The organism is Oceanobacter sp. 4_MG-2023 (genome assembly GCF_030689165.1).
GTDB lineage: Bacteria > Pseudomonadota > Gammaproteobacteria > Pseudomonadales > Oceanobacteraceae > Oceanobacter.
In genome coordinates, this window is sequence record NZ_JAUYVV010000008.1 from 1 (window position 1) to 57,671 (window position 57,671).

Annotated in this window: 48 protein-coding genes, 1 pseudogene and 2 riboswitches (1 of these 51 running past the window's edge); of the genes and pseudogenes, 15 read left to right on the forward strand and 34 right to left on the reverse strand. The window is 52.8% G+C overall.

Going from position 1 to position 57,671, the window contains the following annotated elements; all coding sequences use genetic code 11:
* From Q8W24_RS07565 to Q8W24_RS16900, 3 genes and pseudogenes are all read left to right on the forward strand, one after another.
* Positions 1–405, forward strand: a pseudogene (locus tag Q8W24_RS07565) (ATP-dependent DNA helicase RecG); the annotation flags it as partial.
* 82 nt (positions 406–487) lie between these two features.
* Complete coding sequence (locus Q8W24_RS07570; protein ID WP_305474920.1) at positions 488–1,870, forward strand: KAP family NTPase; 1,383 nt, start codon at positions 488–490, stop codon at positions 1,868–1,870.
* Positions 1,871–1,952: 82 nt separating this feature from the next.
* Positions 1,953–2,138, forward strand: coding sequence for an ATP-binding protein (locus Q8W24_RS16900; protein WP_370693315.1), 186 nt, complete (start codon positions 1,953–1,955; stop codon positions 2,136–2,138).
* A 121-nt stretch (positions 2,139–2,259) separates the two neighbouring features.
* On the opposite strand, the gene Q8W24_RS07575 is transcribed toward Q8W24_RS16900, so the two are convergent.
* From Q8W24_RS07575 to Q8W24_RS07585, 3 genes are all read right to left on the reverse strand, one after another.
* Positions 2,260–2,496, reverse strand: coding sequence for a thioredoxin family protein (locus Q8W24_RS07575; RefSeq protein ID WP_305474921.1), 237 nt, complete (start codon positions 2,494–2,496; stop codon positions 2,260–2,262).
* Positions 2,497–2,508: 12 nt separating this feature from the next.
* Positions 2,509–3,504, reverse strand: coding sequence for a permease (locus Q8W24_RS07580; protein WP_303431078.1), 996 nt, complete (start codon positions 3,502–3,504; stop codon positions 2,509–2,511).
* A 142-nt stretch (positions 3,505–3,646) separates the two neighbouring features.
* Positions 3,647–4,186, reverse strand: a complete 540-nt coding sequence (locus tag Q8W24_RS07585) for a sigma-70 family RNA polymerase sigma factor (RefSeq protein ID WP_305474923.1) — start codon at positions 4,184–4,186, stop codon at positions 3,647–3,649.
* A gap of 195 nt (positions 4,187–4,381) precedes the next feature.
* Here Q8W24_RS07585 and Q8W24_RS07590 point away from each other — a divergent pair, with 195 nt between their 5' ends.
* Complete coding sequence (locus Q8W24_RS07590) at positions 4,382–5,020, forward strand: LysE family transporter (RefSeq protein ID WP_305474924.1); 639 nt, start codon at positions 4,382–4,384, stop codon at positions 5,018–5,020.
* A 3-nt stretch (positions 5,021–5,023) separates the two neighbouring features.
* On the opposite strand, the gene Q8W24_RS07595 is transcribed toward Q8W24_RS07590, so the two are convergent.
* From Q8W24_RS07595 to Q8W24_RS07625, 7 genes are all read right to left on the reverse strand, one after another.
* A complete protein-coding gene (locus Q8W24_RS07595) occupies positions 5,024–6,085 on the reverse strand; it encodes an alkene reductase (RefSeq protein WP_305474925.1) in 1,062 nt (353 codons plus the stop codon).
* A gap of 185 nt (positions 6,086–6,270) precedes the next feature.
* The gene (locus Q8W24_RS07600) at positions 6,271–6,867 is read right to left on the reverse strand and encodes a nucleotidyltransferase family protein (protein WP_305474927.1); all 597 of its coding nucleotides are present in this window, start codon (positions 6,865–6,867) and stop codon (positions 6,271–6,273) included.
* Between the two features lie 25 nt (positions 6,868–6,892).
* Positions 6,893–8,017 (reverse strand): XdhC family protein, encoded by a 1,125-nt coding sequence (locus Q8W24_RS07605; RefSeq protein WP_370693316.1) that lies wholly within the window; start codon positions 8,015–8,017, stop codon positions 6,893–6,895.
* A gap of 15 nt (positions 8,018–8,032) precedes the next feature.
* Entirely contained in the window at positions 8,033–10,402 is a 2,370-nt protein-coding gene (locus tag Q8W24_RS07610; protein ID WP_305452964.1) for a molybdopterin cofactor-binding domain-containing protein, read from the reverse strand.
* The gene (locus Q8W24_RS07615; protein WP_303431070.1) at positions 10,399–10,866 is read right to left on the reverse strand and encodes a (2Fe-2S)-binding protein; all 468 of its coding nucleotides are present in this window, start codon (positions 10,864–10,866) and stop codon (positions 10,399–10,401) included. Before Q8W24_RS07615 ends, Q8W24_RS07610 begins: the two co-directional genes overlap by 4 nt.
* Positions 10,867–11,200: 334 nt before the next feature.
* A complete protein-coding gene (locus Q8W24_RS07620; RefSeq protein WP_305474928.1) occupies positions 11,201–12,310 on the reverse strand; it encodes an asparaginase domain-containing protein in 1,110 nt (369 codons plus the stop codon).
* Positions 12,307–12,747 (reverse strand): helix-turn-helix domain-containing protein, encoded by a 441-nt coding sequence (locus tag Q8W24_RS07625; RefSeq protein ID WP_305474930.1) that lies wholly within the window; start codon positions 12,745–12,747, stop codon positions 12,307–12,309. Before Q8W24_RS07625 ends, Q8W24_RS07620 begins: the two co-directional genes overlap by 4 nt.
* Before the next feature lie 107 nt (positions 12,748–12,854).
* Between Q8W24_RS07625 and Q8W24_RS07630 the strand changes: the two genes are divergently transcribed.
* Complete coding sequence (locus Q8W24_RS07630; RefSeq protein WP_305474932.1) at positions 12,855–13,712, forward strand: SDR family oxidoreductase; 858 nt, start codon at positions 12,855–12,857, stop codon at positions 13,710–13,712.
* A gap of 122 nt (positions 13,713–13,834) precedes the next feature.
* Here Q8W24_RS07630 and Q8W24_RS07635 read toward each other — a convergent pair whose 3' ends face one another.
* The gene (locus Q8W24_RS07635; RefSeq protein ID WP_305474933.1) at positions 13,835–16,540 is read right to left on the reverse strand and encodes a S8 family serine peptidase; all 2,706 of its coding nucleotides are present in this window, start codon (positions 16,538–16,540) and stop codon (positions 13,835–13,837) included.
* A 528-nt stretch (positions 16,541–17,068) separates the two neighbouring features.
* On the opposite strand from Q8W24_RS07635, the gene Q8W24_RS07640 reads away from it, so the two are divergent.
* Complete coding sequence (locus Q8W24_RS07640; RefSeq protein WP_305474934.1) at positions 17,069–18,598, forward strand: YifB family Mg chelatase-like AAA ATPase; 1,530 nt, start codon at positions 17,069–17,071, stop codon at positions 18,596–18,598.
* 70 nt (positions 18,599–18,668) lie between these two features.
* Here Q8W24_RS07640 and Q8W24_RS07645 read toward each other — a convergent pair whose 3' ends face one another.
* Positions 18,669–18,818, reverse strand: coding sequence for a hypothetical protein (locus tag Q8W24_RS07645; protein ID WP_303431062.1), 150 nt, complete (start codon positions 18,816–18,818; stop codon positions 18,669–18,671).
* Between Q8W24_RS07645 and Q8W24_RS07650 the strand changes: the two genes are divergently transcribed.
* Together Q8W24_RS07650 and rep are read left to right on the forward strand one after the other, a co-directional pair.
* Positions 18,809–20,026 (forward strand): YbfB/YjiJ family MFS transporter, encoded by a 1,218-nt coding sequence (locus tag Q8W24_RS07650; protein WP_305415490.1) that lies wholly within the window; start codon positions 18,809–18,811, stop codon positions 20,024–20,026. The genes Q8W24_RS07645 and Q8W24_RS07650 overlap by 10 nt on opposite strands.
* Positions 20,027–20,164: 138 nt before the next feature.
* Positions 20,165–22,192: a DNA helicase Rep gene (gene rep / locus Q8W24_RS07655; protein WP_305415489.1), complete on the forward strand. Its 2,028-nt coding sequence runs from the start codon at positions 20,165–20,167 to the stop codon at positions 22,190–22,192.
* A 94-nt stretch (positions 22,193–22,286) separates the two neighbouring features.
* Here the strand turns inward: rep and Q8W24_RS07660 are convergent, their stop codons facing one another.
* The 12 genes from Q8W24_RS07660 to Q8W24_RS07715 all read right to left on the reverse strand — a co-directional run bounded on the left by Q8W24_RS07660 (position 22,287) and on the right by Q8W24_RS07715 (position 32,895).
* Positions 22,287–23,627 carry an NAD(P)/FAD-dependent oxidoreductase gene (locus Q8W24_RS07660; protein ID WP_305474937.1) on the reverse strand — a complete coding sequence of 447 codons (1,341 nt, stop codon included), beginning with the start codon at positions 23,625–23,627 and terminating at the stop codon, positions 22,287–22,289.
* A 682-nt stretch (positions 23,628–24,309) separates the two neighbouring features.
* A complete protein-coding gene (locus tag Q8W24_RS07665; RefSeq protein WP_305474940.1) occupies positions 24,310–25,302 on the reverse strand; it encodes a formamidase in 993 nt (330 codons plus the stop codon).
* Positions 25,303–25,516: 214 nt separating this feature from the next.
* Positions 25,517–26,113, reverse strand: coding sequence for a HupE/UreJ family protein (locus tag Q8W24_RS07670; RefSeq protein WP_303431056.1), 597 nt, complete (start codon positions 26,111–26,113; stop codon positions 25,517–25,519).
* Entirely contained in the window at positions 26,110–26,838 is a 729-nt protein-coding gene (locus Q8W24_RS07675) for a cysteine hydrolase family protein (protein WP_303431055.1), read from the reverse strand. The genes Q8W24_RS07670 and Q8W24_RS07675 overlap by 4 nt, the downstream gene beginning before the upstream one ends.
* On the reverse strand, positions 26,835–27,224 hold the full coding sequence (locus tag Q8W24_RS07680; RefSeq protein ID WP_303431054.1) for a nitrile hydratase accessory protein: 390 nt from the start codon (positions 27,222–27,224) through the stop codon (positions 26,835–26,837). The genes Q8W24_RS07675 and Q8W24_RS07680 overlap by 4 nt, the downstream gene beginning before the upstream one ends.
* Position 27,225: 1 nt before the next feature.
* Positions 27,226–27,846: a nitrile hydratase subunit alpha gene (gene nthA, locus Q8W24_RS07685; RefSeq protein WP_303431053.1), complete on the reverse strand. Its 621-nt coding sequence runs from the start codon at positions 27,844–27,846 to the stop codon at positions 27,226–27,228.
* A complete protein-coding gene (nthB, locus tag Q8W24_RS07690) occupies positions 27,843–28,541 on the reverse strand; it encodes a nitrile hydratase subunit beta (RefSeq protein ID WP_305474943.1) in 699 nt (232 codons plus the stop codon). The genes nthA and nthB overlap by 4 nt, the downstream gene beginning before the upstream one ends.
* Before the next feature lie 12 nt (positions 28,542–28,553).
* Complete coding sequence (locus Q8W24_RS07695; protein WP_305415484.1) at positions 28,554–29,324, reverse strand: ABC transporter ATP-binding protein; 771 nt, start codon at positions 29,322–29,324, stop codon at positions 28,554–28,556.
* The gene (locus Q8W24_RS07700) at positions 29,324–30,112 is read right to left on the reverse strand and encodes an ABC transporter permease (protein WP_303431050.1); all 789 of its coding nucleotides are present in this window, start codon (positions 30,110–30,112) and stop codon (positions 29,324–29,326) included. The genes Q8W24_RS07695 and Q8W24_RS07700 overlap by 1 nt, the downstream gene beginning before the upstream one ends.
* Before the next feature lie 2 nt (positions 30,113–30,114).
* The gene (locus tag Q8W24_RS07705; RefSeq protein ID WP_305474946.1) at positions 30,115–31,104 is read right to left on the reverse strand and encodes an ABC transporter substrate-binding protein; all 990 of its coding nucleotides are present in this window, start codon (positions 31,102–31,104) and stop codon (positions 30,115–30,117) included.
* A 136-nt stretch (positions 31,105–31,240) separates the two neighbouring features.
* On the reverse strand, positions 31,241–32,179 hold the full coding sequence (locus tag Q8W24_RS07710; protein ID WP_303431048.1) for a LysR family transcriptional regulator: 939 nt from the start codon (positions 32,177–32,179) through the stop codon (positions 31,241–31,243).
* A gap of 230 nt (positions 32,180–32,409) precedes the next feature.
* On the reverse strand, positions 32,410–32,895 hold the full coding sequence (locus Q8W24_RS07715; protein ID WP_303431046.1) for a nucleoside deaminase: 486 nt from the start codon (positions 32,893–32,895) through the stop codon (positions 32,410–32,412).
* Between the two features lie 387 nt (positions 32,896–33,282).
* On the opposite strand from Q8W24_RS07715, the gene Q8W24_RS07720 reads away from it, so the two are divergent.
* The gene (locus Q8W24_RS07720) at positions 33,283–35,064 is read left to right on the forward strand and encodes a DEAD/DEAH box helicase (protein WP_305474948.1); all 1,782 of its coding nucleotides are present in this window, start codon (positions 33,283–33,285) and stop codon (positions 35,062–35,064) included.
* Positions 35,065–35,224: 160 nt separating this feature from the next.
* Here the strand turns inward: Q8W24_RS07720 and Q8W24_RS07725 are convergent, their stop codons facing one another.
* Entirely contained in the window at positions 35,225–35,683 is a 459-nt protein-coding gene (locus Q8W24_RS07725; RefSeq protein ID WP_305452951.1) for a MarR family winged helix-turn-helix transcriptional regulator, read from the reverse strand.
* 388 nt (positions 35,684–36,071) lie between these two features.
* Here Q8W24_RS07725 and Q8W24_RS07730 point away from each other — a divergent pair, with 388 nt between their 5' ends.
* Together Q8W24_RS07730 and Q8W24_RS07735 are read left to right on the forward strand one after the other, a co-directional pair.
* Positions 36,072–37,136 carry an efflux RND transporter periplasmic adaptor subunit gene (locus tag Q8W24_RS07730; RefSeq protein ID WP_303431042.1) on the forward strand — a complete coding sequence of 355 codons (1,065 nt, stop codon included), beginning with the start codon at positions 36,072–36,074 and terminating at the stop codon, positions 37,134–37,136.
* Positions 37,136–40,189, forward strand: coding sequence for an efflux RND transporter permease subunit (locus Q8W24_RS07735; protein WP_305474949.1), 3,054 nt, complete (start codon positions 37,136–37,138; stop codon positions 40,187–40,189). The genes Q8W24_RS07730 and Q8W24_RS07735 overlap by 1 nt, the downstream gene beginning before the upstream one ends.
* Positions 40,190–40,535: 346 nt before the next feature.
* On the opposite strand, the gene Q8W24_RS07740 is transcribed toward Q8W24_RS07735, so the two are convergent.
* The gene (locus Q8W24_RS07740; protein WP_305475008.1) at positions 40,536–40,703 is read right to left on the reverse strand and encodes a hypothetical protein; all 168 of its coding nucleotides are present in this window, start codon (positions 40,701–40,703) and stop codon (positions 40,536–40,538) included.
* A 327-nt stretch (positions 40,704–41,030) separates the two neighbouring features.
* Positions 41,031–41,708, reverse strand: a complete 678-nt coding sequence (locus Q8W24_RS07745) for a hypothetical protein (RefSeq protein WP_305474951.1) — start codon at positions 41,706–41,708, stop codon at positions 41,031–41,033.
* 352 nt (positions 41,709–42,060) lie between these two features.
* Between Q8W24_RS07745 and Q8W24_RS07750 the strand changes: the two genes are divergently transcribed.
* From Q8W24_RS07750 to Q8W24_RS07765, 4 genes are all read left to right on the forward strand, one after another.
* Positions 42,061–42,207, forward strand: a complete 147-nt coding sequence (locus Q8W24_RS07750; RefSeq protein ID WP_305474953.1) for a phage integrase N-terminal SAM-like domain-containing protein — start codon at positions 42,061–42,063, stop codon at positions 42,205–42,207.
* Positions 42,208–42,448: 241 nt separating this feature from the next.
* Positions 42,449–42,541: riboswitch (glycine riboswitch) on the forward strand.
* Positions 42,542–42,647, forward strand: a riboswitch (glycine riboswitch). It begins immediately after the preceding riboswitch.
* Positions 42,648–42,669: 22 nt separating this feature from the next.
* Positions 42,670–43,284 (forward strand): trimeric intracellular cation channel family protein, encoded by a 615-nt coding sequence (locus Q8W24_RS07755; protein ID WP_305415476.1) that lies wholly within the window; start codon positions 42,670–42,672, stop codon positions 43,282–43,284.
* A gap of 432 nt (positions 43,285–43,716) precedes the next feature.
* Positions 43,717–46,479 carry an archaeal ATPase gene (locus Q8W24_RS07760; RefSeq protein WP_305474954.1) on the forward strand — a complete coding sequence of 921 codons (2,763 nt, stop codon included), beginning with the start codon at positions 43,717–43,719 and terminating at the stop codon, positions 46,477–46,479.
* A gap of 48 nt (positions 46,480–46,527) precedes the next feature.
* Positions 46,528–48,942: an adenosine deaminase gene (locus tag Q8W24_RS07765; protein WP_305474955.1), complete on the forward strand. Its 2,415-nt coding sequence runs from the start codon at positions 46,528–46,530 to the stop codon at positions 48,940–48,942.
* Between the two features lie 217 nt (positions 48,943–49,159).
* On the opposite strand, the gene Q8W24_RS07770 is transcribed toward Q8W24_RS07765, so the two are convergent.
* The 7 genes from Q8W24_RS07770 to Q8W24_RS07800 all read right to left on the reverse strand — a co-directional run.
* On the reverse strand, positions 49,160–50,704 hold the full coding sequence (locus Q8W24_RS07770) for an esterase-like activity of phytase family protein (RefSeq protein WP_305474957.1): 1,545 nt from the start codon (positions 50,702–50,704) through the stop codon (positions 49,160–49,162).
* Positions 50,705–51,198: 494 nt separating this feature from the next.
* On the reverse strand, positions 51,199–52,131 hold the full coding sequence (locus Q8W24_RS07775; protein ID WP_305474958.1) for a helix-turn-helix domain-containing protein: 933 nt from the start codon (positions 52,129–52,131) through the stop codon (positions 51,199–51,201).
* Positions 52,132–53,042: 911 nt separating this feature from the next.
* On the reverse strand, positions 53,043–53,810 hold the full coding sequence (locus Q8W24_RS07780) for an SDR family NAD(P)-dependent oxidoreductase (protein ID WP_303434709.1): 768 nt from the start codon (positions 53,808–53,810) through the stop codon (positions 53,043–53,045).
* A 51-nt stretch (positions 53,811–53,861) separates the two neighbouring features.
* Positions 53,862–54,791: an ABC transporter permease gene (locus tag Q8W24_RS07785; protein ID WP_305451788.1), complete on the reverse strand. Its 930-nt coding sequence runs from the start codon at positions 54,789–54,791 to the stop codon at positions 53,862–53,864.
* The gene (locus Q8W24_RS07790) at positions 54,791–55,885 is read right to left on the reverse strand and encodes an ABC transporter permease (RefSeq protein ID WP_303434707.1); all 1,095 of its coding nucleotides are present in this window, start codon (positions 55,883–55,885) and stop codon (positions 54,791–54,793) included. The genes Q8W24_RS07785 and Q8W24_RS07790 overlap by 1 nt, the downstream gene beginning before the upstream one ends.
* Positions 55,878–57,398, reverse strand: a complete 1,521-nt coding sequence (locus tag Q8W24_RS07795; protein ID WP_303434706.1) for an ABC transporter ATP-binding protein — start codon at positions 57,396–57,398, stop codon at positions 55,878–55,880. The genes Q8W24_RS07790 and Q8W24_RS07795 overlap by 8 nt, the downstream gene beginning before the upstream one ends.
* Positions 57,395–57,671 carry the end of a BMP family ABC transporter substrate-binding protein gene (locus Q8W24_RS07800; protein WP_303434705.1) on the reverse strand. 818 nt of this gene lie beyond the right edge of the window, so 277 of the gene's 1,095 nt are visible here — the last part of the coding sequence; its start codon lies off the right edge, out of view; the stop codon is at positions 57,395–57,397. Before Q8W24_RS07800 ends, Q8W24_RS07795 begins: the two co-directional genes overlap by 4 nt.

Consider the following 57,671-nt stretch of genomic DNA (forward strand, 5'->3'; position numbering starts at 1 on the left):
GCAAATACAAGTGACCTCGAGGCAAATACAAGTGACCTCGAGGCAAATACAAGTGACCTCGAGGCAAATACAAGTGAGTTGGATCTGGCTGAAGCACTTCAGGGGAAAATCAAACAACTTTCTCCAAAAGCAAGAAAAGACAAACTTTGGCTTATTCTTGTCTGGCTATGTGGCTTGCGTCCCTATAAAGCAGACGAACTGGCTCAGCTACTGAGTCGTGAAGAACGGTCTCTCAAACATAATCACCTGAGAGAACTCAGGGAAAAAGAAGGACTGATTGATTACCGATTCCCCGAGGTAGTGAACCACCCAGAGCAGGCCTATCAGACCACGGCAAAAGGCATTCAGTGGTTAAGGGATCAGGATATTTCCCTGACAACAGGCAATGTTGATGACGGATATTAATCCAGTGCTCACAGGAAAGCCCGGATGCAGCCGCTGACTCTGGTAATCGGCGGGTAACCATTGATAAGGAGGTATTGGCCTGATGAGTGAACAGGAAGACCTGACGTTTGAATTTCGGGATGACTTCAAGCGGGTTGGCATTGCCGATAAGGTGATCACGCTGCTAACGACACCGATTGAAATATCTCCCATGGTGATTGATGGTGACTGGGGTACGGGTAAAACCGAGTTCTGCCAGAAGTTGATTCACAAGTTCAGATCGGAGCACGGAAGGTATCGGCTGGTTTATGTGGATGCGTTTCAGGCAGATCATGCGGATGATCCACTGATGACCGTTCTGGCGGCTGTAGCAGGCGAGGCTCTCGAGGGAGAGGCGAAGAGAACCTTTCTGCAAAAGGCCATTCCTGTGGTTCGTTATGGCCTCCAAACGGCTTTCAAGGCCAGTGTGAGTCATATGTTAAAGGAAAATGCCGACGATATTGCCGATGGCTTGGAAAAACACCTTCAGGACTCGGCAAACAAGGCCATTGATGCATCGGTGGCTGCCGTTCTGAAGGATCACGAAAAAGCCCAACAGAACCTCAAGGCCCTGCAAGCCACGCTGGCCGACCAGGTTACTGCAGATTCTCCGATTGTCATCTTTATTGACGAGCTGGATCGTTGCCGACCTGACTTTGCTGTACAGATGCTGGAGGTGATCAAACACACCTTTGATGTGGTGAATGTGAAATTTGTGTTGGTGACCAATACCAAACAACTCCGTGCCGCCATCAACCACCGTTATGGGCCTTTGGTGGATGCCCAGCGATACCTCGACAAATTCCTGAAATTCAGTGTCCGATTGCCTGCAGATGTTAGTGGGCGTGTCGGCTATGGTTATGGTGAAAACCGGTTGTTGGCTTCTGTTAAGCATTACTCCAACCTGGTGTCATCCAGTGGGATCTTGGCAGGTACCGGACTGGGTCAAACTGACAAAGAGTACTTTACGTTTGCCAGTGAGTTAATTCAGGTAAATCAGCTGTCACTGAGACAAGTTGAGACTTTTACGAGATATCTTGAGGTTTACCATTCACTTAGTCGGGGATTGGCACCGGATGAAACCGCTGGATTACGGTTGTTAAGACTCTTTGGTGTTTTTGTGTCCTGCTTTAGCCCCGATGTGTATGACAATATTCAATCAGGGTGTACAAACGCTGATGTTATCGCGCCGTTGTTGGGAGTCCCGACACTGCTGCCTGACAATGAGGAGACATACCATTACTCCAGAAAGCTGGCTGTGATCATCGGTTTACAGCTGGTACAGAACAGTGCATTCAACGCCGAGCATTTTATGTTCGAAAGCGAGGATTCTCAGGAATGCTGGAAAAAAGGTTTTGACTACTATTTTGGAAACAGAAGTGTTCTTAGTGATATCTGGCAACCTGTCAAAGAGGTTTTCTCTGTGTTAAGCCTGTCATCCCGGTAGTAAATATGAATTCGGAGTTAAACCAGCAACAAAGGCTTGTTGGAATCAACGATGGAAATTAAATTCTTTCAGTTACGCAACATTGGGCAGCTTCGAGCCGCTGGATATTCTGTTAGCCCCGACAGAAAAACGGTCGTCCAACGTGACGGTTCTGGTTGGTAACAATGGTGCTGGTAAAATCACCATGCTGAATGCGCTGGCTTATGTATTGAGCTGGCTGGTTGCGCGCGCTGGTATCTATCTATATGGATGCTATTCAGGAAGGTGAACTGACACAGGAGTTGGTTTCTGCAGGTCAGTAACCGTGCCGAAGCCACGCTCAAGGCCGTTAATCTGGGGTTGATGAACCCATCAGATAGGCTGTGATGCGTGGCAGGCCTTGAAGGCGGTTAGCCCTGCAGCCATTGGGTGGCCTGGTCTTTAGTGGGTACGCCACCTTTGTGTACGACTGTTTCGTCGATAACGACCGCAGGAGTCGACATAACGCCATAAGCCATAATCTGTGGCAGGTCTTCAATTTTCTCAATCTTGACCTCTATTCCCAGCGCCTGGGCGCTGTCTGCCAGCACTTGTACGGTGTTTTTGCATTTGGCACAGCCGGTGCCCAGTACTTTGATGTTTTTCATCGACAACCTCTTTTATAAAAGAAACAACACACTGTTAAAAATCCAGCCAATGACAGTAAAAGACACCAGCAACATAGCGAACAGAATCGCCAGCAAGCGCCACTGCATGACCTGTTTGAGTAATACAAATTCGGGGAAACTGGCAGCCACGGTGCTCATGCAAAACGCCAGGGTTGTGCCAATCGGCAAGCCGTTGGTGATCAGGCTTTCCATCACCGGAATGACGCCGGTGGCGTTGGAATATAATGGAATGCCAACCAGCACGGCGGCAGGCACTGTCCACCATTGGCCTGCGCCGAGGTGCTGTTCGATCCAGCCATCGGGGACAAAACCGTGCAGCGCAGCGCCCAGACCGACACCGATAATCACCCATTTCCAGACTCGGGCAAAAATCTCCAGAGTCTCGGTTTTGGCGAACAGGTGGCGGTCATGGAATGACATGACTTGAACTTCAGCTGAGTTGTCGTTGCCGGTTTGCTGGGCGCGGCCATTTGCCAGCGCTTTGGCAGCAAAGGACTGCAGCCAGCGTTCGGCGCGGATGCTGTCGAGAAACAGCCCGCCGAGCATACCCACAATCATGCCGACCACGACGTAAAGGACGGTGAATTTCCAGCCCAGCAGGCTGAGCAGTAACAGAACCGCGACTTCGTTGATCAGCGGGGAGGTAATCAGAAACGACATGGTAATCCCGACCGGAATACCGGCGGAGGTAAAGCCGAGAAACACGGGAATACTGGAACAGGAGCAGAACGGGGTAATCGCTCCAAAGCCGGAACCCAGCAAATAGCCAATGCCGCGATTTTTGCCCGCCAGATAATCACGCACTTGCTCGACATTCAGAGAGGCGCGTAACAGGGCGATGATGTAAATCAGTACCAGCAAGAGTGCAAAGATCTTGCTGACGTCTTCGACAAAGAAATGTAACGCATCCCCGAGTTTGGTCTCGGGCAGGAAGCCCAGCAGGTCGTAGATCAACCAGCTGGCGAAATCGGTGAATATCTGGAACATCGTGCGCTCTCTTGCGTGTGTCTGTTACTGAAGACGCATGGGCCAGCAAAAGGATGCAGGTTTTTTTTATAACTGTTTATGGTTGATATCTTATGGATCATGCCGCGGTCAGATTGTGGCTTCTGGCTCAAGCCGGATGCCGTCAGTTGGAGGACGACGGCCGACGATGGCTGCAAACCTTGCCCTGTTCATCAAACTGGACATGACAGTGTTCAACCAGCGAGTGACGCAGTCGCTGGCGTGCGCGTAACAGGCGGGCCTTGGCTGCCGACAGGCTGATCCCTGCGCTGGTGGCGTAGGATTTCACCGTCTGGTTATTGAGGTCGCAATATTCCAGTATCTCCCTGTCTGTGGTATTCAGACGGGCGAGATTACGGCTCAGACATTCCGAGAGCAGATCGATATCATCCAGCTCCGGGGTCGAGTCCGGCTGTGGTATATCTTCCGGCAACTCGCTCAGTGGATGTTGTCGGCGATGATTATCAATAATGACGTTGCGGGCAACACGAAACATCCAGGCACGGGGCTGTTGTACGGCGCAGAACCTGGCACCTTGTTGCAGTGTACGCAGCAGTACTTCTTGCAGCAGGTCTTCTGCGATCGTTTTGTCGGTGACTCGTTGCTGTAAAAAAGCCCTGAGTTCTGCTTCGTGCTGCCGTATTGCCTGTAAAAGACATTCCAATGATGGTTACCCTGTGCAATAAGCCGTGTCAGCGGGGGGTGCGGGCGCTGGCGCGTGTTGTTCCGGGACGGGATATGCTACCACTCGACGATCGTTGGCGTCATCATCCTGCACCCGTGGGTTGCCTTGTCACCTGGGTAGGGGCTCTGTGTCTGGGCTGGCTGTTTTGCTTGTTATTTTGTTTGAGAGGTTGTTATGGCACTGGATATTTGGCTAACGTTTTTTACTGCCTGTTGGGTGATCAGTTTTTCTCCTGGCGCTGGCGCGGTGGCGTCGATGTCGAGCGGCTTGCAGTATGGGTTTCGTCACGGTTACTGGAATGTGATTGGGTTACAGCTGGCGCTGGTTGTACAAATCGGGGTGGTAGTGGCTGGCGTTGGTGCAGTGCTGGCGACGTCTGCCTGGGCCTTTGAGGTCATCAAGTGGTTTGGGGTGGGCTATCTGGTCTATCTGGGCTGGCTGCAATGGCACGCCACTCCGGCAAATCTGGATGACGAGGTGGAGCATGCCCGGGACACCCGGCGTGAATCACCAGCCAGACTGGTTCTGAAAGGTTTTTTGGTGAATATGAGTAACCCCAAAGCCATCGTATTTATACTGGCGGTGTTGCCGCAGTTCCTGAATACAGAGGCGGCTTTACCACTTCAGTATGGCGTTATGCTGATCACCATGGTGGCGGTAGATCTGGTGGTGATGGCGATTTACACCGGCCTGGCTGCGAAAGTATTACGTTACTTGCAATCACCGCGTCAGCAGCGTTTGTTAAATCGCAGCTTTGCGGTGATGTTTGTGGGTGCTGCGTCGTTATTATCGACCGTGCATCGGGCCAGTTAATCGTCAGTCCGCGGTATCCAGTGTCGGGTAATCGGTATAACCGGCACTGCCGGGGCTGTAATAGGTGTTGTGGTCCCCTTCGTTCAAGGCGCTGCCATTTTGTAAGCGTGTAACCAGATCCGGGGTGGCGATGTAGTCACGGCCAAAGGCGACAGCATCAACCGTGTTGTCGGCCAGTAATTGGCTGGCGCTATCCGGGCTGAGGTTCATATTGCCAATCCAGGTGCCGTTGAAGCGTTTGCGTAGTTGGGGAGTCAGAGCATCGGTCTGGTTGAGGTCTTCGCGGCTGAAAATAAAAGCAATATCCCGCTGGTTGAGGGCATCAACCAGATAACCAAAAGTGGCTGCCGGGTCGTCATCGCCCATATCCTGGGTGTCGCATCCGGGCGACAAGTGAACCCCTACGCGGCTGGCTCCCCATACTGAAATCAGGGCATCGGTGGCTTCGAGCATAAAGCGGGCGCGGTGCTCAATCGGGCCGCCATAGGCATCGGTGCGCTGGTTGGTACTGGACTGCAGGAACTGATCCGGCAGATAGCCGTTGGCTCCATGTAATTCGACACCATCAAACCCGGCGGCTTTGGCGTTTTGGGCGGCTGTCCGGTAGGCCTCGATAATGGCGGGAATTTCATTGATTTCCAGTGCCCGCGGTACCGGGTAATCGACCTGGGGCCGCAGTAATCGCACGTGGCTGCGCAAGGCGACGGCGCTGGAAGATACCGGCGTTTCACCATTCAAATAATGCGGGTGTGATACCCGTCCGACATGCCACAGCTGGCAAACTATTTTACCGCCTGCTTGATGTACGGCCTCGGTAATGGGTTGCCAGGCCTTGACCTGCTCATCCGACCAGATCCCCGGGGTGTCCGGATAGCCGACCCCCATGGGCAAAATGGCGGTGGCTTCGCTGATGATCAGCCCGGCGCTGGCCCGCTGGCGGTAGTACTCGACCATCAGGGCGTTGGCGATACGGCCTGGTGCTCGACAGCGGGTCAGGGGTGACATAACGATACGGTTGTTGAGTGCCAGATCACCCATCTGGATGGTGTCGAACAGGCTGGACATGGTGTGATGCTCCTGCAAAGTGGAGATGAACAAGCGGTAAATAATAACCGGATAGGACTATGCAATAACCGCCCACAAGAAAACAGGACGGCAGGGGTACTGCGGCAAAAAGGTGTATTCCATTCGGTCAGATGCCGCTTTGTGGCAAATAGTGTGTTCTGTCGTGCTCCGTATCATTCTGCGGTTCATGACCGTGGTGCCGGATTTTCTGCGGTGAAGGCTGCGGTTAATGCGGCTGCAGTGTCGATATCGTGAACCACCCCGGGGTCTGCTACGGCAACCCGGCGAACCTGCTGTTGATGGTGCTGCAGCACCTGCCGAGCGCCATTGTCTGCGGATAACTGCTGCAGCGCTGGCCAATAGTCACGACCAAACACCACCGGGTGACCCGGCTGGCCCTGATAGATCGGCCGCACAATCTGTTTCTCGCTGGCATACGGCAGCAACTGGCGCACCGAGGCGGGTTGCAGCGTCGGCATATCCCCCAGCATCAGGGCGAGGCTGTGTGATTGCTGCCATTGGCCGGATCTCTGAATGACGTCCAGCGCATCGGCGATACTGGCCCCCAGACCTTGTGCGGCATGGGGGGCATGGATGATCTGACAAGCGCCAGGAATCCCCAGCGCTTGGGGTGAGTCTTCCGGCCGAATCACCACCACCAGGTTGGCTAATGCCTGTTGCAGCTGGTGGAGGGTCTCGCCCAGCAAGGTTCTGCCGGTGATGGGCCAGTAGGCCATGCGTTTGTCTTCCGCGCCAAAGCGGCGGGAGTAACCAGCAGCCATGACCACTCCGAGCACGGCCGCTGGGTCAGAGCTGGTCACGGGACTGGCCTTTTTGCACTCGCACCACATCGGCCATCACCGCCAGGGCGATTTCAGCCGGAGTTTTGCTGCCCAGCGCCAAGCCGATGGGCATATGCAAGCGTTCCACCTGTTGGCTGCTCAAGCCACCTGAGCGCATCAGCCGGGCGGCGCGGGCATCAGAGGTGCGGCGGGAACCCATTACCCCAATATAAAAAGCCGGGGTTTTGACCGCCGCCATCATGGCGAGGTCATCAATACGAGGGTCGTGTGTCATCGCCACCACCGCAGTGGCGGCATGACACTGCCCGGCCTGGCGGATAAACGCCGATGGCATACGGGTGTCTAGGATAACCCCCGGCAGCTGAAAACCGAGGCGTTCTTCTTCCCGTGGTTCACAGACAATCACTTCATAACCCAGTGCGACCGCAAATTCAGCGCAGCAATGGGCGACGCTGGATAACCCGGCAATAATCAGGCGCGAGCTTGGGCCGATGTGGAGGCGTATGAGCTGGTCGAGCTGTTGCACCCGGCCGACCATTGCTGGTGGCGGCGTGATACAGCGATGGGTGTCCATAGTTAAGAGGGGAGTTAAGTGGGTGTCCGGAGTTGATTGGGTGTCCGGAATAGGCGTCAGAGTGGGTGGTCGGGCAGCGTCCAGGCACACTTCACGAATGGCTTGATGGCTACCAGACAAACACGCCAGCATCGCCTGAGCATGGGCCAGAGTATGGGGGTTATCGGGTTGCCAGTGTTCGACCAGTACCACCAGGGTGCCACCACAGGGCAACTGGACTTTGGCTTCGGTTCCAGCACTGGCATTAGTCGCGTTGGTATTCGTAGCGCTGGCATGAGCCTGAGCACCGGCACCGTAGGTCAGTACAGTCGCCGGTTGCGTAAACTCACCATCGAACAAACGTTCAAGAAAGTCCTCTTCAACACAACCACCCGATAACGAACCGAGATGCTCGGTCCGTTGGGTGGTATTGATACGGGCTGTCATCATCGCCCCTGGCTCTCGTGGCGACGAGCCAAAGGTTGATAACACGGTACAGAGCCAGACAGGTTCACCGCTGTGTAACCAGTCCAGCGCCTGCGCCACTACCTGTTGATCAAGATACGGCATCACCATGGTATTAAGCGCGCCTCAGCTGTTGCCAGTACGCAGCTGGCCAGCAATTGGCAAGGTGCGAATACGTTGGCCTGTTGCGGCAAAAATGGCGTTACACAAGGCCGGAGCAATCGGTGGTACGCCAGGTTCACCGGCACCGCCAATAGGCACATCGAGGCGGTCATTCACCGCATGGATGTGAATCTCTTTCGGCACCTGACTGTGGCGAGGCACCAGATAATTGTGGAAATTATCCTGTTGTACCTTGCCGTCACCGGCGGTGATTTGCGTCATCATGGCAATGCCGACCCCCATGGCACAGGCGCCTTCCAGCTGCGAACGAATCCGCTCCGGATTGACCTGTGGGCCACAGTCAAAGGCGATATCGACGCGGTGAATGATGACTTCACCCTGTTCGCTGACCTCAACATCCATCACGACCGCCGCGTACGACATAAAGCTGTGGTGCACCGCCAGCCCCAAGGCGCGGCGTGCCGCAATACGGGTGCCGCCAGGCCAGTTGGCTTTACGGGTTGCGGTTTTGATGACATCGCGGTAGCGGGCAGTATCGATCGGGTAGCGTATCGGGTCTTCACGGTAGTTCCAGGGTTCATTCTGATTGCGCGGGTCAATCTGACGGTCTGGCCCTAACAACTCCAGCAAAAAGTCACGGTGATCCTTACCGGCTTTATGAGCCAGCTCGGCAACAAAGCTCTGGATCGCAAAAGCATGGGGGATGTTATACACCGAGCGGAACCAGCCAATACGCACGTGGGCCATGGCTTCGCCGGTTTCTTGCTGGATTGCCGGAATATCAAACGGCATATTGCGCACACCCATGGCCAGCTCAATATCGGACATGTGGCCGCTATCGGGGCCAAACAGTGACTTGATGCTGGGTGACAACGAGCGATGTAACCAGCCAGTGACCTCGCTCTCTTTGTTAAATGAGGCTTCGAGTCGGTCGACCGATACCGTATGGAAAAAGCTGTGGTGCAAGTCGTCTTCCCGGCTCCACTGCACCCGGACTGGACGGCCGTCCATGATTTGCGACAGGTCGGCGGCTTCAAAAACGAAATCCGGCTTGGCTTTGCGGCCAAAGCCCCCACCCAGCAAGGTGGCGTGTACGGTGACGTTGTCAGCTTCCAGAGACAAACGTTTGGCAAGGCCATCACGGGCCGCTTGCGGGTTTTGAACCGGCCCCCAGGCTTCGACCCGACCGTCCTTGATGTGGGCAATGGCAACAGGTGGTTCCATCGGAGCTTGCGCCATATGCGGCGAATAATAGCTGGCTTCAAAGCGCTGGTCGGCACTGTTCAGTGCTTGCTGGATATCTCCTTGGGTACGGACGACTTTGCCGGGTTTTAATGACTCGGCTTCCATCGCTGCTTTGAAGGCAACGGAGTCGTAAGCGGCATTATCACCGGCGCTGCTGTTGTCCCAGGTGATCGTCAGCGCCTTGCGGCCACTGAGTGCCGCCCAGGTGCTGTTTGCGATGACGGCCACACCACCCAATGGCGAAAAGGCCGAAGCGATGCTGGCGGTGGGTAGCTGCACGACTTTGACCACGCCGGGCACCTGTAAGGCGGCGCTATCGTCGACTGATTGGATACTGGCACCGTATACCGGTGGTCGGGCAATCACCGCAAACAGCATGTTGTCGAGGATAACATCGGCACCGTAAATGGCTTTGCCAGAGACAATATCGCGGCCATCAATGGCCATTGGCTGACCGGCTTTTTCCGTAGTGCCCGGTGGCAACTGATCGGGTTGTTTGTTGATGTAGCGCCACTGCTCCCGGGTTTTCAAGCGCAGGAACTGGCGCTCCGGAACCGGCAGCTCAGAGGCCGTGGTTGCCAGCTCACCAAACGACAATGCTCGGCCGCTCGGGGTATGAATTACCTGATGGACGGTGGTCGTGCAGTCGCTGACCGGGACTTGCCAATGTTGTGCGGCGGCCTGTTCCAGCATGGTACGGGCGGCAGCACCACAGCGGCGCAGCGGCTCAAAAAAGTGGCGCATGGAGCGTGAGCCATCGGTGTTCTGGTTGCCGTAACGGGCTTCGTCGGCATCGGCTTGCATAACTTTGACAGAGGACCAGTCAGCGCCCATTTCATCGGCAATTACCATCACCAGACTAGTGCGGATACCCTGACCCATTTCGGCCCGGTGGTTAATGATAGTGACTGAGCCGTCCACAGCGATGCTGATAAACACATTGGGGTTGTCGACCCAGCCATGGGGCATGGCATCGGCACCGTATTTTGGAGCCTCGTCCTCGGCTGCAACGGCCAGATCCCAGCGGGCAGCGAGTACCAGTGCACCAGCGGCTCCCAGACCTTTGAGTAAACCTCGACGACTGACATTGGCGAGCAATAACGGGTCGGTTGTGGTTGAGGTGCTCATGCCTTTACCTCCGTGTATAACGCTGCACGGTGAATGGCCTTGCGAATACGCGGGTAAGTGCCGCAGCGGCAGATATTGCCGTTCATGGCATTGGTGATGTCCTTGTCGGTGGGCTTGGGGTTGGACTTCAGCAAGGCTACCGCACTCATGATCTGACCACACTGGCAGTAGCCACACTGGGCAACGGCTTCGTCCATCCAGGCATCCTGCACTCGTTGGCCAACGGCATCATTTTCCATCGCTTCGATGGTAGTGATGTGTTTGCCCGCCGCGTAGCTGACCGGCGTTGCGCAGGATCGAATCGGGTTGCCATCGAGATGGACGGTGCAAGCGCCACACAGCGCCATGCCACAACCAAACCGTGTGCCTGTCATTTGTAATGTATCGCGCAACACCCAGAGAATCGGCGTATCGGCCGCTACCTCCAGCTGTTGTGGTGTGCCATTGATGGTCAGAGAGATCATGCTGGGTCCCTATACAAGTTTAAAAACAGTGAGCTTTACACGCTGGTCAGGCGCCATGGCGAGTCGGACAGAAATGGCATGGAGCAGCTGCGATCGGTATGACGAAGATAGTGATCAAGTGTTCAAAAATGGCCACATATGTCATTTATTGATCTATGTTCGTATAAAACTGTGTGATTTTTATTGCATGGAGGACGGTTTGATGAACTGTCGTTCGATCACTTTGATTGCAAACCGGGCTATCTGTTAAGAGGATCGAGAGGACTGTGCCTGTATCAAGCATAAGGGGCGGGATACCTGGTGATTGACCAGTACCCCGTCAGTTCACAGGGGTTCAGGCTTCGCTACATTCACCGCAAATGGCAACCGCGATGTGAGCTCGAATGGTGTCGGCACTGCAACCGCTTGCCAGCAGCCAGTGTAATTTGGCAAAGGCCGCTTCCAGCGTCAGATCGGCACCACTGATCACCCCAATGCGATTGAGTGTTGCCCCGGTGGCGTAGGTGCCCTGGATCACTCGACCATGCTGGCACTGAGTCAGGTTCAGAATCACCACACCGCGCTGGCTGGCGTCTGCCAGTGCATCGATCAGAGCCTGATTATTGTCGGGGGGATTTCCCATGCCGTAACTGCGCAAGATCACGGCTTTTACCGCCGGACAATCCACAACGGCCTGAACCATCCCGGCGCTGATTCCGGGGTACAGCGTCAGCACCGTAACAGCGTCGGGCTGAAATTCTGGCAGGGGCTGTGTTGTTGGCCCTGTTGGTTTGTGGAGCGGTAACGGGGTGGCTGAGGGTGTTATGCCAGAGGTTGATAGCGGTGCTGATACAAGTGCTGATGCCGGAGAAAATTGACAGCCGGTGCTGGTACCCTGGTTCTCGTTATCGCTGCAAGAGACGGTGCCCAGCCAGGGATAATTGGGGGAATCAAAGGCCGCCATGGCGGTGGCGCTGACCTTTACACTGCGGTTGCCCCGTAAAATCCGGCCATGGAAACAAATATAAACCTCCGGCAAGGCATCCGAGGCGGCCAGTAACAGACTGTGGCAGAGGTTATCCACGCCGTCGCTATCGGTTTCAATCAAAGGAATCTGAGAGCCGGTAATAACCACCGGTTTGTTGATGGCATCCAGCATAAACGACAGGGCAGAGGCGGTATAAGCCATGGTATCGGTGCCGTGCAAGATTACAAAACCGTCGTATTGCTGCCAGTGTTGTTGCAGCGGCCGAACGATCCGGAGCCAGTCGGACGGCGTCAGATTGGCGCTGTCGATCAGGGTGTCCAGTTCCAGTACGTCATAGAGTGGTAATGCCGGATAACAATGGGCAGGCAGGTATTGCCCCAGTTGGTCGCCAAAGCCTGTGACCGGGTGGTAACCCTGTTCCCCCAGTGCCATGCCAATGGTGCCGCCGGTATATATAATGAGCAGGCGTTTGTTCATCGTGAACTCTCGTCAGTGGTGACCTGGCGGCTCTGGTGTTGCTGTTGTGCTGCGGTAATTTGCGACATATTCACTTCGATCCAGTCGGCCAGCGTGGCCACCAGGCGTGCGATTTCTTCGCCGCTGGTTGTCAGGCTGTATTCTACATGAGGCGGTACCACCGGATAGGCAATCCGTTCAATAAAGCCATCCTGCTCCAGTGCCTGCAGGCTCTGGGCCAGCATTTTTTCACTGACGCCCCCGATGCGTTTGCGGAGTTCACTGAACCGGTGTGTTCCATCACGCAGGGAGATCAGTATCAACACCCCCCAGCGGCTACACACGTGTTTGAGTACATCCCTTGACGGGCAAGGGCTGGCGAACAGGTTGCCGGTTCTTAACTGTTCGGTAAGGGGGAGATCCTGGTCGATAGAGGTGCTCGGTTCTGTATTTGTCATGATGTATTTCCATACTTACCTTTTTGTTGGTACTTACTTAAAGTTAGCATTGGGGCTAGCCTGTTGTCACTCGATGAATAATCGCCAACCAAAAAAGAGGAATAATCATGATTGTTGTAACAGGTGCATCTGGCCAGCTGGGCCGTCTGGTGATCGACGCATTGCTGCAAACACTGCCTGCGGCAGAGATTGTGGCGGCGGTACGCAACCCTGAAAAAGTGGCCGACCTGGCAGCTCTGGGGGTGGTCGTGAAAGCGGCAGATTATAGCCAGCCAGCGGCACTGACAGCGGCGTTTGAAGGTGCTGACAAGGTACTGCTGATTTCTTCCAGCGAAGTGGGGCAGCGTTTCCCCCAGCACCAGAATGTGATTGCTGCTGCACAGGCGGCAGGGGTTGGATTACTGGCGTACACCAGTATTCTGCATGCTGCCGAGTCACCGTTACCGCTGGCTCTGGAGCACCAGCAGACCGAGCAGGCGTTGGCCGAGTCCAATGTGCCGTATGTGTTACTGCGTAATGGCTGGTACACCGAAAACTATACCGCCAGCGTGCCGACGGCACTGGAGCACGGCGCAGTCTTCGGGTGTGCCGGGGAGGGGCGTATTGCCTCGGCAGCACGAGCGGATTACGCCGCTGCTGCCGCTGCTGTGTTGACATCCGCTGCGTCGCAGGCAGGCAAGGTCTATGAATTGGCGGGTGATGATGCCTACACGCTGACCGCGCTGGCGAGTGAGATTGCAACCCAGACTGGTAAGACCATTGTGTATCAGAATATGCCCGAAGCCGATTACGCTGCGGCCCTGATGGGGGCTGGTCTGCCCGATTATATCGCGACCCTGCTGGCGGAGTCGGATACCGGCGCATCAAAAGGCGGGTTGTTTGATGACAGCAAAACCCTGAGTCAACTGATTGGACGTCCGACCACACCGTTGGCAGAGATGGTCAAGGTAGCATTGGCTGTGTAGTCGGCCTTGCGTTGTCACGTTCTGGCGTGGCAACACGGGCTGTACCTGGGGTTACTGGAATACCGCAACAGCCATAAAGCCTGCCAACCGCAGAGGACAGGGCCTCTGCGGTTGCGCTGCTCTCACGGGAGCATGAGGGATCGCTGACGGGCCAGGCTGCTGCTGCGTTGCAGCAAGGTGGATGCCGAGCTGGTACTGTCGGTGCTGGTGCTGTCGGTGCTGGTACTGTCGGTGCTGGTGCTGGTGCTGGTCACGGTCGGAGCCTGAATCGATACCGTCATGGCCAGTCCGCTCACCGGGCTATCACTCACGGTCATGGTTTCCGGGTTGTTGAGGGTTGGATAGGCACCACAGGTTTCGCCATCGGTACAAATAACGTAGTCGACATCCACATCCGAACCGGCGTACAGCAGATAATCCCCTGCGCTGACGTTGGCCGAGAAACTGCCATCGCTGTTGGTGATGGCTTCTTCGATCACCTCGCCGCTGCTGTCGAGAAACAGCACGTATTGAATGGTCAGCTCGCCATCCCCGGTGACGGTACCAACGGTCATATTGGCCGTTAACGTCGTACTGCTGCCGGTATCGCTGGTGATGGTGATCTTGTCGGTGTAGTAGCCGTCGGCGAGGTCTGTGCGCGTTACGCTCACCAGGTAACTGCCAAAGCCCTGGTCATCAACACTGTCCGGAGTCACGGTCAGCCAGCTGCTGGTGGCGCTGACGCTGGTGATATTGGGTTCGCCACCACCAACATTGGACAGGGTAAAGCTGGCGCTGTCGTCCGTACCAATCACCAGTACTGACGGGCTGGTCTGCAGCAAGGCCGGGAGCGAGACGACGCCATTGTTGGCCAGTTCCCAGGCGGCGTTGACGGCTTTCAGGGCATTGATGCGGCCATAACCAAAGTAGTTGTCGTGGCCACTGTCACCAAGGTCATCACTGATACTGCCGCTGCTGATCAGGGTATCGAGCGTGTCAGGGTTCAAATCCGGATAAACAGCTTTCATCAGGGCGATCACACCCGCAACGTGTGGGGTCGCCATGGAAGTACCGTTGTAATAACCGTAGCTGCTTCGGCGGCTGCCAGTGCTGTCGTTGACCAGAGTGCTGAGGATACCGTCCTGGTAGCCGTCGTTGTTGAGGTCCTGATTAATGTTACCGCCAGGTGCCGCGAGGTCGAGGTGGCTGCCATAATTGGAATAATAGGTAATGTCATCGTCGGCATTGGTGGCACCGACAGCGATCACATTGTCGTAACCGGCGGGGTAGCTCACACTGGAGCTGCCATCATTGCCCGAGGCGGCCACAATAATAACGCCAGCATCATGAATGGTGGTGATGGCGCTTTGCTCTGCCACTGAATAACTGCTGCCACCAAGGCTGAGATTGATAATATCGGCGGTCTGGTCTGGCACGGTGCCGCTGTCGTTACTGAGCCCGGCGGCGTAATACATCCCTTGCAGAATATCGTAGCTGGTACCGCCTTCAAGGCCCAGTGCCCGGATCGGCATGACCTTGGCATCCCAGGCAATACCGGCGACACCGAGGTCGTTATTGGTCGCTGCGGCCAGCGTACCGGCGACATGAGTGCCGTGCCAGGAGCTGAACCCGGTGGTGGTGCTATCGCCGGGATCATCCGGGTCGTTGTCGATGCCATCGCCGTCGTTCGAATTGCTGCTTGAGGAAATAAAATCGTAGCCGTCGCTGGTCAGCTGATCGCTCAGATCGCTGTGACTGAGATAGACGCCGGTATCCACGACGGCAACAATCACATCGATGCCATCGCTGCGTTCGCCAGTGGTCAGCTCCCATGCCAGCGGCAGGTCGATGGCGGTGTAGTGCCATTGTTCGTTGTAGCGAGGGTCGGTTGGAGTCGCGAAGGCGGTGCGCCAGTAATTCGGCTCGGCCAGTAAGACATCATCCTGTTCAGCGACCTGTTTGACCGCCATCAGAGTGGCAAATTTTTCCTGGTAGTTGCCACTTTCGGCCGGGTGCTGCGAAGCGTTGGCTGCGAGCGTCATAACGCTGCTGTCGGAAGCATCAAAATTCATCAGCGCCGGACGTTGCTTGCCCTCGGTGCTGGTCGACAAGGTCTTGAGGCCACTGCTGGGCAGTTTGTTGCTGATCAGGTTACTGGCGGAAAGTTGGCTGTCTGGCTGCATCTGGATCAGCATCTGGCCACTGACAAAATCATTACCAATGGCGGTGCTGGCTCCGGTCGACGTCGACGAAGTGGCTATCGACATCACATATTTACTGGTGCCGGAATAGGCATACACACGAATATAGTAGTCGCCGCTTTCGGGTACCGTCAGGGTCTCGTAGGTTGATGTTGTGATGGAGGAGGCAACGTTATCGCCGTTTTCATCAATCAGCTGGAGGTCCACATCCCCGTTGTAGTAGGCACTGTCGTTGCTGTTGTCATCGACCACATGGACAACAATACGCTGGCCGGCTTGCAGGCTGACGCTGTAATAGTCGTTCTGGTCGCCGCTGTTACTGAAACGCTCCAGTGAAGACTCTCCCGATACCGCGCCACGGGTCCCATAACGGGTAACAAAGCCATGGACTGTCACCAGGTTGGTGATGGCCTGTGCAGTCTCGAGCGAATTATTGCTGCTGTAATCGGCGTAGATATCGTTGATGTCACTATCGACCGCTGTATTGCTGGCAGCACTGACGGTACCGCTGACCGCATAGGTGGCTGTATCTGTATCTGTTCCTGTGTCAGTACTCGTTGTGCTGTCTTCACTGATACCGCAGCCCGGCAGGGAACCGATGGCAGCGACCAGCGTGATCAAATAAAGGGATAAACGTCGGGGCTGCATAACTTTCTCCGGGGTGGTGCGTTGGCTGGTGATTGGGCAACAGGTCGGGCGTGAACGCTGGGATCGGGATATCAAGTCATCAAGCATAGTGCTGGATGGATAAACCTGCACACCAGGCACGGTTCATCAGGCACGGTTGATAATATCGAATTTATACCGTTCATTGTCATCCTGCCTGTACTGTTCTATACGGTTGTTGATTTAAGCTTGGCTGTTTGCTGTCAATGCCGGTCAGACCATGGCATTTTTTGACGCCCGAGGTTGTTCCCTGAGGTTTACCCGCGTCCAGCTGGGCGTAGAGTCTCGCTTGCACGAGCCTTCCATCTCGAGCCAATTCCATTGTCAATGGCCTTCTACGTCGAAAATCCAATCCCGCGTTTTCAATGAATAGCTCAGTGGTCTGTGATCGGGCAGTACGCGTTTGCAATCAATGGCGGTACCGTCGCGCATTTTTAGTGGCGAAGGTTGTCCCCCTGGTTGCACTCGCGCTAGTCTTTGACGTCTCTATCTGACAGGCAAGGAACGCGTATGTCATTTGCGTCGGTATTTACCCGCGCCCAGCTGGGCGTAGAGTCTCCCGAAGTTCGGGTCGAAGTGCACCTGTCGGGTGGACTGCCATCACTCAGTCTTGTTGGTATGCCGGAAGCGGCGGTAAGAGAAAGCAAGGACAGGGTCCGCAGTGCCCTGCTCACCTGCGATTACGAATTTCCCTCCAAACGTATCACGATTAATCTGGCACCCGCCGATTTACCCAAAGACGGCGGGCGGTTTGATCTGGCCATTGCGCTGGGCATTCTGGCGGCATCCGGGCAGATTCCTGCGGCCGCACTGGCCAATCATGAATTTCTGGGCGAACTGGCACTGAACGGTGAATTGCGATCGATCAGTGGCGCTTTGCCCAGTGCGGTGCAATGCGGACAGGCACAAAGAACGCTGGTGCTCAGTGACGGCAATGCCGGTGAAGTGGCGCTGACTCATACCGGCCGGGCGCTGACGGCTCGCTCGTTAACAGAGGTGGTTAATTATCTGCTTGGCAAGGGAGCCCTGACGGACGTCTTGCCGACGCCAGGAGGTAGCGGAGGGTTGCTGGATGTTCCGGATCTGGCTGATGTCCGGGGTCAGCCGCAAGCCCGCCGGGCACTGGAAATCGCCGCCGCCGGGCAACACAACCTGTTGTTTATCGGCCCGCCGGGCACCGGCAAAACCATGCTGGCCAGCCGTTTGCCTGGCATTCTGCCACCAATGAACGAGGAAGATGCGCTGGTATCGGCCTCGGTTTACTCCATCTCAACGTCGGGAGAAGACTGGCTGGAACGCTGGCGTCAACGGCCGTTTCGGGCACCGCACCATACAGCGTCCGGGGTGGCGCTGGTCGGCGGTGGCGGCAACCCGCGACCGGGTGAAATCTCACTGGCCCACGGCGGCGTTTTGTTCCTCGACGAGTTGCCTGAATACAGCCGCAAGGTGCTGGATGTATTACGCGAGCCGCTGGAAAGTGGCCGAATTGTGATCAGCCGTGCCCAGCGCAGCGTTACCTTTCCGGCCCGGTTTCAGCTGGTGGCGGCAATGAATCCCTGTCCGTGTGGCTATTTTGGTGATCCGTCTGGCCGCTGCCGCTGCAACGAAGAACAGGTACGGCGTTATCAGGGCCAGGCATCCGGCCCCTTGCTCGACCGTATTGATCTGCATGTCGAGGTGCCCGCGATTCCGGCAGCGCTGCTGCACCAGTCGGTACCGGGGGAAAGCAGCGCCGAGGTACAACAACGGGTACTGGCAGCCCGGCAACGACAGTTACAACGGCAGGGTTGCTGCAATGGAGAATTGAGTGGCAACGAGCGTGACCGGGTTTGCCAACTGACGGAGACCGACAGCGCCTGGTTTCTGGCGGCGGTGGAAAAACTCAATCTCAGCGCCCGTGGTTATCACCGAATGCTCAAGCTGGCGCGCACCATTGCCGACCTAGATGGGGCCGAATTGATAGGGCGGCCGCATTTACTGGAAGCCGTCGGTTATCGCAGTCTGGATCGGTTTATCCGGGCCTCGGATTCGTCGGGATAATTCGGCGGGACACCTGATTCGTCGGGACACCCACCAAGCGCTATCAAACGGCCACGGACGGGTGAATGGCTCATAATGCAACTTTTACCCTCTCGCCCATGACGGCTTCCATCGCCATACTGGCCAGTCCGTTGCGCTGGCTGTCGCTGCGGGCGGTTTCCACCATCGGGGTGATGCCGTTATCTTGCTGGTCATCAAGGCGGAGGCTCCGTGCAATCATCGGATCATGAAACACCACTTACCACCGACGCAGAACGATACCGGGTTGTTTTTGCGGGGGTGTGTGCATTGATTCTCAGTGTCGGCCTGGCGCGTTTCGCCTATACCCCGATGTTGCCTGTGATGCAGCAAGAAGCGGGCATGTCGCCCTTGATCGGCGGCTGGCTGGCGACCTTTATTTATATCGGCTACACCACGGGCACGCTGATGGCGATGCTGATCAAAGACCCGTTGCGCCGCTATCGCCTCTACCGGCTGTGCCTGATACTGGCGCTGGCCAGTACTCTGGCCATGGGGTTTGTCACCAACGCCATCGTCTGGATGCTGTTGCGGTTTATTGGCGGGCTGTCGGGTATTGCCGGGATGTTGCTGGCCTCCGGGCTGGTGCTGAACTGGCTGATTCGGCATCGTCACCGGCCACGACTGGGGTTGCATTTTACCGGTGCCGGGCTGGGTATTATCGTCTCCGGGATCAGCGTCAGTCTGATGGGCAACTGGTTAAGCTGGGAGCAACAATGGATCGGTCTGGGGCTGTTGGGGCTGCTGTTTTTTATACCGGCCTGGTGCTGGATGCCACGTCCGGAAGTATTGCCGATTGGCCAGACCGCCAGTCATGCCCCTGTAGCTGCCAGCTCCCGGCGTTGGCTGGTATTGATGGCGGCGGCTTATTTTTGTGCCGGTTGTGGTTATGTGGTCGGCGCGACCTTTATTGTCGATATTCTGGAAGCCTTGCCCTTGCTGTCGGGTAACGGTGCCTGGGTCTGGGTGATTGTGGGATTGGCGGCGACGCCTTCAACGTTTTTGTGGGACAACGTCGCCCACCGGATCGGGCAAATTCCCGCGCTGTTACTGGCGTATGGTTTACAAATGCTGTCGATGTTGCTGCCAGCCATCAGCGACAACCTGGTGGTTAATCTGATCAGCGCCGCCCTCTGGGGAGGCACCTTTGTCGGGATCGTTAACCTGACACTGACCTTGATTGGTCGCCGTTTTCCGCACAACCCGTCCGGTGCCATGGCTGGGCTGACCTTGAGCTACAGCGTCTCGCAAATGGTGGCCCCGGCCATGACCGGTTACGTGATGATGCTCACCGGCCAATATCAGTCCGCGTTGCTGACGACCACCGCCGTTATGGCGATGGGCATCGCGCTGTTACTGCTGACGCACTGGCTGGAGCCAGAACAGCAGGCGGTGCCGGCCCAGGCATAAAAAAAGTTTGCCCGGCGGTCATCGCCGGTAGCGGTGGGCGCAACCCCGCCTCCCGCGACCGGTACGCAAAGCCGACAGCGAAGCCTGATTTTGTCGTGTCTCTGAGCTAGAATGCAGGCCTGATTCAGAGGACATGTCGTGGTCGATTTAACCCAACTCAATCCCCGCCAACGCGAAGCCGCCAAATACATCGACGGCCCGCTACTGGTACTCGCAGGCGCCGGTTCCGGCAAAACCAGTGTGATCACCCGCAAGATCGCCTACCTGATCGATGCCTGTGGCATCAAGTCTCACCATATTGCCGCCGTGACCTTTACCAACAAGGCCGCCCGCGAAATGAAAGAGCGGGTCACCGCCCTGACCGGCAAAGGTGGCGCGCGCGGATTAACGGTCTCGACCTTCCACAACCTGGGCCTCAATATTATCCGCCAGGAGCTGGCCGCTTCGGGCTACAAGGCTGGCTTTTCCATCCTCGACCAGGACGACTGCAAGGGTATTATCCGTGACGTGATGCAACGCGAACACGGTGATGACGGCGATATGGTCGAGCTGGTGCAAAGCACCATCTCCAACCTCAAGAACGACCTGATCGCTCCGGCCGACGCCATCCAGCAGGCACAAAGCCAGCAAGAAATGCTGATTGCCCAGACCTACTCGATTTACCAGCGCATGCTGAAAGCCTACAACGCGGTGGATTTTGACGACCTGATCATGGTGCCAACGCTGCTGTTCCGCGATTTTCCTGATGTACTAACGCGCTGGCAGAAAAAAATCCGCTACCTGCTGGTGGACGAATACCAGGACACCAACACCTCCCAGTACGAAATGGTCAAGTCGCTGGTGGGGCATCGCACCGGGCTGACCGTGGTTGGCGACGACGACCAATCGATTTATGCCTGGCGTGGTGCACGGCCGGAAAACCTGTCGTTGCTGAAACAGGATTTTCCGACCCTGAAGGTCGTCAAGCTGGAGCAAAACTACCGCTCCACCGGCCTGATTCTGAACGCCGCCAACCGCGTGATCGACAATAACCCCCACGAGTTCCAGAAGCGGCTCTGGTCCGATATGGGCTACGGCGACCCGATCCGTATTCTCAAATGCCGCAACGACGAAATCGAAGCCGAGCGTATTGCTTCCGAAATTGTCGAACGGCGGCTGCGGTACGGCGCAGGCTACAAAGACTTCGCCATCCTCTATCGCGGCAACCACCAAAGCCGGATGATGGAAATGAAACTGCAAGGGTTTCAGGTGCCGTACAAGATCAGTGGTGGCCAGTCGTTTTTTGGTCGCAACGAAATCAAAGACATCATGGGCTACCTGCGGCTGCTGATTAACCCCAGCGATGACGCCGCCTTCCTGCGCATCATCAACACCCCGCGCCGGGAAATCGGCCCGACCACTATCGAAAAGCTCAGCGAATACGCCATGAAGCGTGGCACCAGCATGCTGTCGGCCACCACTGAAATGGGCCTTGAGCAACTGCTGACTCCCAAAGCCGTGGATCGGTTGCGCCGTTTTGGTCATTGGCTGGCAGGCATCACCCGTAATGCCTACAGTGACGACGCCATTGCTGCCATCAAGGAAATGATCGAAGACATCGATTACGAAGGCCATCTGGCGCAAAGCTCCGCAACACCAAACCAGGCAGAGCGGCGGATGAAAAACGTCTGGTTTCTGGTGGACTCCATCCAGAAAATGATCGACAAAGCCGAAGAAGTCGGTGACGAAGTCACCATCGAAGACGCCGTTGGCAAACTGATCTTGCGTGACATGCTGGAACAGCAGGAAAACGACGACGACTCCGACCAGGTGCAGCTGATGACCCTGCACGCTTCCAAAGGTCTGGAGTACCCCCACGTTTACATCGTCGGCATGGAAGAAGAACTGATGCCGCACCGCAACGCCATCGAAGCCGACACCATCGAAGAAGAACGCCGCCTGATGTACGTAGGCATCACCCGCGCCAAACGTTCGTTAACCCTCACCTACGCCGGTAAGCGCCGCCAGTATGGCGATGTCTCCGATACCACCCACTCCCGTTTCCTCGACGAACTGCCGCCGGACGATATTGAATGGGAAGGCAAAACCGAAACTACCCCGGAACAGCAAAAACAGCGCGGCCAAGAAACCCTGGCCGGGCTGAAAAACCTGTTTGGGGATTTGTAGGCGGGGATTTGTAGGAGCCAACGCGGACACCCACCATACGGCCGGAACCGGGCCCTACGCAATTATCCGCAATAAAACCCGGTATCCATGGCGGCTAATGCAATTTCATCTTCGGCTTGATCACCCGGGTCAGCCAGTCCAGAACCACAATAATGGCTCCCCGGAATTTGCCGTGAATCGCCAGCTGGTGCATGCGATATAACGACACATAAAACAGGCGGGCGAGGTTACCCTCAACAAACATGGACTTGCTGCTGAGGTTGCCCATCAAATTACCGACGGCGCTGTAACGGCTGAGGCTCACCAAGGAACCATGGTCGTGGTATTTGAACCCCTTCAGCGGCTTGTTCTCGCGTTCGTTAAGAATATTTTTATAGACGCAGCTGGCCATCTGATGGGCAGACTGGGCGCGGGGTGGCACCTGACTGCCGTCTTCCATGGTGAACGCACAGCAGTCGCCGATCACCCAAACATCCTTGAGTGGTTTGCCATCCGGATTATTGGCCTGCAAAAAATCGTTCACAATAATCTGATTGGCGCGGTTCAGCCCAAGTCCTTCAATCTGACGGATAAAATCCGGTGCCTTCACGCCTGCCGCCCAGACCATCAGGTCGGCATCGATACGGCTGCCGTCCTTGGTTTGCAGCCCCTGTTCATCGGCGGCACTGACCATCACCGCAGTCTGGATAGACACCCCCAGCTCGCGCAACTCCCGGGTGACGGCGGTGGATATACGCTCCGGCAGAGCAGGCAGTACCCGTGGCCCGGCCTCGACCAGCGTTACCTCCAGCTGATGCCGCGACATGCCCGCCATTCCGTAAGAGCGCAATAACTCAGTTACCCGATGCAACTCGGCAGACAACTCAACACCCGTTGCTCCGGCACCGACGATGGCAATGCGCAAACTGTCTCCCGGACGGTTCTGGTGAATATCGGTGAACTGATCGATCAGCGCGGTATGAAAGCGTCCCGCCTGCTTGTGGGAATCGAGCATATAACAGTGGGTCTGAATGCCCGGTGTACCGAAATCGTTGCTGATACTGCCAACCGCCAACACCAGCGTATCGTACTCAAGGCTGCGCGGTGGCATCAGGGTTTCTCCCTCCGCGTTACGACGAGGCGCCAGCGTCAGCGTTTTGCTGGCCAGATTCACATTGGTCAACTCGCCCAGTTCAAACTGATAGCCGTGACGCGCGCCATGGGCGTGGTACGACACGCTCTCGGTGCCGGTATCCAGCGTGCCTGTGGCCACCTCGTGTAACAGAGGTTTCCAGATATGGATGCGATTGCGGTCGAGCAAGGTAATACGGGCCTTGCCCTTGCGCCCGAGGGTGTGGCCCAGTTGCGTGGCCAGTTCCAGCCCTCCGGCACCCCCGCCAACGATGACGATATGCTGCAAGCTGTTGCTGGGGGGCTGGGTGTTGTTTGTGTTCATGTCCGCTCCTGTGAAAAGGTAAAAAGGTGAAAAACGGGTCGGGAAAAGGTGGAGCCTAACGGACGTACCATAGTCTGTTGTTGTTCATGTGGGCAATGATCCCGATGTCTCAGAATAGGACCGCAGGCCTTGTACCAGAGGTGGTCGCCTTGTCTACGAATAAAACGCTACGATGAATGTACGACGATATGTGTACGACAGATGATGGATACAGGCGGAGGCGACGAGGCATCTGACTATAATGAGAGGCGAAAATTCATCGTGCCTGGCTGGTGTGGTGGGGTCGGCTTCAAATAACACCGTTGCAGGGAGATTATCTTTGGCGTGATATTGACCGTTACTCTATTTATTCCGTGGATAAAGTCTCTGCTGTTCGGGAGCGAAAAAATGGCGTGTTTTTCCGTCGGCGATCAGGGACTCTTTGGCCCTTTCAAAATCAGCGAGCAGTATTTGGCTTCTCAACAGGAACAGAAAGGCTGACCATGATCCTGATGATCATTTGTAATGGATCAGGATCAAGGCGTCTATCCGCAGCGGCAGCGGGTACGAGGCGTTGAAAAACCAAACGGAATGGGCTTTATAGAGGATCGGCGGCTAGCCTGGATTCGGTACGAGCCGCCTGACGAGCGTTCAGTCATGTGAGACCTGTACTGACAACACTCGCGTCACGATTTGCCAAGGCTTATGGCTGGTACGTTCGTTCTGGGATCGGGAAGCCGAAATCCCGGCCGTCAGTCACCCGTACATCGTTTTCCCAAGGCAGTTGGTAACGGTGGTTAACCATGTCTTGCATAAAGGTATAAGGGCAATCCTGTGCGCCCCCCTTGACCGCGACGTAACCCCGGTGGCCAAACTGGTAGATGTTATTTTCGACACCCCAGTGAATGCGGGCTTCGTCGATCAGATCAGGACGTACTTCTGCGCTGATAATCTCGTCCGTCAGGCCGTTGCCTTCCACTATGGGAACTCCATCAAAATTCACGAACATACCTTCGCCCATGGAGTTGAAGGTGCCTTCACTGCCAGCCAGACAAACACTTGCCGTTACCATCAGGTTACAGAAGGCGTTGGCCTGGTTGGTGATTTTCCAGGAATGGCGAATCGGTGCCGTATAGCCTGCTGTCCGTAGCATGATGTTGGCACCTTTGTAGGCACATTCTCGGGCCACCTCAGGGAACATGCCGTCGTGGCAGATCGCCAGTGACAGTGTACTGCCGTTGGGTCCTGCACACACAGGGATACCCAGATTGCCCGGTTCCCAAGGTTCGACCGGCACCCAGGGATGCAGCTTGCGATAGAAGAGTTTGATTTCACCTTCGTTGTCAATAATCACGCCGGTATTGTACGGATTACCTTCGGGGTTGAATTCCATAATGGAGAAGCAGCCCCAGATATCATGCTCCCGGCAGGCTGTCCGGAAGGCGGCCATTTCTGGCCCGTCCCGATTGCACATGATCTCGGGGTTGGTATCCATCGACAGTCCGTGCAGACAGTATTCCGGGAACACGACCAGGTCCATTACGGCCGACTGGCGCCGAGCCTTGCCGACCAGTTCACACACTCGCTGGGTCTGTTTTGCCAGTTGCGCTGGCGTCGATACGTCTGGCAACTGCAGTTGCACCAAACCAATAACCACTCCTGACGGTGATTTGTTCAAGCCACCAAGTCCACTCATGTTTTTCTCCGAGTCATATCGCCCGTGGCACTATCATTACGACGGGCGTAAAAAAACAGGGCACGTGTTGAGACACGGCCACTCAATATTGTCAGATTGCTGGCGCGAGCAACCGCTGTGCATGCCAATCTTCATGGGCCCAGTCGCGTCGCGCAGATGGTTGTGGCGCTGATTCAGCGCCTTTGTTGGATCGTTGATCCAGGCCAAGTACGACCTAGACGATCAGTGCTAGTCCGATTAAAAGAGAGCCAGCGGCGGTGCGATAGTTTGCGGCGATGGTGGCAAGGCGATCGCCTGCCAGATGCTTCAGGCCGAAGACAATACCCAGTATCAGAGCTGCCTGAATCAGGCAGTAACCCACCAGATAAGAGAGCACCGGCGTGGCTTCGGCACCGACAATCGCTTCACCGTAGGCGTAGCCATGCAACAGCCCGGCAACGGTCGCCAAAGCCCATAGCAATTGGGTGCGGTCCAGTTTCTGCACGATCATAAACACTCCGACCAGTGCACTGGTGGCAACAATGCCAATTTCAAAAAAGTGGATTTCAGGCACTGCCATCCGGCTCAGGGTGCCGATAATCGCCAACCCCAGGAACAGACTCACCTGAGAAAATACATGGCGGCTACAAAACGCCAGCAGCGCGGCAAAGCCGACCACAAACAGGAAATGATCCAGCTCGATGATTGGGTGCCCGATCCCGGATAACAGCCCCTGTACGGCCGTTTCCGGGGTCTGTCCTCCCATGGGGTGGTGAGCTTGCGCAGATAATGGCAATACCAGCAACATCAGTTTGAGTGGTAGATATTTCATTTTGGCATCTCCGAAAGTAGAGTGTTCTGAGTGTTCACTTGGGTAGCTATTGACGTGATAGTTGTCAGAAATTGCGCAGCATCAGAGATCGTCGACAGATAACCACCCTCGATCTTCAGCAGCTCAATGGCAATGTCATGAGTGTGCTTGTCCGGCTCGGCGCAACAATCTTCCAGTACCAGTACGTTATAGCCCCGATCGGCAGCTTCTCGTACGGTGGAGCTAACGCAAACGCCCGTGGTTACGCCGGTGATGACCAGGTTCTCAATTTTTTTGTGGCGAAGAATGTCGTGCAGGTCGGTGCCATGAAATGCGCCGGTTCCTGCTTTGTCTATGATGACTTCGTCGGCACCGGGTTGCAGTTCGTCGATAAAATCCCAACCGTGCTCGCCGCGTACCAATAGCCGTCCCAGCGGGCCGTCACTGCCTATTTCGGCACCCGCCAGGGCGGTTTTCATTCGCTTGCAACGGGGTAAGTCAGACAGGTTGGGGCGGTGCCCTTCGCGGGTGTAAACCACTTCGATGCCGATCTGTTGGCAAGCTTTACGGACTGCCTGGATGTGAGGAATAACCGCCCGAGCAGGTCGCAGGTCGCCGCCGCGAGTATCCATGTAGCCGGAAGGGGCGCAGAAATCCCGCTGCATATCGATAATTATCAAGGCGGTTTTGCCTGGCAGTAACGGCCCTTCAATCGGGAAATCGTATGGATCACCTGGAATCATCATTGCACCACCTCCGGCCGAACGGATGTGTGGGAGTGGGTATGGGAGTGGGCCTGACGTTGCAGTTCCTGTCGATGTTCACCGGCTTCGAAGACTTCAACTTCTCGCGCACTGAGCTGCTCTGGCTGCCATAAATTGCGCGCTTCCAGCAGGCTTTGCAGAGCTTCCAGCCAGCAGCTGTAGTAGTCGTCATCGGTGGTTATGCAACCGCCTTTCTCTTGCCGTTGGATACGTTCGATTAATGACTGCTGGAATTGTGGAAGGGTGAACAGTTGTTTTTTGCTGGCCGCCAGCGTCATGCCAAACAGACGTGCGGACCAAGGGGTGTTAAAGGTCAGGTTTTCAAAACCAGACTGGCGCAGGGCCGTTACCAGAGAGTCTGATTGCATCTTAATTGTCCTGGCTGTTGGGTGAAATGGCGATGGTGCGGGAAACCCCGATCATATGATCACGGCTGATCAGCTCGATCAGTTCCTCTTCACTCAGGTGTTCTGTCTCGGCCGGGCGTTCGGGCATGACCAGATAACGAATTTCAGATACGCTATCCCAAACCCGGACTTCGATATCGTCGGTCAGCGTGACCCCCATTTCGGTCAGCACCTTGCGTGGCTCGCGCACCAAGCGGGAACGGTAAGCGCTTGATTTGTACCACACCGGCGGTAATCCCAGAATCGGCCAGGGGTAGCAGGAGCAGAGCGTACATACCACCACGTTATGTACTGTGGGTGTGTTTTCCACCACATGCAGCATCTCGGTCTCCGGGCCACCGATGCCCAGTTCATTACAGGCATCCAGACCATTGGCCAGCAGTCGCTGTTTGAAGGCGGGATCGACCCAGGCGCGAGCAATGACGCTGGCCCCGGTTTTGGGGCCAACATTTTCTTCGTAGTGTTTGACCACCTGGTCCACGTCGTCTGACGACAGCACGTTGATTTCATTCAACAGGCTCTCGATCGCTTCAGTCCGAATGGCCTGCCAGGCTTTTTTCGGATGTTCGTGGTTATGGCTCATTGTTGCTTCTCCTGCTCTGGTTCCAGATGGTCTTCACTGAGGTCGATATAAACGTATGAATTGGGTTCGGCATGGGCTTCTCCCCAGAGCACTTGTGCTTCAAACCGCACCGTATAGACCGCCTGCAGGTTCTCACCCTGATGATGCGCGCGAGTATCTGGTAACACCCAGGCCTGATCATTTACTCGGAACACCTGCCCTGGCTTGCCTCGGGTGTATCCCGTCACCCGGGTATGGCCGGGTGGATGGATATTGCGCACCCGTACCCATTGCCCTTCCGCAAAAATCGGTTCAACGGTGACTTCTTTGCGCCAGGCGCCCCAGGGGATTTTGTCGGCTTCCGCCAGCGGCCAGTTGCGGCCTTCGGAATGGAGTGGTGCAAACTCGCGCTTGTCAGCAGCGATTTCGGCGACTCGCTGTTCCACTTCGTTCAAACTCAGAATATTACGCCGATAGAGAATCCGCTCCATGGCAAACATCCAGCGCCCATAGTAGGTGTGGCTGATGTAGTCTTCCGGTTGCATCAGCTCGATTTCGTGCCGATGCTCATCCAGATTCCAGACGCCTAGCCCGTCAATCACCTGTACCATGCAGAAAATACGACTGCCCCATTCGGTGGTGAATACCGGTTCGTTAGGGTCAACGTTCACCAGACCAAAGCCATGTAAACCGCCCATATCATGAATGCCGTTCATCAAGTGCTCCTGTTAGTAAATGACGCGCTCGACCTTTTTTTGCAGTTCGAGGTAGTCGTATGAATAACGGTCGAGCATGGCCGACGCTGTTGTGTTTGCATCAATCAGAAAATCGGCCGGATTGCCGCCCAGAACCAGTACCCGGTCTCCCACGGTAATGGCTTCTTCCACATCGTGAGTCACCATCACCATAGAGGTGCCAGTGTCTGCTTGCAGTTCTCGGATCAGGGTGTGCATATGGCGTTTGAGGCTGATATCCAGAGCACTGAAGGGCTCATCAAGCAGCAGCACTTTGGGCCGAGTAATCAGCGCCCGAGCTATGGCTGTGCGTTGCTTCATGCCGCCAGAAAGCTCGTGTGGATACTGTTTTGCAGCGTCAGTCAGTCCGACGCTGGCTAGAATTTCCTTCACGGCTGTTACCTGGTCGCGGGTGTCATCCTTGCGAAACCGCAGGCCAAACTTGACGTTGCCTTCAACCGTCAGCCAGGGGAACAGGTTGTTCTCCTGAAAGATCATGACGATCTCTGGCGTCGGGCCATTCATAAAGCGCTGCTTGTACAACACACCGCCGGTATCCTCGGGTTGGATAAACCCGCCCAGCGTTCTCAGTAATGTACTTTTGCCACAACCGGAACGACCCAGAATCGTGGTAATACGCCCGGCATCGATCTCCAGGTTCATGTTTTGCAGGGGGCTGGGGACAGAACCCTTTCGGGTTGGAAAATTCACCGTCAAATTGTCCAGCGAAAACACCTGACGAGGCTCAGTATTGAAGCTGTTCATTACACTCTCCACCACAAGATACGCTTGCCAATAAAGGCCAGAATGCGGTCAACCAGAAATCCGGATACGCCGATAATCAACATGCCGAACATGATCAGTTCGTTGTTGAACAGGTTACGTCCCATCATGATGATTGCCCCGAGGCCATCTCGCATGCCAACCATCTCGGCAACCAGGACTGCCATCCAGGCGGCAATAAAGTTGGTGCGCAGTAAGGTAAATACTCCCGGTAGAATGGCGGGAAAAACAACCCAGACCCAGCGCTGCCACTTGCTGGCTCCAAGGTTGCCAGACACGGTGATGTATTCTTCCGGCACCCGGCGAATCTCTGCCAGCGTGCCAATGGTGAGGATGAAATAGACCCCCATAAAGACGATGAATACCGCGGTGCCGTTGTTGATCCCAAAGACGACAATAGCCAAAGGGATCCAGGCGATCGGTGCAATCGGTGCCAGCACATACAGCAGCGGTGAGATGCACCAGGTAACGAAGCGAGACAGGCCAATCAGCATGCCGGTAATCAGTGCCGCGACAAACGCCAGCGCCATACCCGCAAACACACGCCCGAAAGTAGCCAGAATCGCTTCATCCAGAGAGGCAGCCTGGGAACCCAGGCCAATCCGGAAACCACTTTCCACAACCATTGAGAGAAACTCGCTGGGGGGCGGCATAACGGTGGTGAACGTGAGTTCGTTATGGCCAGCCACTTCCCAGAGCACAATGATCAGGCAGAAAAACAGAGTGCCAACCCCCCAAGGGGCCACTCGTTCCCAGGCAATGGACTTCATGCTCACTGCTCCAGAGATTCAATCATGCCTGTGCGGAAAATATCGGTTGCGGCAATCTTGCCGTCGATATAACCCAGCTTGGACATTTCATCGACAACGTACTGTATGGACTCAACATCCGGCGAGAACGAAATAGGTGACGGCGCGCTGTTAAAGGCTGTTTTCAGTACTGCATCTGGCACGCGATAGTAATTGCCGCCCTGCAGTAGAGACATGGCTTTGTCGACGTCGGTGTTGATGATATCGGCTGCGCAGATCATTCCTTTGAGTAAGGCTTCCACGACTTCAGGTTTTTCATCCAGGGTCGATTGCAGCACGCTGACCACAGTATTCGGAGCTCTCTCAGCCCAGGCGGTGGCGTTGTCAGTCAGGCGGGTCGCAGTGCCCTTTTCGATCATCTCGGAGGTGTATGGTTTGATGTGACTGAGAATATCGACGCCGCTGCGGAAGGCTTGCACCATGGCTAGCAGGTCATCGAAGTAAATGAACTCGACGTCGTCGGCCGACAAGCCGACACGTTGTAGCTCGGTAATCATGATCAGCTCCAGGGTATCGCCCTGCAGCACGGCAATTTTCAGTTTCTTGCCACCGGAATCCACATGTTTTTTCAGATCTTCCATTGAGTTCAGATCAAGCCCGCTCTGGGCGATGACTTCCATCACACCCCAACCGCCAGCGGCAGCCACCACTCGGATCGGTACACCACTGCTGGCGGCAAAGAATGGCAACGTGAAAGGGTTGATATTGAAATCCAGAGAGCCACCAGCCAGCGCGGCATTGTTATCGCCAGGGTTGGCAAAAAAACGGGTATCGACCGCCAGACCTTGCTGCTCAAAACAACCACTCTCAACACCGACAAACAACGGAGCCATATCCAGAGCCACCAAATGTCCGACCGTTACGGGAGTCAGGTTCGACTCTGCGTTGGCTGATAACGCGGTGCTTAATGCAATGGCAGTGGCCAGCGCGGTAATAGTGCTTCGAATAACCATAATATTTCTCCGGTTTACTAAGTATGAATCGGGTTGAAGTTACCAATTAAGACTAGTCCACCGGATAGGGTCTAAAAATAGTCGTGAATCCATGTTTACTTTCACGAACTGGAGGGTATAGGCGGGATTTAAATACTTACGCCTCAATCGAGAGCGAGTCTGTAATCAAGCGCTCTTTATTAGTGCGGTCGGCCAGCATTCTAGCCGCCGATTTTTGTTCGAGGTTATCTTTTCGGTAGGCCATGAACACCTGAGAATAATGCACAAAATGCTCTGGCATCAGCGCAACCAGTCGTCCTTCCTCCAGCCAGGGGCGGGCATAGTGCTCGGGAAGGAAGCCAATAAACGGCCCGTGCAGGATCATCATCGCGGATTCTTCCACATTGCAGACCGTCGCAATCACACTCTCATGATCTTGGGCAATAAAGGCGAATTCGCGCTTCTGCATAAAATGGCGCACCACTTTTTTCTCATTAACAATCGTGTTGGCAAGTTCCCGACGATCTTTCACTCCTGCCAGTCGGTGATCTGGCCGACATACCAGCACATCCCGCTCGAAATACAGCGGTTCATAGGTGAGATCACTGTGGTGTTGATCAAAGATACCAATGCCAATATCCAGACTATTGTTGATCAAGCCTTTTTCGATGGCTTCGGGCGAAAGCACTTCGATTGTCAAATTGGTGGGCTTGTCTGGCTGGTAGGTACTGTAAAACCAGGATAATGCCCGGTGTAATGGGCAGGTGTCATCCGTTGCCAGGTTATCGATAATGCCAAGATGAATGGCATCCTTCTGGCTGTTGCGCAGCTGCTGCGTTTTGGCTTGAAAACTTTTTACGGCGGCGAAAAACTCCACCATGGTCTGATGAAAAACTTCACCTTTTTGCGTCAAGCGAAAGCCACTACGGCCACGCTGGCAGAGGCGGAATCCAACCCGTGCTTCCAATTGGTTCATATGGTTGCTAATGGTGGATGTACTGATGTTCAGCTCTTCCTGAGCGCTGTGAAATCCTTTGGTTTCTACAACGGCTTGAAATACTCGTAGTAGTCGAAGGTCAATATCAGAAAGGTTCATGCTCAGCTCTCGGTAAACAGAATCGCAAGAGGACGAAGCAATATCGCGACCACAAGCCTGGAAAAGACTGGGAAATGAAAGTGACTATAAGAAAAATACTGTCTTAGTGGGCATGAGTGTAGATGGTCATTCCGTTTGTGCCAGCTTCCCTGGCGGGTCATCGCGCAACCCGCCAAGGGAGATACCTCGGAGCTTCTGGCTTCCGATCTCTGGTCAGACGATCAAGGACATTACAGGCCGCGTGATGTATACAACGTTTGCAGCAAACCCCGAACCCGCTCAGCCAGCTCGGGCACTGGGCCTTCGACCGGAATGAATGGAGAGATAGCGTTGATTGGCATTGGATTTACCGTAGGAGTAGGAACCCCCATTTCGATCAGCCATTTGCCGTATTGCTCTGCAGAGCTGGCGTAGACAATCCGTCCCAGACCAACCAGGCCATGAGCGGCAGCACACATCGGGCAATGTTCGCCAGAGGTATACACGGTTGCTGTTGCACGCTCGCTTTCTGTCATGTTGCTGGCCGCCCAGCGGGCAACTGCAAACTCAGGGTGCAGAGTATCGTCACCGGTGCCGATGTGGTTGTGATCTTCAAACAGCACTTCACCTGTTTCCGATACTAATACAGAGCCGAAAGGCTCATTGCCTTTGCTCAAGGCCGTTTCTGCCAGTACGACAGTGCGCTCAAGATGAGTCTTGTCGATATCAGTAATCATGGGGGCATCCTGTATAAATTGATTGGGTTAACGTGACCCGGCAAAGACTAGCCTGTCGAATTGATGCCAAAAATAGTCGCGACTCCATGTTTACTTTCACCAACAGCGAGGTATCGGTGCCGCCCTCGGAGAATATAGAGAGGGTTGTTGGTATATCAGCGCTGATGTGATCTGGTGTGCGGAAGGGTGAAAGGCACTTCATCCGTGCGCGTGTGATGTCAGAGACGACCGGGCTGGCAATACGACTTCCCCCCTGTTCAGGGCATATTCCCCAATCCAAGTGCCCAGCCCACTGATTGTGCTGTTTTCCAACTACCGGCTATCCATTAAGCTGTTTATCAAACCGAAGTTTGAGAGACATCCACTGACAGCGATCAAGCTCTATATATGAAAACCCCTTTTCAGCTCCGCCCCTACCAGCAGGAAGCCGTTGATGCCACGCTGAGACACTTCCGCCAATCCGATGAGTCGGCGGTGATCGTATTGCCCACCGGTGCCGGGAAGAGTCTGGTCATTGCCGAGCTGGCCCGCCTGGCTCGGCGCAAGATTCTGGTGCTGGCCCACGTCAAAGAGCTGGTTGAGCAGAACCACGCCAAATACCAGAGCTACGGGGTGACGGCTGGCATTTTCTCCGCCGGGTTAAAACGCAAGGAGAATCGGCACCAGGTCACTTTCGCCAGCGTGCAGTCCGTCTCCGCCAACCTTGATCAGTTCGGGGATGAATATTCCCTGCTGATCATCGACGAATGTCACCGGGTCAGTGGTGAGGAAACCAGTCAGTATCAAAAAATCATCGATCAGCTACGGCAACGGAACCGCGCTCTCAAGGTACTTGGGCTGACCGCCACGCCCTACCGTTTAGGCATGGGCTGGATCTACCGTTATCACTACCGGGGTTTTGTTCGCAGTGAACAGGACAAGCCCTTTGTGCGCTGCATTTATGAGCTGCCGTTAAGGTACATGATTAACAACGGCTACCTCACCCGCCCGGAACTGGTGGACGCCGCTGTGGCGCAATACGATTTCTCCGCCTTGACGCAAAACCGCTTTGGTGAATACGCCGAAAAAGACGTGAATCAGCTGTTAGGCAAGCACCCACGGGTGACCCGGGCCATTATCGAACAGGTGATGGAACTGGCTGCTGAGCGCCAGGCGGTGATGATCTTTGCCGCCACGGTCGATCACGCCAAAGAAATCACCGGCTATCTGCCATTGCAACAAACCGCGCTGATTACCGGTGCCACCGACCAGAATCAACGGGATGCATTAATTCAGTGCTTCAAGCAACGGCAGCTGAAGTATCTGGTGAATGTATCCGTACTCACCACTGGCTTTGACGCCCCTCATGTGGACGTTATTGCCATTCTGCGTCCGACCCAGTCGGTGAGCCTGTATCAGCAGATTGTGGGCCGGGGTCTGCGGCTGGATGAAGGCAAGCAGGATTGCCTGGTGATTGATTACGCTGGCAACCGGGTCAATCTGTACCACCCGGAAGTGGGGGAGAAGAAACCCAATCCGGATAGTGAGCCGGTGCAGGTGTTCTGCCCGGCCTGTGGGTTTGCCAATATTTTCTGGGGCAAAACCGATGGTCACGGCCATGTGATTGAACACTACGGGCGTCGTTGTCAGGGGTTGCTGGAAACTGAGGAAGAGGATGGGCCGGGAGCGCAGTACGAGCGTCCGCAGCAGTGTGATTACCGCTTCCGCTTCAAGGAGTGCCCTCATTGCGGTAGCGAGAATGACATCGCCGCCCGTAACTGCCACCAGTGCCAACAAGCCATTATCGACCCGGATGATCAGCTCAGGGACGCCCTGAAACTGAAAAATGCCATGGTGATCCGCTGTGCCGGGATCACCCTGAGCAGCCACAGAGACAAACCCGATAGCAAGCTGAAGATCACCTACCACGGTGAAGACGGGGAGGAGTTGGGCGAGTCCTTCGATTTCAGCAAGTCAGCACAACGCCACGTCTTTAACCGATTGTTTGGTCGGCGTTGCGGCAATAGTCAGACCCCGAAAGAGTTCAGCCGGATCGAAGAAGTGCTTGAGGTGCAGGCCCAGCTACCGGCACCGGACTTTGTTATAGCCCGCAAACAAAAACACTACTGGCAGGTGCAGGAGCGGATCTTTGATTATCAGGGGAATTACCGCAAGGCAAACGAAGTGTAGGGACGCCCTCTGTGGCGGTTCGTAACGCAAGGATACGGACAGCGCCGTTCTCCTGCTACTCCATGCCTTGGCAATATCCTGGAACAGATAAAAGCGCAAGGATGCCGGTGTCTGGCTATACAGTTCAAGACGCTCGCTGCAGGTTGAAGATGGTGATTGGTTACTTGCTCAGGTCTTTGCGGCAGCGTTGATCTAACTGTCGAATCAAATCAAGCGCTTGTTGCAGCTCTTGTGCCGTCAGGTTGTCGGATAAGGCCTCAACCCAGTGGTGTTGCCGTACATCCGCCAGCCGGTATTTTTCGCTACCTGCCTCTGTCATGACAATCAGTTTTGCTCTTTTGTGATCCGGGTTGTCTTTGCATATTAAAAGACCCTCTTTGACCAGATCGTTCACGACCCGTTGTACTGACTGTCTTGCCAGACCCATTCGGCGAGCAATGCTGGCAACAGTAGGGTTGTGTTCTTCCATTGTGATTGCGCCAAGCACTTGCCACCGAGCGCTTGTTAATCCCAAACCGCGTACCAGGTTGTCACCTGTTTCGCGCAATGTGCCATTAAATCGGAAGATTTCAAGAATAAGATCGGTAAGTACTTCACTACGCTTCACGCGCTGGGTCATTGGTTGATTTCCTTTACGATTTTGTAATGCCACTGTATTCGGAGCGCCGCGGATAGTGCTGGCGCCAGGTTCTCTGTACCAGTACACCGCTCTTATTCTACTTGAGGATGGGCGCTGATACTGATCGGTTGGTGAATTGCGATGGTTTCGTGGGAGATCCCTTGGTCTAGCATGATAAAAAACTTCTGCCTTAAGCCTCGATTTTTTGGGGAGGCATACAATTTGACGTTGTTCTTGAGACTAATAATAGTCACAATGACAGCATGCTGTCATCTTTCTGCTGTAGATTAACTTACTCTGCAAAAGGGAATTCGAGTGAGTTGTAATCCAGGCTGGACAGCCCTGGTTGCTGTGACGCCTGCCCAAACTGCTTGCTGAGGAAATATTAATGAATCGTTTTTTTACTATTCTGATAACCACTTATGTTTTGTCTGGGTGCTCACAGTCTACCGAGAGCACGGTCGAGGCAGCCTCTGATGCTGCTCGCTGGGTAAAAATAGAAAACCTGGTCGAGGCTACAAAACCCGGCCATGAGTTGACCGGGACAGTCAAAGCGCGCCACGAGGTCGAGTTGGCTTTTCAGGTTGGAGGCAAGGTTGATCAGCGGCTGGTCGATGCTGGGCAGTCTGTTAAAAAAGGGGAGGTGCTGTTCACTCTCGATCTGCGAGACCTGCGCGAGTCTGTTGTGACTGCACGTGCCAACCTGAGGGCAGCAGAAGCAACGCTGAAACTTGCTGAAAAAGATCTGGAGCGTGACTATCAATTGGTAGATCAGGGCTATACCAGTCGGCAGGAATACGAGAGGGCGTTACTGACCCAGGAAGAGACGCAAGCGCGTCGTGATGTTGCTGAGGCCCAGCTGTCCCAGGCCTTGAATATGTTGGAATATGGGGTACTCAGAGCAGAGAGCGACGGCATCATACTGGATGTGTTTATCGAACCGGGAGAGGTGGTCAGTGTGGGGCGGCCGGTTGCAAAACTGGCTAAATCGGGAGAGCGGGAAGTTGAGGTGGATTACCCTTCTGGCGCATATCCTCCAGAGCAAGGAGGGTTACTGCATGACGGAGAGGCCATAGCACTGACGCGGAGAGAGATGGCCGGGGCGGCCGACCCGGAAAGCCGTACCTGGAAAACACGCTACACGATAGATCAACCACTGTCAGACCTAAGGTATGGCCAGCTTGTCAGAACACGGTTCCTGGTCAGCAACGATTCAATACCACTTTATAAAATGGCCATTTCTGCCCTGGATGAACGTGGTGAGACCCCCTTTATCTGGACAATAGTGGATGGCGAAGCAGTGCCGCTCAACGTTGATATCCAGCGTATCGACAAAGATCATGCCTGGGTCACTGGTTCAACTCTGGAAGAGGGGCTGATTGTTATTTCTAGCGGTACACACCTGCTCAAGCCCGGCATGGCAGTACAATCACTTGATGCCAGGGGGGCGTGATGGCTTTTCCCAATCTCTCCAGAATCGCTGTGCGAGAAAGCTCGGTTACGCTCTTTTTTATTACGCTTTCCTTGGTTGCAGGCCTTTACGCTTTTACGTCTTTGGGTCGGGCCGAAGATCCTGATTTCACGGTAAGAGTCATGATGGTGACTGTTCTGTGGCCGGGTGCTGCCGCTGATGAATTACAAGATAGTGTGGTTGATCGGTTGGAAAAACGCATTCAGGAAGTGGAGGATTTGTACAAAATTGAGACAACGGTGCGGGCGGGGCGGGCCGACTTGCAGGTTGAGTTCCAGGATTACACCGACGCCAAGCATGTCCCTGATCGCTTTTATCAGGTCCGGCGTCGCATGCAGGATGAAGCATCCCAGTTACCGGACGGGGTTATCGGGCCTATCGTAAATGAGGACTTCGGTGATGTGTATTTCACCCTGGTTGCGCTGACGGCATCAGGTGTCGCGCAGCGAGAATTGATCCAGGATGCCGAGGCGATTCGGGACAGGGTACAGCGCGTTCAGGGAGTTGAAAAAGCCGAGATTTTAGGTGAGCGATCAGAACAGGTATTTGTTGATTTCGACATGACGAAGTTACAAGGGTTAGGAGTGTCTCTTACCGATATTATCGAAGCTATTCAAGCCAATAACCGACTCTTGCCTGCGGGCCATATTTCCACGGCAGGCCCTAAAGTCTACCTCCGCCTGGACGACGATTTATCGAACCTGGAGGCTTTGCAAGAGGTACCTGTCCGAATTGATGAACATCTGATCAGACTGGGTGATATTGCCACTATATCCAGAGGGTACGAAGATCCTCCCAGCTATCTCATTCGCTCATCCGGAGAGGACGCTCTACTGATAGGTGTGGTCATGCGGCGTGGAGAGAATGGCCTGGCGTTTGGTAAACGGTTAAGAGCATTCTGGGAAAACGAAAGAGTAATGCTTCCTCTGGGAATGGAGCTTGACCTGCTGACAAATCAGGAAGAAGCCATTATCGGTGCGGTCAACCTTTTCCAGGTTAAGTTTCTGGTTGCCGTGCTCGTGGTGATGGCCGTTACAATGCTGGCGGTTGGCCTGCGGGCCGGGATCGTGGTGGGAATTGCTATTCCAGTCACTCTTGGACTCTCATTTATTGTGATGCTCGCAATGGGCATTAACCTTGATCGTATTACACTCGGGGCGCTCATTATTGCATTGGGGCTGTTGGTTGATGATGCCATCATTGCCATCGAGATGATGATTGTGAAACTGGAAGAAGGATGGGACAAGCTACTGGCGGCATCTCATGCCTGGAATGTGACCGCCGCTCCAATGCTCTACGGGACTCTGGTAACGGTTGCCGGTTTTGTACCTATAGGGTTTGCCCGCTCCAGTGTCGGTGAGTACGCAGGCAACATTTTCTGGGTATTGGCCATTGCGTTGTTACTTTCCTGGGTGGTTGCCGTTGTGTTTACTCCTTATCTGGGGGTGAAAATCTTGCCAGATAACCTGTATCACAGCTCTCATAGCAACAAGGAAGCCTATTCCTCACGTCCCTACCGTATGCTCAGGAAGCTTATTATCGGCACCCTGGCGCATCGAAAAATCGTTGTTCTGAGTACGTTTGCATTATTGTTTATATCTATAGTGGGCATGATTGGTCCAGTCCAGAAGCAGTTTTTCCCCGTCTCTGATCGTCTTGAGGTGCTGGTCAGTATTTATCATCCACAAGGCACTTCGATCGAAGCCACCGACGCTACCGTCCAAAAAATAGAACGACTGATGGAGGGCACCAGCGGCATCAAGTCCATGTCGGCTTATATTGGAGCAGGGGCTCCCCGGTTTTTTATCTCTGCCAGCCCGGAGCAGCCGAACAGTGCTTTCGCCAAGCTGGTTATCGTGGCAGAAGACATCGCAGCCCGAGATGGTTTGATCCGATTGATTCGTAACCGGGTAGCGGCCGGTGATTTTCCGGAGTCACGAGTCAGAGCTGAAACACTCCTTTACGGCCCGCCGGTTGACTGGCCAGTCAGTATTCGAGTGATGGGGCCAGAGGCCAATCAGCTGCGTACTATTGGTAAAAAAGTGAGGGATATTATCGCGAGCCATGCCAACACTGAAAACAGTCATCTGGAATGGGATGAACGCACACCTGGTATCGATATTCGCTTCGACAAAGACCGGCTCCGGTTGTTTGGCTTGACGCCAGAAGAAGTTGCTTATCAGCTGCAATTTCAACTATCCGGGTTGGCCATTACAACGTTAAGGGATGGTATTCGATTGACCCCGGTGGTCGGTCGGGCCAAGGCAGAAGATGTTACACAGATTCAGAATCTTGAAATTGTCAGTGAAGAGGGGCGACGCATTTCATTTAACCAGGTTGGCGAAGCGGATGTCGTCTACGAAGAACCTGTAATCCGGCGTTATAACCGGGAACCGTTTGTGGCGGTTAATGCTGATGTTCGAGGAGCACAGGCCAAAGATGTTACGGCCGACGTATGGGCAGCGCTAGCGGAGCTGCGCGCACAAATGCCCGTTGGCTATTCTTTGCAAATCGGTGGTTCAGTTGAGCAATCCTCGAAAGGCGAGCACTCCATTCAAGTGCTACAACCCCTTATGATCGTGTTGATGCTTGTTTTTGTGATGCTGCAGATGCGCTCCTTCAAAGGTACGCTGGTGGTGATATTGACGGCGCCACTGGGTTTGATTGGTGCTGTGGCCGCGCTGCTGATCTTTAACCAGCCATTTGGCTTTGTGGCAACGTTGGGGATTATTGGTCTCGCCGGTATTCTGATGCGTAACACCCTAATTCTGACCCAGCAAATTTCAGATAATATGAAAGAGGGCATGCTGATTCGAAGTGCCGTCATTGAAGCGGGTGTGCAGAGATCTCGGCCCGTTATTCTGACCGCTCTGGCTGCGGTGTTGGCGTTTGTACCACTGACCATCGATAGCTTCTGGGGCCCGCTGGCTTACGTTCTTATTGGTGGCGTTTCACTGGGCACCGTGGCCACGCTGGTATTTGTACCGGCGCTTTATGCCATCTTCTACCGAATACCTGATAGCGATTATTCGTAGGGCTGGCCTTGGCCAGCTATCCCATTGCCGCAAGGTTGATCGGCACCGGACCTTGTTATAGCCCGCAAACAAAAACACTGCTGGCAGGTGCAGGAGCGGATCTTTGATTATCAGGGGAATTACCGCAAGGCAAACGAAGTATAGAAGTGTAGTAGGGACGCCCTCTGTGGCGGTTTGTAACACAGGGATACGGACAGCGAGCGCTGTTCCCTGTGAACGATACGGCAAACATGACGTTCTTTTTCTCGAAACCCAGCAGAAAGCGGAAGCTCCCGCTGTCTGCTGCATCCGTTCCGTTGGGTTATTCTAATAACTCGCTTGCAGCGAAACATGCAGGCGGCCATGGTCACCTGCAGTCGTTACTGCCGCTGTCGCGCAGTTGCCAGCCATAACTGATCTGGGCGTTGAGGTTGGGGAATAACGGGTAGCGCAGGCCGGTTCCCATGCTGTGCAGCACAAAGTGCTTTTCTCCTGCCAATGGGTCGGTATGTAATCCCCCCAGAATATATCTCACAGTCGCTGATAGACTGGGCCAACAGAAACCGGATTACTCTGATCTACATTCAGCCGGGCAAGCCCACTCAAAATGCGTACACCTCCAGCCAGGCTACGAAAGGCAGCTTAACCCTCTACTCAAACGAGCGATTAAAAATGGGGGATACATCACCTCATCATCGCTCGGTGCCGGAAGTTTCCCGAGAAGAAGACATCTCTGAGCCGACGTTATCCGTAGGTGCGCACTTTAACGCCCCAATAAGGGGCTAAAAATGGTTTGCTAAAAAGTGTAGCGAAGCGAAACCGAGCAAATTGTTTTTAGTCCCGGTCGATTGGCTTGTTAGCACTATGGACAAATATACGCTAATATTTTTATTAATATTAACGTTATTGAAGCTAATGCCAAAATACAAGGGATAGCGAAATCAAAGATAAACCATCGTAATACTTGACTCCGTAGATGACCCCAAAACCCCTTTTCAAATTTAAGTAAGGCATGTTCAATGAATAAAGTTTTAGAATGCATTTCTTCAATTTTTTGTTTCGATGTATTAATCGCAGGAGTTAGTCGACTATCTTTAATATTTTTCTCTATTGATTTTATAATACCCTCAAGTTGCTCAAATTGATTGCGATGACCTCTCCACCATGAGAACAAGGTAGATTGTCTGCCTTCATCAGCGTTTGCCTGAAACGTAGGTGAAGCGTATCGTGCAATACTAGCTTTAGGTATTTTAATTCCTGTTAATCTTAATTTGTTTTCTTTAAAATTATCTAAAGCAGCCCAAATAAAGTGACTAAGAAAATAAATTAACGCAACAAGTAATAGTATATAAACATGCAAAATTTTAAAATCTGTAAGTTTAAATCCTCCAAAGCTATTTTGATTGCCATTAAAACTTGCAGATCCAAACGCTAATATAATTCCAATAGTTGATGTAACAATTAAATTTCGTCTAATTCTTTGGGTGTTGCTATCAAATGGATCGATATTTGGTTTTTGTAATAATTGATCAAAATCCACATTAATTCCTATGCTGGTTAATATTGCCAAACTCTAGATAGTGCTAACAATTTATTCATGCGCATGCGCGTTTCTGGTGGCACGATTTGTTGCGAGAGGAGGGCAGGTATTTGAGTTGACTGATGATTTCCGTTTTCACTGAACTCTCCTCCTTGGAAAACACGCATGCGCGTTTTTCTGTTTTAACGTACGCATTAATTCTACGTCAAAAGCGCAAAACCATTGAACGTCATAAGGATACGCTAACAGCAACCGAAAAAATGCGCAACTTCTCTGGAGATACGAGCATGGATTTTATCTTCGATTTTATTATGCTGTTTATACATACAGTTATTTCGAGGGGAGTAGAGCCATGAGTAAAAGTCCGTTTTTGAACCAGATCTCTCGTTTCATGCGGCTGAATGGATACAGCCTTCGAACAGAAAAAACTTACCTCTACTGGATCAAAGCCTACATACACTTTCAGCAATGCCAACAGCCGGATCTGAGGGCCTGTTGAGGTCATGGGTTTTCTGGAATACCTGGCATCTGGCCAGTATGTGTCATCGCCAGCATGTGTCATAGAATAGCCAGCGAGTTGCCCTGAATGCTCTGGTTGTAGTGGTCTACTAATCCCGGACGCGGCACATAGGGCAAGAATAGCCTTCCTTCCTTGAATTATTCCTGGCACTAAATATTTTTTCTTGCCTAATAGCGACATTATTTGGTCGGTTTCATTCCCTGTGGTAATTGTCTACAATGCGCACTCCGCAGGAGAGAGTCAGCCGTTAAATGCTGGCCGCCGAAGGCGCAAACTCCCATAAACGCTCAGGCCAAAGTACTGCGGGCCAAGCAGATTGCCATCTGGAGAGAGGTTACTTTTGTAGCCCACCGAAGGAGCAAGCCAGCGGTCAGGTCCGTCTGGTCAAACTCTCAGGAACAAAGGACAGGGGGAGGGGCACGGATAACACAGGAGTTCTGTGTGCTCACTATTATCTATCTTGTTGCTATTACAGCTGAAGCAATGTCTGGCGCGTTGGTTGCCGGGCGTCGTAATATGGACATGTTCGGGGTGGCTTTTATTGCGTTTATTACTGCTCTGGGGGGCGGCACCGTACGCGATATTCTTCTTGGCAATTTTCCAGTCAACTGGACCCAACACCCTTCTTATATCTATCTGACCATTACTGCTGGTCTTTCTACCATGGTGCTTGCGCGCTTTATGCATCGCTTGCAGAAGCTGTTCCTTGTGCTGGATGCCATGGGCCTGATCGCCTTTACGATCATTGGTTGTAACGTTGCCCAGCAATTGGATTACGGTCTGCCGGTGGTCATTATGGCTGGCATTATTACTGGTGTATTTGGCGGCATTTTACGAGATATCTTCTGTGATCAGACACCGCAAGTGCTGCAGCATGAGCTGTATGCCAGTGTGTCTCTGTTGGTCGCTGTCCTGTATCTGGTGTTGCAACATTATGATGTGAATGAGGATATGACTCTGCTTGTGTCATTCAGCAGTGGCCTGGTTATGCGTCTGGCGGCTATCTATTGGCATTGGTCGTTGCCGGTGTTCCGCTATGCGCCAGAACGCTGGTAGCAGGCCGTCGAATCAGGCCGAGTCACGTGACCCCCACTCTTGGAGTCAGTGAACCCAGGGCTTTTGGATAAACAGTGAGCCAGCAGAATTTTGCTTGTTGGCTTTCTGCGGCTATTCAGAAGGGTGGGTGTCCAAGTTGTCTCTTTCCAGATTGTCTCTGGCGAAGCCGTTTAGCGACTGCAGACAGGGTGGCCGTTAAGCAATAGTGGCCATTGAGGTGAGGATATTGAATCTCGGTGAGTACGAGCCAATGCAACTCCAAGCACTCACCAGCGCCACGTTACCGCCAACCCAAAGCAGGCTGACGCCGAATATCGATGATTTGGAGAAGTCTTTCAGAGTATCCTTAGCTGAACCTAATAGAAGGAGCTGCCCTGTTTAAGGTGTGGTTCGAGAACAGCTGCAGCCGCTTACGAATGGACTGAGACGAATATGTGCGCCACCGAAACCAGAATTGATTCCAAAGAAAAAATCATCATCGACTTGTTTGCACCTAATGTACCGGGTAGTACGGAAGATAAAGATTTTATTCAGCGAACCTTACGTGACCAATTAGTAAACAGCATACGAGAATCTTTGAAGGCTGCAGCCGAAGACAAGCCTTCGGAACTGGAGCGGTTTGTTGATGAGTCCGGGCGCAATGTTTATTTTGTGGATGGTACGCGTGGTGCTGGTAAAACTACATTTATCAACAGGGTGGTTGAGCACTTACAGAAGAAAGAGCAGGGAGAAGACAGCATTGAATGTCTGCCTCCAATTGATCCAACTAAGTTGCCAAGATCAGAACCGATTTTGGTTACAGTAACCGCTCGTTTGAATTATGTGGTTTCAAAAAAATTCAAAGGTTGTTGGTCATCAGATAAAAACAAACCGAACAAAGAAAAGTGGCAACAGCAACTTCAGCAACTGGAGCGTGGATTACGTTTATTGAATGATAAAGAATACAAACCAGAATATTTTAGTGAAGCTCTACAGTTGAATGCTCAACTTGAATACTCCATGGGTGGGCAGGATCTATCGGCCATCTTTGGGACGTTAGTGGAGTTGGCATGTGATATTTTGGAATGTAAAGCAATTCTTATTTCATTTGATGATATTGACACTCAGTTTGATACAGGCTGGGCTGTGTTGGAGTCGATTAGAAAATTCTTTAATAGTAATAGATTGATAATTATAGCAACAGGAGATCTTCGGCTTTATTCACAACTGATTAGGGGTAAACAATATGAAAATTATAGTCAGGTTTTATTGGAGCAGGAAAGTGAGACAAAAAGAACTGCAGAACGTGGATATATGGTCGAGCACCTTGAACAACAGTATTTGTTGAAGATATTTCCAGTTCAAAAACGAATTCAATTGAAAAACATGCTCCAATTGGTTGGTGAAAAAGGACAAGAATTAAGTGAGCATGAGGAAATACTAATAATAATAGATTCGGGTGACTCTGTAGGTATCCGTAAGGCGTTGGAAGATTCTGTTCGTGAAGGTTTGAATATTAGACCTGGTTCGGATTTGAATATTTATGTTGATGAGATGCTTAAACAACCTGTGCGTCTGTTAATGCAAATTTTGCAAGACTATTACACGAAAACAAGTACTGGTGTGGATAAGCCTTTGCTTTTTCGTAATGCTTTATATGGCGCGATGTTGAGTAGTATTTATAGGGCTGGTTTAAATTATGAACAACATCGTTTTGGAATGGATTCTGTTTGTAAGGATGTATTTATATATACTCGACAGGATCAAGATTTTAATACTGGATTTTATCTGAGACCACAATCAGACTCTGAAGCTCTGAGGAATTGTTCGATATATCTTTCTGCTCAGGTTGGAGCTATTTGTCAAAGGGATTTGTCCAAAGTTCTTCAGATGCTTTTGGTTGGATGTGGATCTATCAGTATATTTAATCAATTTGTTATGAATTTGGGGGTCTCTAAAATTCAAGGTCAGACCGATGATAAAATAGCTAATAGCTATGTCTCATATATGTCGGTAGGACGTAGAGAGAGCGCTACTCATTGGGCAAATCGATGCTGTGCTGTTATATCTGATTATGCTAGAGTTGGTGTCTTTTTAGGAATGGTTCAGCTAAACCGCAAAGGTGGCAAGAAAGCAGATACATATTCGGCATTTAAGTTGAATCAGGAAAGTGGTTTGGCGAAGGCTTCCATGGCAGCATCTTTAAGCTCTGTATCTGGAAATAATTTGGCAGACTATACAAGTGTTTTTAACTTGATTGGTGCGATTTCTGATTTGTCTTCTTCATATGTGGGAGAAGACAGGGAATCCAAGATCGCTTCATTTGTGAAGTCATTTAATAAAATAATATCTCAACCTACTTGTATTGTTCCACCTTGGAAAAATGAAGCAGAGTTAGCAAGAACGAAAATCGACAGTGATGAAACAATCCAAGAAGATTTTTTGATAGATGACGTGATTGATGGTGATAGTGATGAATACAAAAAATATACAGGTGTAAATAATGAGTTCACAGACGCTATTGAGTCTCTTGAAAAATGGGTGAAATATGTTCATGAACATCAGAAAAATATAAAACCATCTTCTATACTTATTGGTAAAATATGGACACGGTTGTATTTTAATCTTAATAATATTGCTGACAAACATAGAGTAAGACTCCACCGTGATGCTTATAACGGTGCCATGGCAAGTCAGTCTAACGCTGCCAAAATCATGCGATTTAATGTATTGGCTTTTCTTCATGCCGTCTTGGTTGAGGAAGATTTATATCATGCTGCAAGTAAAAAAGAATATCTTGGAAGTGGCCTTCGATTGAATCCCGTGACCTCTGTGGATGTATTTACTGAAAAGCTTGAAGAAATCAATGAAAAATTGGATGGTGCTGGAGAGTTATGGGTTGATTCTCATCCAATTTTTTATTTTCTGATAAAATGCCCACTATTACACCCATTTTTATTTCCTGCAGGGGGAATGAGTGTCGATACAATGCGTTCTAGCGAGCAGAAGTTTTATGATATCGTATTAAAAGTTCTTGGTGAGACTGATTTTCATGGATTAAAATTTGATGATTTAAATAATAGTATCAATAAATTAAAATCATCGTTTTCGATAAAAACATTGAACTGTGCAAGTATAGCTGGCGCCAAGTATGATCCAAGCACTCCAAGAAGAAATTCAAAAAGTACAGGGAGTTCGAGTGATAATGCTCAATAAAATATTTATTTGTCGTGGCTTTTTAACTATATATATAAGTGGGCAGGCATGGAAAGATATATAATCAGTTCTACCCACTTGCTACACGAATTATTGACAACCTGTTTTTCTGAAAAGATTACTGATGAGCAGGTAGAGACTTCGATATTTCTGACTCAGTATGAACTGGATAGAAATTTTCCTGATCATATTGCTAAGGCAGAGTGGTTGTCTTTACAGCAGAGCCTGAAAAGACAACATCTATCACTAGGACCTATAGCGGCGCTACGTAATATCGCCAAAATATTCGTGAAAAACGAAAAAGATGGGCCTAAGGCAGATTTAGGTTTGTATTCAACTTGGCAGACATTGATGAGCCGGATTTCTTGCTTGCCAGTCATGGCTTGTCATCAGGTTTTTAATCCTGGAGCTGCCAATCAGCAATACGATTTTCATTGGCCTCTGTATCCGTATCACCCAGGAGTGGAAGATTATATCCGCTGTGAGCAGTTGCATGAATCTCATCAGCATCTGAATGGCAGTACTAGTGCTGAGGAATGCTGGCTGGATACTTTGGCGTCTCCGGACCTCTCTGTTAAGGAGTTTGAAAAAGCATTTCATAAATTCTCGATGTTGCGTCAACTTTGTCGCCAGGTAGATTTCTCGCTGACTCCTAAGACATTGAGTATGCGTTTGAAAATAGCAGACAATATTCGGGAGATACTATGCCGAGTTGCACAAGGGATGATACTACCAGATTGGTTATCGGCTTTGGAGCACCCTGACCAGTTAAAAGAAAACAGCTTATGGCACAAACAAGAAAATGGAACAATGGAGGAATACTTTTTTACAACTTCATGGCCATCTGATAATAAATATAGCCAGATATCTGAATACTGCCTGTTGGTTAAATTGTTCGAACGCTGGAAATATGGTGCTCCGAAAGAATTGGAACGATTGTTGTGGATCTATTTACTGATTCAAAATCAGTATTTGACGTTATTAGTACAGCGTGATGACTTCTTTGGGTTTGACCAGTTTCAGAAATACACGACTACTGAATTGCGGGAGGAAACAGAAAAGACATATTTGTCGCGTTTTAAAAATGCTCATGGTAGTGGTGAACACTCTCAAACCTTTTATCTGGAGGGGCGTTTTGCACCAAAAGATACATCAGTGAAAATGCAGAAACTGTTGTTTAGTATTCTCCGTGGATATTGGGAGTATTTGTGTTTGTATAATAATAATTACTGGCCTCACACTAACCCTCTTAGTCTCTATCAGGTTTTGGATAATCTGGAAAATATAGGTGTTGATAACCGAGTTGCTCAGTTGGCTTTAGTCCCTCATTTTATCAAACAACAACAGAAAAATAATGAGGTTTACCCATACGCGATACTATTTAAAGATTTAAAAACCAGGGCAGCTATTTTGATGGAGCTGCTACAACATGACCCTCGCTTGACTCGCTGGGTACGAGGTATTGATGCTGCCGCGAATGAAATGCACGCACCACCAGAAGTCTTTGCACCTTTGTTCCGTGTATTGTCGCGAGCTGGAATCAGTCATATTACGTATCACGTCGGTGAAGACTTTCCTCATCTTATCAGTGGTGTTCGTTCAATTGATGACGCCATTCGATTTTTGCCACTTAGAAATGGTGATCGGCTGGGGCATTGCACGGCAATCGGCATCACTCCCGCTATCTGGAAGCGGTCGCTACCACCCAAGTTGGCAATCACGAAAGAAACTCGCTTGCTGGATTTGGTATTTATCTGGAGGGAATTGAAAAATCATCCTGAATTATTACGTTATGCTCATGATGCTGCAATGCAGGCAGTGCAACTGGCTCAGGAAGTTTTTGGGTTGGAAGAAGAAATATCAATCACTACACTGGATCAGCTCTTTAATTTGCGTGATTTACTACCTGAAGCTGAAGGGTTACTTGGTGAGATTGATGGACCTTTGCAGCCTGCGTCCTTGTGGACAGAAGAACATGAACGTGTGCATGAATGTTTGCGCTTAACTTATATGAAACGGCCATTAAGGTTGTATAAGGAATGGCTTAGGTCTACAGAAATTCGTGAACAGCGGCAAGAATATATTGATGTTGATATGACAGCTCTACCTGATAATGCTTTGATTGTATTGCAACAGGCAGTCATGGCAAAACTTGCCCAAAAGAATATTGCCATTGAATGCCCACCGACCAGTAATACTAGAATAAGCCAATACCGTGACGTAAGTGAGCACCATATATTTCGATGGATGGGGTTGCCTGGAGAGGCGATTGACGGCGATATATCCATGTCTATTTGTCTAGGGTCAGATGATCCTGGAGTGTTTGCTGCTGATTTGAAATCCGAATTTTATCATCTGTTTGTTGTATTGACGGGAAAATTTGGTTTATCCGCTACAGAAGCATTAAGGAAAGTAGCGGAAGTAAATGAAAACGGCCGGATTTACCGATTTCATTTGAATTAGGATGACTTCATTATTTGGGTGTTAGCACAGTGTCAAGTAATGGTGTATATGTTATCAAATATAGAATTCGATATCAAATCCAATATTCTTGTCAATAAGCTATTTACTGATTGTATTTATATTTTCGGAAAAATTCCTATATAAAACTTTCTGTATGAATAAAAAACCCATATCTGCAGCGCAAATATGGGTTTTTTAAAACACTCAACCGATTATATTAAAGATCCAGGTCTTCAATAATATAGACGGTGTTGGCATCAATCTCGGTTTGCCCTGCGTCCAGATATTTTTGTTCCAGCACGCCGCTGGTTGACCAGGTTGCAAAGTCATCATCATTGATAACAGCAATGGTTGAATCGTTAATCAGCCACATGCCTTCAAGCTTGTCGTGTGGGTATTGAACTTCTGCCACCAAATCAACCAGGAAGGTTTTGGTAACCGGTGTAATGGTATTTAAACCTGTCCAGCCTTCATTCAGTACAACTTCTTCCAGAGTTTGTCCGTCTTTGGTTAACCCAAGCTCGGCATCCTGAACCCATGATCCTGAATCGGTAATGCTTTCCAGGTCGGTAGCGTTACTGATATCAATTTTATACAGGTATTTCATGGCGCTGGCATCGGAGGCGAAGAAAGCACCATCACGTTCGATCACAACAAATTCAGTGGCGCTGAGAGCAACAATACCCGACTGGGAGTTTTGTGTTTTCTCCTGGCGGTACAGGTACTGCGCCACGCTGCCTGTTTCTGTATTGACTGTAACAATACGCACGATATCCAGGTCTTTTACTGAGCTGCTTGGGTTATACATGGTGGATTGCATGATGCCGACCAGTGTTTTTTCATCTGGTGTTACGGCTAAACCTTCCATGCCGCGATTGGCTCGGCGATTGGAAAATTCTGCAGGCAGATTGATCGATACGCGGTCATCATCGGCAAAGGCATTAATACGATCGATTTCATTACCGTCAGCGTCGAAGTGAACCATGTGTGGGCCATATTCGTCGCTTACCCAGAAGGTACCATCAGAAAGCGCGACCATGCCTTCGCCATCCAGTCCATAATCATCCAGCAGGATAGGATTGGTCGTTTCATCGTAAGGCTGGCTCATATCTTCACGAAGCACTTCGACAGTGCCATCGTCCAATACGGCGTAAGGTGTTTCACCGGTACCGCCTAGCGCGGAGTTATTGGGCAAGCCGGTGATTAAGGTGCCGTCTGGACGTTTTAATAGAGTTTCCTGGATCAGTTTTACATCGCCATTGTCCTGAATTTCAAATAAGCCGATGCGTGGAGTGTAATCTTCTACCGGGAATATTTTACCGGTACCCTGGTCGCCAGTGTAAACAGCGTTTGGTCCACGGTCGGTCAGGGCATAAAACTGGCTGGCATTGGTTGGGTGCTTAACCATGTCGGAGCCGTAGCCGCCATTACGAATCTCGAACAGAGCGCCCGGTTTTGCACCGTCTTCAATGTCGCTACGTAATACGGTGTAGGGTAATGTCGAGCCATTGACACCAACGGTATTTGCGTCGCAATCATACGTTGTCTGAGCCACTTCGCTCTCTGACAGGGTGCCATCGGCATCGGCATCCAAACCGGATTCGATTTTTACACCACCAAATACACACTCATTATCGCCAAATGCAACCAGCTCATGGTTTACCAGGCTGTTGAAACCTTCGTTTCCATTGTCGCCGTCATCTCCGGCACATGCAGTCAGCAAACCGAATACAGTTAATGAAATTATCCTTTTCTTGAACATGTTCTGATTCCTAGGGTGTGAGAAATCGACGCATGGTAGTGACGGGTTCTTACAAATAAACGACATATTTATTGCAAATATAATTATAAATATATCAATTTGACATCAAGGTTTAATATAGTTCTGAAATTGAATTTTTCTGTGCTGTTTGTTTTTTATAAGTCGCCATAAATGCAAGTAAATGGTCAGATTTGTCATATTGGATTTATTGGTCTGAGATATTTGAAGCGGTATTAAGGAATATGGTAGCCGTTTTGTCTTTTATTTGTGCTGGTCAGGGTTCTGTCCGGTTGTGAATATTTTCGGCGTTATCTGCGAGATATCTGCTGGCATGTCTGCGTTTGACAGCAGGCATCACGTTTTTGGGTTTGGGTTCCGGTCTTCTGGTTTGGGTTCAGGTCTGGATTCAGGTCTGGATTGGGTTCCGGTCTGGATTCAGGCCTGGATTGGGTCTGCTGCCATTGGTGGACGGAGTGGTTACAGCCAGAGCAGAGTCAGGCAATGGCCCGGCGCAGGGTGCTGGAAGGTGATTCACCAAACAGGGCGGTGTAGTCACGGGCAAAGCGGCCAAGGTGCAAAAAATGCCAGCGCATGGCTGCTTCCGTGACGGTGATGGTGTGATACGGAGGGTGAAGCAAGAGTGCGCGTACCCGGTTAAGACGAAACAGGCGCAGGTAGGTATTGGGAGACATTCCCAGCAGAGTCTTGAAGCTGTATTGCAGGGTACGTTCACTGACACTGGTTTCGCGACACAGATCGACAATACCCGGGCTGGCGTCGGCATTGGGTACCGCTTCCAGATAAGCACAAACATGATGCACCAGCCGGACAGCCCGACGGCGGCTACTGATGCTGGAGTGCATGATATCCGGCTGCGGCCGTGACGACTGCAACATCATCATCAGGTTGTCGGTGAGGTAGCGTTCTATACCCGCAGGGGTCAGGCACGGCTGGCCGAGGCTTATGTGGTGCAGCAACTGGTTGATATGCTGATCCAGCTGAGCCTGTCCCGGGGTTTCAAGGCACATCAGCTCAGGGGTGTCGGGGCCTTCCCGGCGCTCAGGGTCAATAATCATCGCCTGTTGCTGAAAATGCTCCTGATCGAAGCGAAAATACACCGTTTCGGCTTCACCACCGACATGCACATCCGCCTCGGTTCCGGCAGGGATCAGAAACAGCGCCTTATGGTTGGCCTGATATTCAGAGACCCGGGCGGTATCGAGGGTGCCGCGGACATAGGAAAGAGTGCAATATTTCTTATCCATGGTGAAACGTTTGTGCACGGTGCAGTTCTGGCGCTCGATCACCATCTTGATGCCCGGCAGATTGAGTTCCTGATAGCGCCCGGCATAGCGACCGCTGCTGACCTGATCAATTGAAATCGGTAGCCAGTCTTGTACCAGCGCCTGCTCCGACGCATCTTGCACTGCAAGATTCTGGAAGTGTATATCAGCGGCTGTGTTCAAGCCGTGGCGAGTCGCAGCGAAGGGCTCTGTTGATGTAATGAGAGCCGGGGTGAGAGCGGAATCATGACAGTCCATAAGCATTGGGGTCGGGTGATGAATGGGTGTTTTCAGAGTAATGGATAAGTCATCTTGCCCGTAAAATCGGACGGATTTTGAACTTTATGGAAAGGTTGTGAAGCAGCCGGAGAATATTGCGTAACCATTCTTTTGACTGATGTGGTGGGTGTTTTTTTTCCTTATATTCGACAGGTTTTGCCAGTCTTTAGTATCAGATATATCAGGCCCGGTTATGGCGCTGCCCAATCCGGTTTTATATCGAATACCCTGATTTTTATTGTTTATATTGTGTGTCAGTAATGAGTGCAGCCCATGGCCAAAGTGGCCTGGGCGGGAATATTCGTGGCGCGATGACCTGAAGCTGGAACCAATGCAGTTCCAGTGGCTTGCCACAACCGCGTGATGTTCATGCCAATCGCCTGACATCGTGACGCAGTTGTGTTGAATAGGGGGCCGAAATCCGTTTCAACCAGCTCTAAAACCTGTTTGTTGCCAGCGCTCGGGCGATTGATTGCCTTGCTGGACTTGTTCGGGTGTTCTGGCGACGGGTTATCGCATTACCCTTGCCAATATTACAAGCATGAAACAGGCCAATGCTTTATTTTTTGCCACGGTGCCCATAATAACGGCAGGATCGCTTTCTGAGCGATATTGCATGTGTTATTGGCCGCGGATGACACACCAAAAAAGGGCAATGCGGTTAGTGCAGTGCCCTTCAGGAAGGCAGGTGATTTGCGGAATCTATCGGTTTGCGCCCCGTATGGCGATCACCGCAGGGATGATCACCGGGGCCGCAAGTTCCTGTTCGCAAATATCTATTCGGCGGGGTCGCGGTGAATGGCGTAAGGGCCCCAGGCCTGGCGGACGGGGACGATTTCCATGCGGTTGATGTTCATATGTACCGGCAGGGCGGCGATATAGGCGACCTGTTCGGCAACATCATTGGCGGTTAATGGCACGGTGTCCTGATATACGGCATCGGCGGCATCGGCATCTCCGGCGTTACGTACCAGGCTGAATTCGGTTTCGGCGATACCGGGTGACAGGTCGGTAACGCGTACTCCGGTGCCTTGCAGGTCGCAGCGCAGGTTAAAAGAAAACTGTTGCACAAAGGCCTTGCTGGCACCGTAAACGTGGCTGCCCGGGTAAGGATTGCCCGCTGCGGTGGAGCCGATATTGATAACACTGGCTCCAACACCCCATTCGATCAGTCGTGGCAGTACCGCGTGGGTGACGTTGACCAGGCCGGTGATATTGGTGTCGATCATGGTGTGCCAGTCGGCCAGGTCGGATTGCTGCGCCGGGCCGGGGGCCAAGGCCAGACCGGCGTTGTTGACCAGTAATTGAATACCGGCAAAAGCGTCGGGTAATTCATCAATAGCGTGCTTGACGGCGTCGGCATCCCGTACGTCCATTTTCAAAGCCAATACGGGCGTAGTCGAAGACAGTTCGTCGGCGAGGGCGTCGAGGCGTTCCTGACGACGACCACAAATAATCAGTGGCCAACCTTGTGCGGCCAAATGGCGGGCACTGGCGGCACCGAAACCGGAAGTGGCTCCAGTAATCAAAGCTACACCTTTCATGCAAATATCCTGTTGTCTGTAGTGTGTCTGTAATAGGGTGAGCACGCCGCTTCAGCGGCGCTCTTCACGAATAAAGGGTTCGCCCAGCGCACCGGGCTGGCTGCTGTTATCACGGCTGGCAACGGCCACCCAGATCATTACGCCAAGGGTGACAGCATAGGGCGTCATAAAGACAAAATACTGTGGCAGGCGAATGCCGGAGGCGGCCATCTGTGGAATCAGCGCTTCGATACAGCCAAACAGCACCGCACCGGCGAGGGCTTTCCAGGGAGACCAACGGGCAAAAATCACCAGTGCGACGGCAATCCAGCCGCGTCCACCGACCATATCCGCCAGCCACATCTTGGTGCTTAATACCGAAATATAGGCACCGGCCAGACCAATCAGGGCTGATCCGGCGGCAATTGCAGCACAGCGGTAAGCCAATACCGGAATCCCGGCGGCGTCGGCGGCCTGGGGGTTTTCACCCACGGCACGCAAGCGTAAACCGAGTACAGTGCGGTTCAGTACCAGCACCACCAACAGGAAGATAATAGGCGTCAGATAGACCACCGGGTCCTGAATAAACAGTTTGCCGAGAACAGGCAGTTCCGACAGCGGCCATAACGACAGATCTGAGAGGCCGGACACAGGTCGGCTGGTCCAGTTCATCAAGGTGCCGCACAGCCCGGTCAGACCCTGGCAGAAGAACACCAGTGCCAGCCCGGCAATCACCTGGTTAATACGCATGATCAGCACCATCAGAGCGAATAGCTGCGATACCACGGCGGCGGCGATCATCGCCATGATCAAGGCGGCAACGGTGGAGCCGTCAGTCATCAGGGAAGCACCGATACCGGACATGGCACCGACCAGCATCAAACCTTCAGCCCCCAGGGCCAGAACTCCGGAGCGTTCAATAATGATCAGCCCCAAGGCTGCCAATGCAAAAGGCACGGCAAAGTCGGGGATATTACCGATCCAGCTTGCGATCAGGCTCATCAGCTCTGCCCTCCTTGAATACGGCGAATACGGTGACGAATAAAGAACTCGGATGAGGCAACACAAATCACCAGAATGGCCTGGATCAGCTGCACCATGGAGAACGGAATCTGGTAGAACACCTGCAAACTGCGACCTGCGACAAACAGTGTCGCGACCAACAGCGCCACTACGGTGGCGGCGATCGGTTGGTTACGGGCCAGAAAGGCAATCAGGATTCCCGAGAAGCCATAGCCAACGTAGAACGAATGGGTCAGGCGGCCTTCCTGTCCGGCAGTAATCATAAAACCGGCCAGCCCGGCCAGCGCCCCGGATAACAGTACGGTACCAAGGATTACCCGATTAACCGGCACCCCCACGGCACGGGCCACACCAGGACTGTTGTCGACAAAACGTAGGTACAGCCCAGCCCGGGAGACGTTGGTAAACCAGAGCACCAGAAAGGCAACCAGGGTGGCCAGCACAATCGCCAGGCTGAGTCCGTCAAAGACATCGGGCAGGCGTTCGAATACCCGGTACTGAGGGGAGTAGGGGAAATTGTCACGGGGGTCTTTCCAGTCGCCGTATACCAGATGCAGCAAGAAATTCAGCGCGATGTAGTTGAGCATCAGGGTCGAAATGATTTCGTTCACCTTGAGGTGCAGCTTCAGTAATACCGGCGCCAGCGCCCAGATCAGGCCACAGACCACGGCACTGAGCAGCATCAAGGGCAAGCGCATCGACGGTGGCCCGATCTCGAACAGCGAAATCGCAGTCGCGCCGATAGCTCCCCAGATCATCTGCCCTTCCAGGCCGAGGTTCCAGAACCGCGCCCGGAACGCAACGCAGCCAGCCAGGCCGACCATAATCAGCGGCGCGGCCTGAAACAGCACGGCCCGCAGGCTTTGTGCATCAAACAGCGTCAGAATAACAAACTCATTGAGCAGTTCGCCCGCAGGCACTCCGGCCACCACCAGAATCGCTGCTGAAATCAGCAGGCCGACCAGCAAGGCCAGGGCAATCACTAGCGCCTGCCAGTACCAGGCCATCTGCTGACGTACTTCCAGCGTATAACGCCGTGCCAGCAAGGGTTGAAAATTCGTTGCATCAAACATGGTTCACCATGGCTTGCCCAATTGCCTGACGGTCTGCCGGTTGGGCAAACTCGCCGATAATACGTCCTGCTGACATCACGCCAATGCGATCTGCCAGCGCCATTACTTCATCCAGGTCTTCGCTGATCAGCAACACGGCTGCTCCGGCATCCCGGGCGCTGCGCAAGCGCTGGTGTACGGCCAGAGTGGCGCGCACATCCAGCCCCCGGCTGGGGCTGTGAACAATCACCAGTTGTGGCTGGCGGCTGAACTCGCGAGCGATCACCAGCTTCTGGGCGTTGCCACCCGACAGCAGTGCGGCTTTCTGTTGCAGTGAGCGCACCCCCTGGACATCAAATTCGCTGACGGCGGCGGCGGTATCGGCTTCGATCCGGCGGCGGCGCAGAAACCAGAACGGCCCGTACCGGCCGCTGTGAATCTCGCCCATGGCGAAGTTGTCACTAATCGACAGCGGTGCAGCCAGGGCGGCGGAATAACGGTCAGCGGGAATACAGGCAATACCCAGTTCGCGCCGTCGGCTGGCACTGAGGTCGCGCAAATCGCCTTCACCAACCAGCTGCATCGAGCCGCTGACCGGTTCTGGCAGGCCCATCAAGGCTCCGGCCAGTTCGCTTTGACCGTTACCGCCCACCCCGGCAATGCCGTAGATTTCTCCGGCGTGCAGGCTCAGGTTAACGCCGCGCAGTATCGGCGCATTGGGATTGGTTGAGCACAGCTCGCTGACTTCCAGCTTGACCTCACCGGCTGCCCGGCTGGCGGGAACCTGGGGTGGGGTCGGGGCGTCGCCAACGGTCAGCTTGACCAGCTCGCCAACCGTTACCGATTGCGGCTTGAGGCTGGCGACGGTGCGACCGGTACGCATGACCGTCACTTCGTCGGCGTAGCGCATAACGTCGTTCATCTTGTGCGTCACCAGAATGACCGCAGCGCCTTCCTGGTGAGCAAAATTCTGTACCGTAGTCAGCAGGTTTTCTGCTTCCGCATCGGTGAGTACGGCGGTTGGTTCATCCAGAATCAGGATGCGGGCACCGGCCAGCAGCACTTTGAGAATCTCAACGCGCTGCTGTTCGGCGACCGACAGCTGATCGACCCGCGCAAACGGGTCAATGGTAAACCCCAGCCTGGCCGCCGTGGTCTTGATCTCCTCGGCGGTTTGCTGCAGTCGTTGGCGGAAACTGAGGGCCTGGTCATTACGCAGGCCCAACAGAATGTTTTCCGCCACGCTGAAGGGTTTAACCAGCTTGAAATGCTGATGCACCATGCCGATACCCTGGGTGGATGCATCCAGTGGCCCCTTGAGGCGCACCAGGTTGTCATCAATGAACAGCGATCCGGTTTCTGGTGCGTACAGTCCGGCAGCAATGTTCATCAGTGATGACTTGCCAGCGCCATTCTCGCCCAGCAAGGCATGGACCTCGCCCCATCGAGCTGTAAAGGAAGCCTCGGAAAGAGCCTTGAAGCCGTCAAAGGATTTGCTGACGGCATCGAGTTGGATCGCGTTCTTGTTGCTCATTGCTGGGTAACCACGCCCTTGACGAACCAGTCCATGGACCACAGTTCCCCATCAGACAGACTTTCGCCTTTGGCTGCCTTGATGTTGCCATCACGATCCGAGATTGGCCCTGCGTAGATCAGCTTGTCACCTTTCAGCAGTTCGTCACGAGCGGCCATGATTTTGGCTTCATCTTCTTTGCTGATAATGTCGCTGCCACAGCAGGAGACGTCGGTACCGCCTTCTTCCATCGACAGCAGCGCGCCATGTTCGGCTGGCTGCCAGCCACCGGCC

Excerpts from the sequence above, each read along its gene's own strand:
- Q8W24_RS07580 (WP_303431078.1), bottom strand. The coding sequence starts at position 3,504 with ATGTTCCAGATATTCACCGATTTCGCCAGCTGGTTGATCTACGACCTG.
- Q8W24_RS07785 (WP_305451788.1), bottom strand. The coding sequence starts at position 54,791 with ATGAGCCTGATCGCAAGCTGGATCGGTAATATCCCCGACTTTGCCGTG.
- Q8W24_RS07680 (WP_303431054.1), bottom strand. The coding sequence starts at position 27,224 with ATGCAATCAGACTCTCTGGTAACGGCCCTGCGCCAGTCTGGTTTTGAA.
- Q8W24_RS07670 (WP_303431056.1), bottom strand. The coding sequence starts at position 26,113 with ATGAAATATCTACCACTCAAACTGATGTTGCTGGTATTGCCATTATCT.
- Q8W24_RS07795 (WP_303434706.1), bottom strand. The coding sequence starts at position 57,398 with ATGAGCAACAAGAACGCGATCCAACTCGATGCCGTCAGCAAATCCTTT.
- Q8W24_RS07630 (WP_305474932.1), top strand. The coding sequence starts at position 12,855 with ATGATTGTTGTAACAGGTGCATCTGGCCAGCTGGGCCGTCTGGTGATC.
- Q8W24_RS07735 (WP_305474949.1), top strand. The coding sequence starts at position 37,136 with ATGGCTTTTCCCAATCTCTCCAGAATCGCTGTGCGAGAAAGCTCGGTT.
- nthA (WP_303431053.1), bottom strand. The coding sequence starts at position 27,846 with ATGAGCCATAACCACGAACATCCGAAAAAAGCCTGGCAGGCCATTCGG.
- Q8W24_RS07660 (WP_305474937.1), bottom strand. The coding sequence starts at position 23,627 with ATGAACACAAACAACACCCAGCCCCCCAGCAACAGCTTGCAGCATATC.
- Q8W24_RS07710 (WP_303431048.1), bottom strand. The coding sequence starts at position 32,179 with ATGAACCTTTCTGATATTGACCTTCGACTACTACGAGTATTTCAAGCC.
- Q8W24_RS07765 (WP_305474955.1), top strand. The coding sequence starts at position 46,528 with ATGGAAAGATATATAATCAGTTCTACCCACTTGCTACACGAATTATTG.
- Q8W24_RS07665 (WP_305474940.1), bottom strand. The coding sequence starts at position 25,302 with ATGAGTGGACTTGGTGGCTTGAACAAATCACCGTCAGGAGTGGTTATT.
- Q8W24_RS07715 (WP_303431046.1), bottom strand. The coding sequence starts at position 32,895 with ATGATTACTGATATCGACAAGACTCATCTTGAGCGCACTGTCGTACTG.
- Q8W24_RS07595 (WP_305474925.1), bottom strand. The coding sequence starts at position 6,085 with ATGTCCAGCCTGTTCGACACCATCCAGATGGGTGATCTGGCACTCAAC.
- Q8W24_RS07640 (WP_305474934.1), top strand. The coding sequence starts at position 17,069 with ATGTCATTTGCGTCGGTATTTACCCGCGCCCAGCTGGGCGTAGAGTCT.
- Q8W24_RS07600 (WP_305474927.1), bottom strand. The coding sequence starts at position 6,867 with ATGGCTGCTGGTTACTCCCGCCGCTTTGGCGCGGAAGACAAACGCATG.
- Q8W24_RS07605 (WP_370693316.1), bottom strand. The coding sequence starts at position 8,017 with ATGGTGATGCCGTATCTTGATCAACAGGTAGTGGCGCAGGCGCTGGAC.
- Q8W24_RS07625 (WP_305474930.1), bottom strand. The coding sequence starts at position 12,747 with ATGACAAATACAGAACCGAGCACCTCTATCGACCAGGATCTCCCCCTT.
- Q8W24_RS07780 (WP_303434709.1), bottom strand. The coding sequence starts at position 53,810 with ATGAAAGGTGTAGCTTTGATTACTGGAGCCACTTCCGGTTTCGGTGCC.
- Q8W24_RS07635 (WP_305474933.1), bottom strand. The coding sequence starts at position 16,540 with ATGCAGCCCCGACGTTTATCCCTTTATTTGATCACGCTGGTCGCTGCC.
- Q8W24_RS07590 (WP_305474924.1), top strand. The coding sequence starts at position 4,382 with ATGGCACTGGATATTTGGCTAACGTTTTTTACTGCCTGTTGGGTGATC.
- Q8W24_RS07730 (WP_303431042.1), top strand. The coding sequence starts at position 36,072 with ATGAATCGTTTTTTTACTATTCTGATAACCACTTATGTTTTGTCTGGG.
- Q8W24_RS07700 (WP_303431050.1), bottom strand. The coding sequence starts at position 30,112 with ATGAAGTCCATTGCCTGGGAACGAGTGGCCCCTTGGGGGGTTGGCACT.
- Q8W24_RS07610 (WP_305452964.1), bottom strand. The coding sequence starts at position 10,402 with ATGAGCACCTCAACCACAACCGACCCGTTATTGCTCGCCAATGTCAGT.
- Q8W24_RS07695 (WP_305415484.1), bottom strand. The coding sequence starts at position 29,324 with ATGAACAGCTTCAATACTGAGCCTCGTCAGGTGTTTTCGCTGGACAAT.
- Q8W24_RS07620 (WP_305474928.1), bottom strand. The coding sequence starts at position 12,310 with ATGAACAAACGCCTGCTCATTATATATACCGGCGGCACCATTGGCATG.
- Q8W24_RS07615 (WP_303431070.1), bottom strand. The coding sequence starts at position 10,866 with ATGATCTCTCTGACCATCAATGGCACACCACAACAGCTGGAGGTAGCG.
- Q8W24_RS07750 (WP_305474953.1), top strand. The coding sequence starts at position 42,061 with ATGAGTAAAAGTCCGTTTTTGAACCAGATCTCTCGTTTCATGCGGCTG.
- Q8W24_RS07790 (WP_303434707.1), bottom strand. The coding sequence starts at position 55,885 with ATGTTTGATGCAACGAATTTTCAACCCTTGCTGGCACGGCGTTATACG.
- Q8W24_RS07675 (WP_303431055.1), bottom strand. The coding sequence starts at position 26,838 with ATGATGATTCCAGGTGATCCATACGATTTCCCGATTGAAGGGCCGTTA.
- Q8W24_RS07770 (WP_305474957.1), bottom strand. The coding sequence starts at position 50,704 with ATGTTCAAGAAAAGGATAATTTCATTAACTGTATTCGGTTTGCTGACT.
- Q8W24_RS07760 (WP_305474954.1), top strand. The coding sequence starts at position 43,717 with ATGTGCGCCACCGAAACCAGAATTGATTCCAAAGAAAAAATCATCATC.
- Q8W24_RS07570 (WP_305474920.1), top strand. The coding sequence starts at position 488 with ATGAGTGAACAGGAAGACCTGACGTTTGAATTTCGGGATGACTTCAAG.
- nthB (WP_305474943.1), bottom strand. The coding sequence starts at position 28,541 with ATGAACGGCATTCATGATATGGGCGGTTTACATGGCTTTGGTCTGGTG.
- Q8W24_RS07720 (WP_305474948.1), top strand. The coding sequence starts at position 33,283 with ATGAAAACCCCTTTTCAGCTCCGCCCCTACCAGCAGGAAGCCGTTGAT.
- Q8W24_RS07725 (WP_305452951.1), bottom strand. The coding sequence starts at position 35,683 with ATGACCCAGCGCGTGAAGCGTAGTGAAGTACTTACCGATCTTATTCTT.
- Q8W24_RS07575 (WP_305474921.1), bottom strand. The coding sequence starts at position 2,496 with ATGAAAAACATCAAAGTACTGGGCACCGGCTGTGCCAAATGCAAAAAC.
- Q8W24_RS07645 (WP_303431062.1), bottom strand. The coding sequence starts at position 18,818 with ATGATTGCACGGAGCCTCCGCCTTGATGACCAGCAAGATAACGGCATC.
- Q8W24_RS07705 (WP_305474946.1), bottom strand. The coding sequence starts at position 31,104 with ATGGTTATTCGAAGCACTATTACCGCGCTGGCCACTGCCATTGCATTA.